Origin of the sequence: Nonomuraea sp. NPDC049709 (assembly GCF_040674815.1) — a bacterium.
Lineage (GTDB): Bacteria > Actinomycetota > Actinomycetes > Streptosporangiales > Streptosporangiaceae > Nonomuraea.
Genome location: NZ_JBFANM010000076.1, coordinates 1 through 55,462, shown reverse-complemented (window position 1 = coordinate 55,462; position 55,462 = coordinate 1). Strand labels below are relative to the sequence as shown.

Annotated in this window: 51 protein-coding genes, 2 tRNA genes and 2 pseudogenes; 24 read left to right on the top strand and 31 right to left on the bottom strand. The window is 70.5% G+C overall.

What is annotated here, in order from left to right; genetic code table 11:
* From AB0J69_RS48820 to AB0J69_RS48800, 5 genes are all read right to left on the bottom strand, one after another.
* Nucleotides 1-2,782: DUF5682 family protein (locus tag AB0J69_RS48820; RefSeq protein WP_364132744.1), on the bottom strand; the 2,782-nt coding region annotated here is incomplete at its 3' end.
* Entirely contained in the window at nt 2,779-4,023 is a 1,245-nt protein-coding gene (locus AB0J69_RS48815; RefSeq protein ID WP_364132743.1) for an AAA family ATPase, read from the bottom strand. The genes AB0J69_RS48815 and AB0J69_RS48820, both read right to left, overlap by 4 nt.
* Nucleotides 4,024-4,054: 31 nt before the next feature.
* Nucleotides 4,055-8,899 (bottom strand): DNA-binding protein, encoded by a 4,845-nt coding sequence (locus AB0J69_RS48810; RefSeq protein ID WP_364132741.1) that lies wholly within the window; start codon nt 8,897-8,899, stop codon nt 4,055-4,057.
* Entirely contained in the window at nt 8,896-9,750 is an 855-nt protein-coding gene (locus tag AB0J69_RS48805; RefSeq protein ID WP_364132740.1) for a DUF4132 domain-containing protein, read from the bottom strand. Before AB0J69_RS48805 ends, AB0J69_RS48810 begins: the two co-directional genes overlap by 4 nt.
* Nucleotides 9,751-9,877: 127 nt before the next feature.
* A complete protein-coding gene (locus tag AB0J69_RS48800) occupies nt 9,878-10,330 on the bottom strand; it encodes a DUF2000 domain-containing protein (protein WP_364132738.1) in 453 nt (150 codons plus the stop codon).
* Between the two features lie 114 nt (nt 10,331-10,444).
* Here AB0J69_RS48800 and AB0J69_RS48795 point away from each other — a divergent pair, with 114 nt between their 5' ends.
* The gene (locus tag AB0J69_RS48795; protein WP_364132736.1) at nt 10,445-10,942 is read left to right on the top strand and encodes an Lrp/AsnC family transcriptional regulator; all 498 of its coding nucleotides are present in this window, start codon (nt 10,445-10,447) and stop codon (nt 10,940-10,942) included.
* A 216-nt stretch (nt 10,943-11,158) separates the two neighbouring features.
* On the opposite strand, the gene pip is transcribed toward AB0J69_RS48795, so the two are convergent.
* On the bottom strand, nt 11,159-12,109 hold the full coding sequence (gene pip / locus AB0J69_RS48790; protein ID WP_364132735.1) for a prolyl aminopeptidase: 951 nt from the start codon (nt 12,107-12,109) through the stop codon (nt 11,159-11,161).
* A gap of 157 nt (nt 12,110-12,266) precedes the next feature.
* On the bottom strand, nt 12,267-12,410 hold the full coding sequence (locus AB0J69_RS48785; protein ID WP_364132734.1) for a hypothetical protein: 144 nt from the start codon (nt 12,408-12,410) through the stop codon (nt 12,267-12,269).
* Nucleotides 12,411-12,518: 108 nt separating this feature from the next.
* Between AB0J69_RS48785 and AB0J69_RS48780 the strand changes: the two genes are divergently transcribed.
* Nucleotides 12,519-13,394, top strand: coding sequence for a hypothetical protein (locus AB0J69_RS48780; protein ID WP_364132733.1), 876 nt, complete (start codon nt 12,519-12,521; stop codon nt 13,392-13,394).
* 224 nt (nt 13,395-13,618) lie between these two features.
* Here the strand turns inward: AB0J69_RS48780 and AB0J69_RS48775 are convergent, their stop codons facing one another.
* Complete coding sequence (locus AB0J69_RS48775) at nt 13,619-14,080, bottom strand: NUDIX domain-containing protein (RefSeq protein WP_364132731.1); 462 nt, start codon at nt 14,078-14,080, stop codon at nt 13,619-13,621.
* Between the two features lie 22 nt (nt 14,081-14,102).
* Entirely contained in the window at nt 14,103-14,492 is a 390-nt protein-coding gene (locus AB0J69_RS48770; protein WP_364132729.1) for a RidA family protein, read from the bottom strand.
* A gap of 72 nt (nt 14,493-14,564) precedes the next feature.
* Between AB0J69_RS48770 and AB0J69_RS48765 the strand changes: the two genes are divergently transcribed.
* Nucleotides 14,565-15,464 (top strand): LysR family transcriptional regulator, encoded by a 900-nt coding sequence (locus AB0J69_RS48765; protein WP_364132727.1) that lies wholly within the window; start codon nt 14,565-14,567, stop codon nt 15,462-15,464.
* A 4-nt stretch (nt 15,465-15,468) separates the two neighbouring features.
* On the opposite strand, the gene AB0J69_RS48760 is transcribed toward AB0J69_RS48765, so the two are convergent.
* Complete coding sequence (locus tag AB0J69_RS48760; protein ID WP_364132725.1) at nt 15,469-15,741, bottom strand: hypothetical protein; 273 nt, start codon at nt 15,739-15,741, stop codon at nt 15,469-15,471.
* Nucleotides 15,742-15,827: 86 nt separating this feature from the next.
* Between AB0J69_RS48760 and AB0J69_RS48755 the strand changes: the two genes are divergently transcribed.
* The gene (locus AB0J69_RS48755; protein WP_364132723.1) at nt 15,828-16,478 is read left to right on the top strand and encodes a TetR family transcriptional regulator; all 651 of its coding nucleotides are present in this window, start codon (nt 15,828-15,830) and stop codon (nt 16,476-16,478) included.
* Here AB0J69_RS48755 and AB0J69_RS48750 read toward each other — a convergent pair.
* The gene (locus tag AB0J69_RS48750) at nt 16,418-17,629 is read right to left on the bottom strand and encodes a cytochrome P450 (protein ID WP_364132721.1); all 1,212 of its coding nucleotides are present in this window, start codon (nt 17,627-17,629) and stop codon (nt 16,418-16,420) included. The two genes, AB0J69_RS48755 and AB0J69_RS48750, sit on opposite strands and share 61 nt — an antisense overlap.
* A 140-nt stretch (nt 17,630-17,769) precedes the next feature.
* Here AB0J69_RS48750 and AB0J69_RS48745 point away from each other — a divergent pair, with 140 nt between their 5' ends.
* On the top strand, nt 17,770-18,255 hold the full coding sequence (locus AB0J69_RS48745; RefSeq protein ID WP_364132719.1) for a GNAT family N-acetyltransferase: 486 nt from the start codon (nt 17,770-17,772) through the stop codon (nt 18,253-18,255).
* On the opposite strand, the gene AB0J69_RS48740 is transcribed toward AB0J69_RS48745, so the two are convergent.
* Nucleotides 18,256-18,510, bottom strand: a complete 255-nt coding sequence (locus tag AB0J69_RS48740) for a hypothetical protein (RefSeq protein WP_364132717.1) — start codon at nt 18,508-18,510, stop codon at nt 18,256-18,258. It abuts the gene before it with no gap.
* Between the two features lie 50 nt (nt 18,511-18,560).
* On the opposite strand from AB0J69_RS48740, the gene AB0J69_RS48735 reads away from it, so the two are divergent.
* Both AB0J69_RS48735 and AB0J69_RS48730 read left to right on the top strand, forming a co-directional pair.
* Nucleotides 18,561-19,817, top strand: coding sequence for an MFS transporter (locus AB0J69_RS48735; RefSeq protein WP_364132715.1), 1,257 nt, complete (start codon nt 18,561-18,563; stop codon nt 19,815-19,817).
* Between the two features lie 242 nt (nt 19,818-20,059).
* The gene (locus tag AB0J69_RS48730; RefSeq protein WP_364132713.1) at nt 20,060-21,889 is read left to right on the top strand and encodes a rhamnogalacturonan lyase; all 1,830 of its coding nucleotides are present in this window, start codon (nt 20,060-20,062) and stop codon (nt 21,887-21,889) included.
* Nucleotides 21,890-21,971: 82 nt separating this feature from the next.
* Here AB0J69_RS48730 and AB0J69_RS48725 read toward each other — a convergent pair whose 3' ends face one another.
* Entirely contained in the window at nt 21,972-23,213 is a 1,242-nt protein-coding gene (locus tag AB0J69_RS48725) for a cytochrome P450 (protein WP_364132712.1), read from the bottom strand.
* A gap of 124 nt (nt 23,214-23,337) precedes the next feature.
* A complete protein-coding gene (locus tag AB0J69_RS48720) occupies nt 23,338-23,940 on the bottom strand; it encodes a TetR-like C-terminal domain-containing protein (RefSeq protein WP_364132710.1) in 603 nt (200 codons plus the stop codon).
* Between the two features lie 85 nt (nt 23,941-24,025).
* Here AB0J69_RS48720 and AB0J69_RS48715 point away from each other — a divergent pair, with 85 nt between their 5' ends.
* On the top strand, nt 24,026-25,201 hold the full coding sequence (locus AB0J69_RS48715) for a DUF418 domain-containing protein (RefSeq protein WP_364132708.1): 1,176 nt from the start codon (nt 24,026-24,028) through the stop codon (nt 25,199-25,201).
* Nucleotides 25,202-26,076: 875 nt separating this feature from the next.
* On the opposite strand, the gene AB0J69_RS48710 is transcribed toward AB0J69_RS48715, so the two are convergent.
* On the bottom strand, nt 26,077-27,318 hold the full coding sequence (locus AB0J69_RS48710; protein ID WP_364132706.1) for an MFS transporter: 1,242 nt from the start codon (nt 27,316-27,318) through the stop codon (nt 26,077-26,079).
* Nucleotides 27,319-27,505: 187 nt separating this feature from the next.
* On the opposite strand from AB0J69_RS48710, the gene AB0J69_RS48705 reads away from it, so the two are divergent.
* Nucleotides 27,506-28,210: a transglutaminase family protein gene (locus AB0J69_RS48705; RefSeq protein ID WP_364132704.1), complete on the top strand. Its 705-nt coding sequence runs from the start codon at nt 27,506-27,508 to the stop codon at nt 28,208-28,210.
* A gap of 66 nt (nt 28,211-28,276) precedes the next feature.
* Here the strand turns inward: AB0J69_RS48705 and AB0J69_RS48700 are convergent, their stop codons facing one another.
* Nucleotides 28,277-28,624, bottom strand: a complete 348-nt coding sequence (locus AB0J69_RS48700) for a DoxX family protein (protein WP_364132702.1) — start codon at nt 28,622-28,624, stop codon at nt 28,277-28,279.
* 193 nt (nt 28,625-28,817) lie between these two features.
* Complete coding sequence (locus tag AB0J69_RS48695; protein ID WP_364132701.1) at nt 28,818-29,699, bottom strand: sigma-70 family RNA polymerase sigma factor; 882 nt, start codon at nt 29,697-29,699, stop codon at nt 28,818-28,820.
* 151 nt (nt 29,700-29,850) lie between these two features.
* On the opposite strand from AB0J69_RS48695, the gene AB0J69_RS48690 reads away from it, so the two are divergent.
* Together AB0J69_RS48690 and AB0J69_RS48685 are read left to right on the top strand one after the other, a co-directional pair.
* On the top strand, nt 29,851-30,144 hold the full coding sequence (locus AB0J69_RS48690) for a hypothetical protein (protein ID WP_364132699.1): 294 nt from the start codon (nt 29,851-29,853) through the stop codon (nt 30,142-30,144).
* Between the two features lie 282 nt (nt 30,145-30,426).
* Nucleotides 30,427-31,653: a riboflavin synthase gene (locus tag AB0J69_RS48685; RefSeq protein WP_364132698.1), complete on the top strand. Its 1,227-nt coding sequence runs from the start codon at nt 30,427-30,429 to the stop codon at nt 31,651-31,653.
* A gap of 71 nt (nt 31,654-31,724) precedes the next feature.
* Here AB0J69_RS48685 and AB0J69_RS48680 read toward each other — a convergent pair whose 3' ends face one another.
* On the bottom strand, nt 31,725-32,156 hold the full coding sequence (locus tag AB0J69_RS48680; protein ID WP_364132696.1) for a hypothetical protein: 432 nt from the start codon (nt 32,154-32,156) through the stop codon (nt 31,725-31,727).
* Between the two features lie 314 nt (nt 32,157-32,470).
* On the opposite strand from AB0J69_RS48680, the gene AB0J69_RS48675 reads away from it, so the two are divergent.
* The gene (locus AB0J69_RS48675; RefSeq protein ID WP_364132694.1) at nt 32,471-33,769 is read left to right on the top strand and encodes a serine hydrolase domain-containing protein; all 1,299 of its coding nucleotides are present in this window, start codon (nt 32,471-32,473) and stop codon (nt 33,767-33,769) included.
* A gap of 494 nt (nt 33,770-34,263) precedes the next feature.
* Nucleotides 34,264-34,803: an NUDIX domain-containing protein gene (locus AB0J69_RS48670; RefSeq protein ID WP_364132693.1), complete on the top strand. Its 540-nt coding sequence runs from the start codon at nt 34,264-34,266 to the stop codon at nt 34,801-34,803.
* Between the two features lie 1,311 nt (nt 34,804-36,114).
* On the opposite strand, the gene AB0J69_RS48665 is transcribed toward AB0J69_RS48670, so the two are convergent.
* The gene (locus AB0J69_RS48665) at nt 36,115-36,627 is read right to left on the bottom strand and encodes an NUDIX domain-containing protein (RefSeq protein ID WP_364132692.1); all 513 of its coding nucleotides are present in this window, start codon (nt 36,625-36,627) and stop codon (nt 36,115-36,117) included.
* Nucleotides 36,628-37,048: 421 nt separating this feature from the next.
* Between AB0J69_RS48665 and AB0J69_RS48660 the strand changes: the two genes are divergently transcribed.
* From AB0J69_RS48660 to AB0J69_RS48650, 3 genes and pseudogenes are all read left to right on the top strand, one after another.
* Complete coding sequence (locus AB0J69_RS48660) at nt 37,049-37,363, top strand: DUF2716 domain-containing protein (RefSeq protein WP_364132690.1); 315 nt, start codon at nt 37,049-37,051, stop codon at nt 37,361-37,363.
* A gap of 13 nt (nt 37,364-37,376) precedes the next feature.
* A pseudogene (locus AB0J69_RS48655) lies at nt 37,377-37,631 on the top strand (DUF2716 domain-containing protein); the annotation flags it as partial.
* A 233-nt stretch (nt 37,632-37,864) separates the two neighbouring features.
* Entirely contained in the window at nt 37,865-38,371 is a 507-nt protein-coding gene (locus AB0J69_RS48650) for a hypothetical protein (protein WP_364132688.1), read from the top strand.
* On the opposite strand, the gene AB0J69_RS48645 is transcribed toward AB0J69_RS48650, so the two are convergent.
* From AB0J69_RS48645 to galU, 10 genes are all read right to left on the bottom strand, one after another.
* Nucleotides 38,368-38,676 (bottom strand): hypothetical protein, encoded by a 309-nt coding sequence (locus AB0J69_RS48645; protein ID WP_364132686.1) that lies wholly within the window; start codon nt 38,674-38,676, stop codon nt 38,368-38,370. The two genes, AB0J69_RS48650 and AB0J69_RS48645, sit on opposite strands and share 4 nt — an antisense overlap.
* 441 nt (nt 38,677-39,117) lie before the next feature.
* Nucleotides 39,118-39,684 carry a DUF6461 domain-containing protein gene (locus AB0J69_RS48640; protein WP_364132745.1) on the bottom strand — a complete coding sequence of 189 codons (567 nt, stop codon included), beginning with the start codon at nt 39,682-39,684 and terminating at the stop codon, nt 39,118-39,120.
* 2 nt (nt 39,685-39,686) lie between these two features.
* Nucleotides 39,687-39,929: a hypothetical protein gene (locus AB0J69_RS48635; protein WP_364132685.1), complete on the bottom strand. Its 243-nt coding sequence runs from the start codon at nt 39,927-39,929 to the stop codon at nt 39,687-39,689.
* Nucleotides 39,930-40,016: 87 nt separating this feature from the next.
* A tRNA-Ala gene (locus AB0J69_RS48630) sits at nt 40,017-40,090 on the bottom strand.
* A 49-nt stretch (nt 40,091-40,139) separates the two neighbouring features.
* Nucleotides 40,140-40,721, bottom strand: a complete 582-nt coding sequence (locus tag AB0J69_RS48625; protein ID WP_364132683.1) for a hypothetical protein — start codon at nt 40,719-40,721, stop codon at nt 40,140-40,142.
* 124 nt (nt 40,722-40,845) lie between these two features.
* On the bottom strand, nt 40,846-41,490 hold the full coding sequence (locus AB0J69_RS48620) for a GNAT family protein (protein ID WP_364132682.1): 645 nt from the start codon (nt 41,488-41,490) through the stop codon (nt 40,846-40,848).
* A 66-nt stretch (nt 41,491-41,556) separates the two neighbouring features.
* Complete coding sequence (locus tag AB0J69_RS48615; RefSeq protein WP_364132680.1) at nt 41,557-42,033, bottom strand: MogA/MoaB family molybdenum cofactor biosynthesis protein; 477 nt, start codon at nt 42,031-42,033, stop codon at nt 41,557-41,559.
* Entirely contained in the window at nt 42,033-42,509 is a 477-nt protein-coding gene (gene moaC, locus AB0J69_RS48610; RefSeq protein WP_364132679.1) for a cyclic pyranopterin monophosphate synthase MoaC, read from the bottom strand. The genes AB0J69_RS48615 and moaC overlap by 1 nt, the downstream gene beginning before the upstream one ends.
* Nucleotides 42,510-42,566: 57 nt before the next feature.
* Nucleotides 42,567-43,754: a gephyrin-like molybdotransferase Glp gene (gene glp / locus AB0J69_RS48605; protein WP_364132677.1), complete on the bottom strand. Its 1,188-nt coding sequence runs from the start codon at nt 43,752-43,754 to the stop codon at nt 42,567-42,569.
* Complete coding sequence (galU, locus tag AB0J69_RS48600) at nt 43,741-44,643, bottom strand: UTP--glucose-1-phosphate uridylyltransferase GalU (protein WP_364132675.1); 903 nt, start codon at nt 44,641-44,643, stop codon at nt 43,741-43,743. The genes glp and galU overlap by 14 nt, the downstream gene beginning before the upstream one ends.
* A gap of 24 nt (nt 44,644-44,667) precedes the next feature.
* On the opposite strand from galU, the gene AB0J69_RS48595 reads away from it, so the two are divergent.
* The 3 genes from AB0J69_RS48595 (at nt 44,668) to AB0J69_RS48585 (ending at nt 47,135) form a co-directional block, all read left to right on the top strand.
* A complete protein-coding gene (locus AB0J69_RS48595; protein WP_364132673.1) occupies nt 44,668-45,237 on the top strand; it encodes a 5-formyltetrahydrofolate cyclo-ligase in 570 nt (189 codons plus the stop codon).
* Nucleotides 45,238-45,261: 24 nt separating this feature from the next.
* Nucleotides 45,262-46,767 carry a potassium/proton antiporter gene (locus AB0J69_RS48590; RefSeq protein ID WP_364132671.1) on the top strand — a complete coding sequence of 502 codons (1,506 nt, stop codon included), beginning with the start codon at nt 45,262-45,264 and terminating at the stop codon, nt 46,765-46,767.
* Nucleotides 46,768-46,835: 68 nt separating this feature from the next.
* On the top strand, nt 46,836-47,135 hold the full coding sequence (locus tag AB0J69_RS48585; protein WP_364132670.1) for an FmdB family zinc ribbon protein: 300 nt from the start codon (nt 46,836-46,838) through the stop codon (nt 47,133-47,135).
* A gap of 489 nt (nt 47,136-47,624) precedes the next feature.
* On the opposite strand, the gene AB0J69_RS48580 is transcribed toward AB0J69_RS48585, so the two are convergent.
* A complete protein-coding gene (locus AB0J69_RS48580; protein ID WP_364132668.1) occupies nt 47,625-49,592 on the bottom strand; it encodes an MFS transporter in 1,968 nt (655 codons plus the stop codon).
* 110 nt (nt 49,593-49,702) lie between these two features.
* On the opposite strand from AB0J69_RS48580, the gene AB0J69_RS48575 reads away from it, so the two are divergent.
* From AB0J69_RS48575 to mscL, 3 genes are read left to right on the top strand one after another with little or no spacing between them, the layout of a single operon-like run.
* Nucleotides 49,703-50,509, top strand: a complete 807-nt coding sequence (locus AB0J69_RS48575; RefSeq protein WP_364132667.1) for an S-methyl-5'-thioadenosine phosphorylase — start codon at nt 49,703-49,705, stop codon at nt 50,507-50,509.
* Nucleotides 50,506-51,099 carry a flagellar biosynthesis protein FlgA gene (locus AB0J69_RS48570; RefSeq protein ID WP_364132665.1) on the top strand — a complete coding sequence of 198 codons (594 nt, stop codon included), beginning with the start codon at nt 50,506-50,508 and terminating at the stop codon, nt 51,097-51,099. Before AB0J69_RS48575 ends, AB0J69_RS48570 begins: the two co-directional genes overlap by 4 nt.
* Before the next feature lie 23 nt (nt 51,100-51,122).
* The gene (gene mscL / locus AB0J69_RS48565; RefSeq protein ID WP_364132663.1) at nt 51,123-51,521 is read left to right on the top strand and encodes a large conductance mechanosensitive channel protein MscL; all 399 of its coding nucleotides are present in this window, start codon (nt 51,123-51,125) and stop codon (nt 51,519-51,521) included.
* Nucleotides 51,522-51,527: 6 nt separating this feature from the next.
* On the opposite strand, the gene AB0J69_RS48560 is transcribed toward mscL, so the two are convergent.
* Entirely contained in the window at nt 51,528-52,574 is a 1,047-nt protein-coding gene (locus tag AB0J69_RS48560) for a D-alanyl-D-alanine carboxypeptidase family protein (RefSeq protein WP_364132662.1), read from the bottom strand.
* Nucleotides 52,575-53,411: 837 nt separating this feature from the next.
* Between AB0J69_RS48560 and AB0J69_RS48555 the strand changes: the two genes are divergently transcribed.
* Together AB0J69_RS48555 and AB0J69_RS48550 are read left to right on the top strand one after the other, a co-directional pair.
* Nucleotides 53,412-53,484: transfer RNA gene (locus tag AB0J69_RS48555), tRNA-Arg, on the top strand.
* A 1,589-nt stretch (nt 53,485-55,073) separates the two neighbouring features.
* Nucleotides 55,074-55,462 (top strand): annotated as a pseudogene (locus tag AB0J69_RS48550) (IS1380 family transposase); the annotation flags it as partial.

Here is a 55,462-nt window from a genome sequence, read left to right as displayed (position 1 = left end):
GGGCGTACGCCCGCGCCCTCGACGGCAGCCGCTCCGACTCCCGCCCGAGCAGCAACCGCCACCGATCCCCCGGCGCCAGCCGCCGCGCGTCATCGGCCCGCGCCGATGGGGCGGACACCGGATCCGCGATCTCGGCGGCCGAGGTCTCCGGCGCACCGGAGCCGGACAGCCCCAGCGAGCGCAGGACGGCCAGTCCGGCGGAGTCTGCGGCCGTCCACAGGCCGATCAGCTCGGGGGGCGCGGCCAGCGCCAGGTCGAGCCGGTCGCCGAGCCGTTCGGACACGGTGTCCAGCAGCCGCGTGCGCGCAGCGGGAGCGAGCGTGTCGAAGCCGCCGCGCAACGCGGGCAGCCGGTCGAGGAACTGCTGGTCGGCGAGGTCGTCGATGCGGTCCATGAGCGGGCCGAGAGCCGCCGGGGCGGACTCGAGGAGCGGGCCGGCCGCCGTCAGCACGCCGGTCAGCAGGCGGCTCAGCCGGCGGCGGCCCTCAGGACCGGTGGCGTTGTCGATCCAGCCGGCCGCGCGGGCGCCGAGCGTGTCGGCGCCGTCGAGGTCGAGCAGGACCCGGGCGGCCAGCGCCGCGCCCTGCATGAGCGGCGCCGCCGTCCGCGCGAGCTCGCCCAGCGCGTCGTTCATCCGCAGCCCCAGCCGCTCCTCACCGACCCGGGTGGCGAGCGCGACCAGCGCGAACGCGTCCTCGGGCAGGTCACTGCCCGCCAGGCCCGGCAGTGCGCGCACCGCGGCCTCGAGCAGCGTGCCGGCCAGCTCGGCGGCCTGTCCGCGGCCCTCCGGCGTGGTGCCGGGCAGGTGCTCGCGGCGCAGCGCCTCCAGCAGGTCGAGAGCGTCGAGCAGCTCGGCGAGCGTGGCGGTGGCGGGCAGCGCGACAGCCGCGTCGGCGAGCCGGTCCGCGACCAGCTCGGGCAGGTCGCACCGGGCCGCCGCGCGGAGGCCGTCGAGAATCAGCCGGCAGGTGGGCCCGCCCTCCGCGGACTCTCTCCGGTACGCCTCCCGCAACGTGCCGGCCGCGGCCTGTTCCAGGGTCACACCGCGTACGCCCGCCAGGTCCAGCAGCGCCGGGACCGCCGGTGTCCAGGAGAGGCGCCACCTGGTGCCGAGCGCGGCGGCGTCCCCCGTCCCGGCCACGTCGACCGGCTCGCCGTACGGGACGCCGCAGACCTGCAGCCGCTGCAGCAGGACCTCGCGGCGCGCGTCGAGGTCGGAGCGGAGCGGGTCGAGGCGCACTTCCCGCCGGTCCGGGTTGTCCGGGCCGGGCAGCCGCAGCGCGGCCAGCTCGGCTTCGACCGCCGGCCCGAGCCCGGAACGCGGGGTGCCCGGGGCGGTACGGCCGCGTACCGTACCGACGAGGACGGTCTCGAGCGCCTGCGCGAGTGCCCGGCCACGGCCGAGCGGCTCGCCCTGCCCGAGCACCGTCGTCACCGCTTCCAGCAACTCCCCCCGCCCGGGAGCGGGCAGACCGCGCAACCGCGCCAGGTCGCAGGCCAGGCGCAGCGTCTCGACGGCCTCCCCGGTGCCTGCGGTATGACCGGCGGCACGCATCTCCCGGCACAGGTCGGTGATCGCCCGCGCGGCACCGTCCCGCACCCGCTCCGGATCCCCTCCGGCCTCGAACACCGCCTGCTGCCACCGGGGATCCCGGATGCCCGCGGGGTATCCGGAACGGGAATCGAGCAGGTCGAAGGCGTAGGGAACGAGCGAGGTGACGGGCCGCTCCCCGGGGCCCGCGCTGACCGGTCCAGCGGCCGATCCCCGCTCCGCAGCGCCGTCGCCGACCAGGGCGGGGGCGTGGAAGGCACCGACCACGGCCGCGACCCGGCGCCCGCCGGCGGCGGCCTCGGCGAGGACGCGGCGCATGTGTGCTTCACGCGCCAGGTCCCGGGCGGGCACGCCACCCGCCGCCTCGGCATCCCGCCTCAGCGCCCATCCGACGCCGAGCGCGGCCCGGCGCACGGCTTCCGGCTCGCATCCGGGCGCCAGCACCTCGACGGCCCGATCCCACATGTCGTCGCCTTCACGCCCGGTCGCGGAGTCCGCCAGCGCCTCAGCGAACGCCCGCCGCCGCCCCCCGACCGCACCGGCAGACCCACGCCCCGAATCCGAGGCCCGGTCCAGATGCAGGGCGCGGTCCGGATCCAGGGCGCCGTCCGAATCCAGGGCGCCGTCCGGATGCGGGACCCGGTCCAGGTCCGCGTCCGGGGCCGAGCGCGGGCTCGGGTCTGGGGCCGGGCTCGGGTCTGGGGTGTGCCAGCCTGCGTCGGACAGCGGCAGGTCGCAGCACAACACCTCCGCCCCACGCTTCCAGGCCCACCGGATGGCCACCAGCTCCGGCGAGAAGTCCGCGAACGGGTAGAACCCGAGCCCGCCCGCCCCACCGGCCCCCGCCAGCGCGACCGGTGCCTGGGTCGCCGGGTCGGCGAGGTGTTCCAGCCACGGCTGGAAGTCCACCGGCAGCTCGACGCACACCACCTCGGCGTCCGCCGCGTCCAGCAGCGCGGGCAGGACCGCCGCCAGGGCGGGGCTGTGGTGCCGGACACCCAGCAGGTACGGCCGCCGCGCCCCGGCCAGCTCGGCCACCACCCGCCGAGGATCGCCGAGAGAGCCGTCCACCCCCCGGAGCTCCCCAGGCGAGCCGTCCACCCCCCGGAGCTCCCCAGGCGAGCCGTCCACCCCCCGGAGCTCCCCAGGCGAGCCGTCCACCTCCCGGAGCTCCCCAGGCGAGCCGTCCACCTCCCGGAGCTCCCCGGGAGAGTCGTTCTTCGGGCTCAACGGAGGTTCTCCCGCAGGTCCCACAGACGGCGCCACATCGCGGCGCCGTCCTCGGCGCGGCGGCGCACCGGTCCGTCCCAGTAGCCGAGCAACCGCCCGTGATCAGCCGGATCGTCCTTGCGCACGACGCCCAGCAGGTGCCCGGGCACCAGGTCGAGCACGTCGCCCGCGGGCAGGTACGCGGCCGCCACCCCCAGCGAGGCGGCCACCTGCACCGCCTCCGCCGTGGACATCACCGTGCCGGGCCGCTCGACGTCCCAGCCCTCGTCCGACCGCCCGGAACGCAGGTCGCGGAAGACGGTGACCAGCGCCTCCAGCACCGCGTCGTCCACCCCGAACGCCGCTCCCGCCCGGTGCACCACCGCCGTCGCCTGCCGGCGCACCAGCGCCGTCTCCGCCGCCGCGTCCACGATGGGCCCGACGGTCTCGAAGTTGAAGCGCCGCTTCAGGGCGGCCGACATCTCCGACACCCCGCGGTCCCGGAGGTTGGCCGTGGCGATCACGGTGAAGCCGGGCGCCGCCGCCACCTGGGCGTCCTCGCTCCCGGACAGCTCGGGCACGCTGACCCGCCGGTCGGACAGGATCGACACCAGGGCGTCCTGCACCTCGGGCAGGCAGCGGGTGATCTCCTCGACCCTGGCCACGCGGCCGGATCGCATGGCGGTGAGCACCGGGGAGTCCACCAGCGCCGCCCGGCTCGGGCCCTGGGCCAGCAGCAGGGCGTAGTTCCAGCCGTAGCGGAAGGCGTCCTCGGTCGTGCCCGCGGTGCCTTGTACGGTGAGCGCGCTGGTGCCGCACACAGCAGCGGCCAGCAGCTCCGACAGCATCGACTTGGCCGTGCCGGGCTCGCCGACGAGCAGCAGCCCGCGCTCTCCGGCGAGCGTCACCACGCACCGCTCCACGAGCGCCCGCTCCCCGACGAACTTGGCCTCCACCTTCATCCGCGCCGGGACACCGCCACTCTCGGGAACCCCCGCCGCGGCGCCGCCGCCTTCCGGAGCTGCGCCGCTCCCGTCCGCCGAGGCCGCGGCGCCGCCCCGCCGGTCCTTCGGCAGTTCCAGCGACTGGTCGCCGCTGCCGCAGATGAACGTCACCACCGCGCGCGGCGTCAACCGCCACCCCGGCGGCCGGGGCCCGTCGTCGTAGGCGGCGAGGAAGGCCAGCTCGGCCGAGTGCCGCTCCTCGGCCGGGAGCACCTGTCGGGCCGGGGCGCCCGCCACCTGGTCTTGAGTCATGGTCATGGGAGAGAAGTCCTTAAGGGGTGATGGGGGTTCAGCGGCGCCGGGCGCCACGTCCGACCTTGAGCTCCTCGAACCGGGGCAGGTCGCCGTCACGCACCCGCCGCCACGCCGTGGCGTAAAGAGCGGCGGCGGGCTCGATCGGCACCAGCGGCGCGCCGGGGCACTGCTGGAACATGGCGAGCTTCCACAGCTCCACGGGCAGGCTGGGAGCGGTGAGCTCGGCCCAGCCGCCGGGCAGGAACAGCCCGCGCCCCGCCCGGCTCCGCCCGGCCGCCACGACGAGGTCGGTCTCGGCCAGCTCGGCGCGGGCGGCCTTGAGCCGGGCGGGCTTCCATCCGGTCCACCTGGCGACGTTGCGGTCGGTCGGGTCGGGCATCGCCAGCAACATCAGGTAGACGGCCGCCGCGTCCCCGCCCAACCCATGGGTGGCGGCCACCTCGGCGACCAGGTCGGGCACGGATCGCGTGGGGTCCTGCGGCCACCACAGGCCCTCGGCGTCCCGCGATCCCGACACGGGGTCACCGGGGTCGGTGAGGAGAGCGGCGAAGCGCGGGTCGCGCGCCACGCGCAGGGCGACCTCCGCGGGGAACGGCGCCTCGGCCCCCAGCAGGGCCCGCAGGTAGGGGTCGCCCTCGTCGTACAGGGCGACGCTGATGCCCGGCGCGGGCCGGTCGTCGTAGGTGGACAGCACGAGGCAGCCGTAGCGGACGTATTGGTCGGTGGTCTCGCTCGGGGCCCCCGCGACCTTGCGGAAGGAGGGCAGGTCGATGTAGCGGTCGAGGTCGAGCAGCAGCTCGGGGTGGGCCAGCCGCTCGCGGACCGCGGCCAGCGCGCCGGGCAGCGCGGCCCTGATGGGGTCGCCCGCCGGCAGCCGGTGGGCCAGCCACGCCGCCGCGGGCACGATCACGCGGAGCGTGGCCGCGGTGAACCCCGTGTGCTTCCGCTTCGCCTGCTCCACCCGGTCGTCGCGGACCTTCCAGGCCAGGTCCCGGCTCAGCTCGGGGGCGGCGGCCGGATCGATGAGGGCGCGCACCGCCTGGCCGGCGTCCCCGCCGGTCCTGAGCGCGCGGGTCGCCTCCCCGAGCAGCCATTCGGGCACGGCCACCTGCGGGCCGACCTTCGCGTTCCACACCTCGGCCGCGGCGGCCACGTGGGGGCCGTCCGTCCACAGCCTGGCGGGGTCGGCGGGCAGCAGGGCCGCGACGATCGCCCACCGTACGGAGTGGTCGAGCTTCTGGAGCTCGTCCTTGGCGACGGCGGCGTCGGCCAGCTTCACGTCGAGCAGCGTGCGCTCCTCCTTGGTGAGGAAGCCCCGCTCGTACGCGTCCACCCGCGGCAACCCGGCCACCACGAGCTTGGCGGTGGTCAGGGAGACACCGGTCAGCCGGGCGAACTCCGCGGCCGCCTCCGGCCGCCACGGCGCGGGCCCGCGCTCGTCCAGCTCGGCGAGGAACGCCCGCACCCAGCCCGCCGGCCGGTCCCCGCCGAGGGGGACGGAAGACTCCACGATGTAGGGCTCGGGCACCTGGAACTCGCTGGCCGGGTCGTGGAACAGGGCCGTCCAGGTGGTGGCCGAGGTGCCGTGGTGCAGCACGTTCACGAAGGCGATGAACGCCCCGCCGCCCAGCGGCAGCAGCCCTAGCCAGCTGCCGTTGCGCCAGCTGCCGTCGGGCCTGGCCACGTGCCGCTGCGCGAGGCGCAGCGACATCCGGCGCCACCGGGCGGGCTCGGCGGAGACGGGCAGCCCGCGCTCGTGCAGTTCGCCGAGGAGCACGCGCAGCGCGACCCGGCCGCCGGCGCCGGTCGTCGCGGAGGCGGCCCGGAAGGCCACGGCGCCGGGGTGGTCGAGCGCGTGATCCCAGCGCAGCCCGGTGCCGGGCAGCTCGGGCAGGTCGAGGTGCAGCCGGCCCATCCTGGACGGCAGGGTGTCCGGGGCCGACAACGCCTGGCCGAGGAGCCGGATCTGGCGGACCGCGCCGGCCGCGTCCTGGGCCCGCCAGTATTGGTTGCCGGAGCCGCCCAGCCCGCTCAGCGCCGTTTCGATGACGTCGTCCTCGGGCCCGGCGGGCTCCTGCGGCCCGTGGTCGCCGGCCAGTGTCTCGGCGAGCCTGGTCACGATCTCGCGCAGCGACTCCTGCTGCCGGGCGGCGAAGCCGGCGATCCCGGCGATGCCCGCCACCAGCCCGTCATGGGTCACCCCGGGCAGCAGCGCGCGGATCTGCGCGGGCAGGTCGTCGCCGTCGGACTCGGCCGCCTTCAGCAGCGCGGCCGCGGTGTCCCGGTCGATCCGGCGCAGCACGGCCGACCCCTCGGGATCGCGGGGCTCCAGGTGGTTCCAGTAACGCGCGGGCGGCAGGATGATCGTCCCCATGCCGAACGGGCCGGGCGCCGCGTCCGTCTTGACCGTCGCGGTGACCACCCCGTCGGGATCGACGAGGAGCAGCCGGTAGCTCCCCTGTACGACGGCGCACGCGCGCTCGGCACCGGGGAACCGCACGGCCAGGATCGGCGAGTCGTAGCCGGGCGGCACGGTGACCGTGAGCCCGGCGGTGTCCTCGCCCCGCCTGGAGCCGTCGGGCAGGCTCACCACGCGCCACCCGAGCAGCCCGCCCACCGGCGTGCCGATGGGGGTGGCCCGGTCGGAGGGGGCGGGCAGCAGCCAGCCGCCGCGGAACGAGCTGCCGGCCGGGGCCGTGCTCAGCGCGTCGGCGAAGAACCCGGGCAGGACCTTGCGCCCTTCCTGCCCGGTGGCGGGGTCGAACTCGTACCAGCCGGAGGTGTCGTGGTCGGATCCGTCCCACGACCACACCCAGTAGGAGGAGCCGTCGGTGAGCACCGCGCGCTCGTCGGGGACGGCCGTGTCGCCCCGGTGCAGCACGCCGTGGCCGGTCGTCCGCCCGCCGCCGGGCAGGGCCAGGGTGGCGGGCTCGTTGCCGCGGTACCAGTCGAGCTTCGTGCCCCGCGCCGAGCCCTCTCCCAGCGGCTGGAGCCGGTCGGGAGCGGTGTGCCAGTAGCCGCGCAGGCCGCGGTCGAGCTGCCGGGACTGCCAGTAGACGAGCAGCTCGCCGTCCACGTAGTGGAAGCCGGGCTCGCCCCACGAGTCCGCGGCCGGGACGCGCAGGTCGTGGGTGAGCGCGGTGCCCTCGGCGCCGAGCACGCGCACCTGGGAGGCCCCGGCGACGATCAGGTGCGGCCAGGCGTCGGCGACCACCAGGTCGTCGACGTCCTTGCGGGGGACGAGGCTCGCGGCCGCCTCCTCCCAGGCCGGCCAGCCCAGCTCGTCGATCAGCCCGGCCCGCAGCGTGCGGACGAGCGCCTGCGCGATGTCGGCGGTGGCCGCCGCGCGTACGTCGTCCTCGGCCAGGGCGAGCGCCTCGCCGGGCAGCCAGGCCAGTCGCCGCATGGCGTCGGGCAGGTCGGGCAGCCCGGCGGCCGACGACCGTCGCGCCACCTCGCGCGTCCACTCCGCGAGCATCGGTCGGCCGCCGGGCGAGGCGGCCAGCAGCCGGATGGCCCGCCGGCCGTTGTCGTTGTCGCCGAAGCCGTCGGCGGCCCGCCGGAAGGCGGCGTGGAACCGGCCGTCGGCCTCCAGGGCGACCAGGTCGCGCCGCTCATCGCCGTGCGCCCAGTGCTCGAGCCACAGCGTGGCGCGCTCCTCCGGGTCGGCCACCGCAACGCCGAGGGCGAGCAGCAGGTCGAGCACATCCACCTCGTACGGCGCCGCCACCGGCGGCCCGTCCTCCTCGAGAAGCCGCGGGGCCAGCCGCTCGATGAGCGCGTGGAGGGCGGGCATGCGCGGCGGCAGCCCCCAGGCGTGGTTGCGAGCCGCCATGAACCTCGCCAGCCAGCCCTTGACGCCGTCGCGCGGCCGGATCCGCCCGGCGGCCAGGTCGTCGGCGGCGCCGGACGCCTCGACGATCCCCAGCCACACCCCGGCCAGCTCGTGGTCCCTGGACTCGGGCATGAGGTCGAGGAGCGCCGCGCGTACGGACGCGTCCTGCCTGCCCAGCGCCGCGATGGCGGCGGCGTGGGAGCGCCACCAGCCGGTGGGCGCCCGCAGGGTGGCCGGCAGGACGAGCAGCTCCGCCAGGTAGGCCTGCTCGGCGGCGTCGGCGTCGGTGCCGGCGGCCCGCGCGAGCTTGCGCAGGTCCTGCGCCATCTGCGACGACGGCGGCATGCCACCGGCGGTCCGCCGCAGGCACAGCCGGCTGAACCGGCGCAGCGCCTCGTCGGCGGGCAGCCGCCCGGCCAGGTCCTTCGCGTATCCGGACAGCGCCTTGACCGGCAGCGCCCCGGCCAGCGCGAACTCCAGGAACACGGCGTCGAGCCGGTCCTCGTCGACCTCGATGCCGTGCTGCGCCTCGGCCCTGCGGGCGTGGGTGAAGAGCTGGCCGGCGTAGGTGGCGTTCTCCACGCCGATGAACACCCGCCCGGCCTGCTCGTAGAAGGTGGGCAGGAAGTGCGGGACGGAGGTGGCGAGCCGGCGGGCGAGCGCGTGGTAGGCGTCGAGCGCCGTCTTGGGCTTGGACTTGGCCTGCCTGGCGGCGCGTTCGAGCTCGGGCACGATGGCCAGGGCGTGGTGGCCGTCCTCGGGGTGGCGTACGAGCACCCACTCGGGGAAGCCGAGCGAGCGCCGGCTGCCGAGCCCGACGACGGCGGGCTCCCCCTCGGGCTCCAGGCCGAGGAACCCGGCCGCCAGGTCCTCGGCGGGCCGCAGCTCCTCGGCGACCAGCCGGACGACCACCCGGTCGTCCAGCCCGGGATGGCGGTAGGCGCGGGCCACCAGCGGCACCGCCCGGTCGCCCGCCCCCTCGGTGCCGGGCGGCAGCACGGCGCCGGCCTTCAGCAACTCCTCGGGTGACTGCGTCTCGCTCACTGGCTCTCCTCCACCTGTCGCCCGGCGTGGAGCGCCGCGGCCATCCGCATCCCCTCGGACCACGCGACCGGCCCGACCTCGGCCGCCGGCAACGACCTGCCCTCCTGGTCGTGCCAGGTGAGGTTGCCGGTGCGCACCTCGTCCTCCCAGTACGGCTCCCCGATCCACACGGCCGCCTCCGCGAACCGACCGGCGTCGCGCACCCGGCACGTGGCGTAGCCCCCGGACACCCGGTAGCCCAGCTGAGTGGCCCGGGCGGCCAGCCCGAACCTGGAGGCGTATTTGCCGCCGGCGAACTCCGCCACCTCCCTCCCGGTCACCTCGGCGGGCTTGCGCCAGATGGCCCGGTGGATCTGCTCGACCTTCTGCGTCAGGCCCAGCTCCGCGGCGAACTCCCGCAGGTCGTCGAGGTCGGGCAGCAGCACGGGATGTGGCAGCGTCACCGTCTCCGGGGACAGCCGCACGGTCTCACCGTCGAGGTTGACCATCCGCAGCTCGCCGGAGCCGGTGGCGTCGCGCAGGAACCCGACCTCGTCCGGGTCGTCGCCGACCACGGCCAGGTCGCGCAGCGCCACCTGCCACGCCTCGTCCTGCCAGACGCGGGCGAGCAGCCCGGTCGGGACCGGCAGCGACGACACCATCCAGGTGTCGACCTGGGCGACGCACGCCGCGGCGTGCCGGTCGAGCCACTCCGCCAACCGGCGCAGCCGGTCCACCTCGGGGTGCTCGCGCAGGGCCTTGGGCAGCGACTTGAGCTGCCGCCCCGCCGCGCGGCCGGAGGTGGGCCGCGCGGCCACCCGGCCATCCATGAGGGCGACCTCATATCCGTCGCCCGCAGCCAGCCAACCCAAAGCGCCCGCCTTTCGTGGTCGTGGAACGCCACGGCTTCCGCCGCCGCGATGCGCGGAACGTTAGCGGCTGCGACCGACAAAGGACCGGCCCGTAGATCACGATCTTGCGGCGGGCTCATGAAGATCGCTAGCGCAGCAGCGGAAGCCTCCCGGTGAGCCGCTCGACCAGTGCCCGCGGGCCGAAAAGGCTGACCGCGTAGTAGGACGGCTGCTCCGTACGCGCGAGCTCGGCCAGGTAGTCGTCATAGACGTTGGCGCGCTGGGCGATGGTGGCCATGTCGGAGACCATCAGGTCGGGCTCGGCGGCGGCTTCGTTCCTGATCCGCGCGACGATCGCGGCCGGGGCGCCCAGCACCGTGCAGCCCGTCCACGGCAGCCCGGCGTGCGCGAGCCCGGAGGCGTCCACTCCGCCCGAGCCGACGATGGCCGGGACGGCGACCCCGACGGACGCGGCCAGGCAGGCGGCGGCGTTCGCCTGCAGGCCCCGGGGCAGGTCGCGGTCGATCACGATCGCCCATTTGACCGCGAGCTCCTTGGTGGGCAGATCGGTACGGCGTTCGAGCTCGTCGAGCACGCTCATGCAAGGGTCCCTTCTCCGAAGTTCACCCTGAAGGTTCACACCGTTCCCGTCATTCCTACAAAACAAAAGCGCCGATTCCGAAGAAAATTCGGAGACCTGCGAGAAGATGCGTACATGGACGAACTTGATACGGCCATCCTCGCCGAGCTGCAGCGCGACGGCCGCCAGACCAACCGCGAGCTGGCCGAGCACCTCGGCATCGCACCCTCGACCTGCCTGGAACGGGTGCGCTCACTGCGGTCGGCCGGCGTGATCGAGGGCTTCCACGCCGAGGTCAACCTCGACGCGATCGGCCGTCCCGTGCAGGCGCTGATCAACGTGCGCCTGCACCCAAAGATCCGCGAGGCCGTCGAGGGCTTCCGCGACTACGTCGCCGCCCTGCCGGAGACGCTGGCCGTCTTCGTCGTGTCGGGCGGTGACGACTTCATCATCCAGGTGGGCGTGCGCGACGCGAGCCACCTGCGCGACTTCGTGCTCGACCACGTCGCGCGGCACCGCAACATCGCCGACGTGCGCACGTCGCTGGTCTACGACCACATCCGCAAGACGTCGGTCGAGGTGCTCCCGCCCGAGCGCCCCTCCCGCCGGCGCACCGGCGGCCGCAAAGGCTAAATAGGTGGTGTCCGAATGGCCGGCGAAGTACTGTTACGGCAGGTCAGCGAGCGGACAAGGCATGGCGATGCCGTCGGCGGCGCCTCGCCGCGCCCTGTCCGCCCGCCGGCCTGCGAACCCGCGGCTCACCCCCGTACGGCATCGACCGACGGCGAGCGGTGGTCACCAGGGGCACCGTCCGAACCCCCAGATGATCGCGAGCCGCGGGTTCCTCCCTCACCGGTCGGCGAACTCGTCGATGGCCGACCTGATGGCCTGCACGAACGTCTGGCTGCCGGTGTGCCCGGAGTCCTCCACCACGGCCAGCTCGGCGTCCGGCCAGGCCTGGGCCAGCTCCCACGCCGTCTTCAGCGGGCCGCCCATGTCGAGGCGGCCGTGGATCAGCCTGCCGGGGATGCCGGCCAGCCGTCCCGCCTCGCGCAGCAGCACGCCCTCCTCCAGGAAGGCGCCGTTGGAGAAGTAGTGCGCGCAGATCCGGGTCATCGCCATGATGGCGTCGTCGGGACGGTCGCTGTAGGCGTTGGGCTGGCCGTTGCTCTCCAGCGAGATCACCGCGTCCTCCCAGGTGATCCAGTCGCGGGCGGCCTTCTCGCGGACCTTCTGGTCGGGATCGGACAGCAGCCGCCCGTACGCTGCCAAGAGGTCGCCGTCGCGGTCCGCCTCGGGCACGCCCTGCCTGAACCGCTCCCACTCCTCGGGGAAGAACCGCCCGACGCCCCGGTAGAGCCAGTCGATCTCGGAGCGGCGCGTCATCGTGACGGCCGGGATGATGATCTCCGTCACCCGCTCGGGATGGGTCTCGGCGTAGGCCAGGATCAGCGTCGACCCCCACGACCCGCCGTACAGCAGCCACTTGTCGATGCCGAGATGCTCCCGCAGCCGCTCCATGTCGGCGATCAGGTGGTGGGTGGTGTTGCCGGTCAGGTCGGTGGCGGGGTCGGCGGCGTGCGGGCGGCTGCGGCCGCAGTTGCGCTGGTCGAACAGGACGGTACGGAACCGCTCGGGATCGAAGGTGCGGCGCGCGTTGACCGAGCACCCCGATCCGGGTCCGCCGTGCACGATGAGCGCGGGCTTGCCGTCCGGATTGCCGCAGACCTCCCAGTAGATGAGGTTGCCGTCACCGGTGTCGAGCATGCCGTGCTCGTAGGGTTCGATCGGGGGACGCAAAGGGGCTCCTCTCCAGCAATGTAACAGCGCTGCAATATTAGCCGGAGTCGCTGGGCCCACTTGAGCTCCCGGTCTCCCACTGCGTGCCGTACACCTGCGGCCTCCCCTCCGCCACGCGCACCCGGTCCACCAGGAAGGCCAGGCCGGAGGGGCCGCATCAGCTCCAGACCGCGCCGCCGCACTCCAGCATCCGGAGCAGCTCGGCGCGCAGTCCCGGGTTCGTGGGCGGGTCGTCGGCGCAGGCCGTGAGCGGTATCGGCGCGGCGATGAGCGCGCCCAGGAAGGACTTTCCCGGCAGCATGGCGCCTACCAGTAAAGAGGGCTAGATCCAACAATGAAGTAATTGAACCACTACTAAGGGTACTGATCGCAGCGATAACCTGATCATCACCCTTGGGGAGCATCAATCATGTACAGGCATGCCGTTGCCGCATTCACCGCGACCACCGCCGTCCTGCTGGCCGGCGCCGGGGTCGCGAACGCGGAGACCGAGACCGCGGCCGACACCGCGCCGTGCAGGAACTACGACGGCATCAGCATCTACGTGTCGCCGCCTCCGCGGGTGGCGGGGAGCGTCACCGCCGACGACATCAGGGGGCTCATGGACTCGCTCGTCGCCGGCACCTCCCTCGAGAGGTTCTTCTCGCCGCCGCTGAGCCAGCCGTCCGTATCGGGTTTCCTGGCTCCGTACTCGGCCGCGGGCCGGTACGCCGCCCCGAGCCCGGCCCCGTCGCCCGCCCCCAGCCTGTCGCCGTCGATCACCTCCGGCCCGGTCACACCCACCCCCGTCACACCCACCCCCGTCGCCCCGAGCCCCGTCACGCCCGCCCCGGCCTCCCCAAGCCCTGCCACCCCCAGCCCGTCCGCGTCCAGCCCGTCCACAACCGGCCTCTCGGCCGCCGACGCGGCCGATGTGTCCCGCGTCTCGCCGGCGCGACTCATGCTGGAAGACCTCGTCGGCAAGGCGCTGGAGTGCATCCGGATCACGGCGTCCCCCGGCACGGTGGTGCGGTCCACTTCCGTGCTCGACGCCTCCTCCGTCGCGAAGCTCACCGACGCGCTCATCATCAGGCACCGGGCCGCCTGCGCCCCGTCCACCAGCCCGTCGGCAGCCCCGCCCAGCCCGGCGACGCTGCTGGGGGCACTCGGCGTGCCACAACTGCTGGACGCGCTGGTCGCCCACCCCGCCACCTGCGCGTACACCGCGCCGTACACCGCGCCCGCCGGCGCGCTCCTGGACTCCCTCGGCGTCACGGACCTGCTCCACGACCTTGCGGGCGACTGACCTCGAGCCCGCGAGATGCCTGGACGCACTTTGTCGGACCGGCCTGGCACGCCGGCCACTGCCATCGCCGCCGTCTCCGTCGAAGGGGTCCCGCATGAGCACGTGCAGCGCGTTCAGGGCCGTGCCCGCGGGAGGGCAGAGGTTGTCCGACCGTCCGGGGGAGTCCTACCTCCTGGCCGTGTGGCGCCCTGGGCGCCGGACAGGCGGGCCCTGTCTGGGGACGGTCACAGGGGTTCGGGCAGGTGGCCCCGGCGCAGGCGCTGGTCGAGCTCCCACAGCGCCGTCCTGTCGTCGTCGTAGCGCAGGATCGCGTGGGCGGCCTCGTACGCCAGCCAGCGCACCTCGCGGTGTTCCGCCGACAGCACGATCTCGCCCGCGCCCGTGACGTCCATGGCGAAGAAGTGCTTCGGCACGATGTAGACGTCCGCCGGCCAGTGGCGTGCGGCGGCGAAGCACGCCTTCTCCACGCCGCCGACCATGTCCAGCCGGCGCAACGGGGCGGTGCCCGGCAGGCCGGTCTCCTCGGAGCACTCGCGGCGGGCGGCGGTCACCAGGTCCTCGCCGTCCTCCACCCCGCCGCCCACGCCCTGCCAGTGGCCGTCGTCGGACCGCCGGAAGACGGCGAATTCGGGCCGGCCCGCCGCGAAGCGGTAGACCAGCACCGTCACGTTGTAAGGCTGACGCACAAGAGGATCGTAGCCGCGGGTCTCAGGCGGCGGAGCGGCGCGCGTACACCTCGATCTCGATCTTCATCCGCGGATCGGCGAGGCCGCACATGAGCATGGTCGCGGCCGGCCGCACCTCGCCGAAGCATTCCCGCAGGACGGGCCAGCAGGGTTCGAAGTCGGCGCGGTCCGGCAGGAGGTAGCGCACGCGTACGACGTCGCCGAAGCCGCACCCGGCCTCCGCCAGGGCCGAGCCGATGTTGCGCAGGCACTGCGCGGCCTGCTCCACCACGTCGTCGGAGATCGTCATCGTCGAGTAGTCGAAGCCGGTCGTCCCCGAGACGTGCACCCAGTCGCCGTCCACCACGGCCCGGGCGTATCCGATCTGCTCCTCGAACCTGGAGCCGCTGAGGATCGCGCGTCGCTCTGTCATGCGCGAAGGCTACGGTGACCAGCACAGATACGTCTAATAGCGCCCGAACCATGAACTGATATCTCTAGAGGTATGGACCGCCCGGAACTCCCCCTCCCGCAACTGCACGCCTTCCTCGTGCTCGCCGAGGAGCTGCACTTCGGCCACGCCGCCGACCGCCTGGGCATCGCGCAACCGCCGCTGAGCCAGCAGATCCGCCGCCTCGAGAGCAAGGTCGGTCATGCGCTGTTCAGCCGCGCGCCGGGCCGGATCGAGCTCACCCCGGCGGGCCGGGAGCTGCTGCCCGCCGCCCGCCGGGCGCTCGCCGAGCTGGAAGGCGGGCTGGCGGCGGCCCGCGCGGCGGGCAGCGGCCGGGCGGGCCGGATCCGGCTCGGGTTCGCCGCCTCGCTGGCGCTCACGATCCTGCCGGTCCTGCTGAACACCTACCGGGAGCGCTTTCCCGGCGTGCGCATCGAGATCCACGAGATGACCACGGCACCGCAGCTCGCCGCCCTGCACGACCGGCGGATCGACGTCGGCCTGCTGCGGGAGCCGCCGGACGACGAGCCGGGGCTGGGATTCGCGACCGTGCTGAGCGAGCCGTTCGTGGCCGTGCTGCCCGCCGGCCACCCGCTGGCGGCGGGGCGTACGGTGCAGATCGCCCAGCTGGCCGGCTCGCCTTTCGTGCTGCTGCCGCGCGCCCACGGGCCCCGGCTGCACGACCGGATCGTCGGGATGTGCGAGGCGGCCGGGTTCACGCCGGAGATCGCGCAGCACGCGGTCGAGTGGCAGACCGTGTGCGCGCTGGTCGAGGCGGGTCTCGGCGTCTCGCTGGCGCCCGCGAGCATCAGGCGGATCCGGCTCAAGGGGGTCGCCTTCCGCCGGGTGGCGCCCGCCGGCGTACGGACGAGCGTGGCCGCGGCCTGGCGCGCGGACGACGCGAACCCCCTCGTCGCCCGGCTGGTGGAGACGGTCGATCAGGGAGCGCCCTGAGGGGTCACCGGGGGATCAGCACGGTGGCCTGGTTGCTCCCGGGCACCACCCCGGCCCGCCGGTGCGCCTCCTTGAGCGCGTCGGAGGCGAAATGCCGTCGCATCGCCTGCGCGTCCGCGCACTCGAACAGCACCACGGCCTCCTCGGGCCGCTCCGCGTCGACGGTGACCAGGACGGTACGCATCCCCGCGGCCTCCCTGGCGCTCGCCAGCCCGTCGAACGCCTCCCGCCACGTGTCGTAGTCGGCGAACCGCTGCCTGATGAGCAGGTACTCCATGGCCGTGCTCCTTATCTCATCGGTGTTGAGTTAAACGGTAGCCAAGAGGACGACAAAACTCAACACCGATGAGTTAGTCTGGATCCGTGACCGAGCAACCGAAACGGGCCGGGGGCCGCCGGCCGGGCGCGACGCGCACGCGTGCCGAGATCCTGCAGGCCGCCCAGGAGAGCTTCGCCGAAAGCGGCTACACCGGCACCACGATCCGCGGCGTGGCCCGGGCCGCGGGCGTCGATCCCGCACTGGTGCTGCAGTTCTTCGGCAGCAAGGACGGGCTGTTCGACGCCGCGCTGCGCGCCGACCCGCCCGTCGGCGACCTGGCCGAGCTCGCCGGCCAGGGCGAGCTGTCCGAGCTCGGGGCCCGCCTCGCCCGCCGCTACCTGGAGCTGTGGGAGGACCCGCGCACCGGCCCCAGGATGCTGGCGGTGATCAGGGCCGCCACCGCGTCGCCCAGCGCGTCCGCCATGGTCACGTCGTTCATGACGGACGCGGTGATGTTGCCCCTGGCCCGTGCCGTGCAGGCGGACGAGCCCGAGTTGCGCGCCGCCCTCACGGGCGCCTATCTGTTCGGCGTGGCGACGGCCCGCTACGTGCTCCGCATCGAGCCTCTGGCCTCACTCGACACGGAGAGCGCCGTCGCCAGCCTGGCGCCGGTCGTCCAGCACCACCTCACCGGTCAGCTCCGGAGCACCACCGGCAGCTCCGTCGGCCCCTCCGTGATGAACGACGAGGTGTAGGGGACCTGGTCCTCGCCGAGCGCCAGGCGCAGCCCGGGGAACCGGCCGAACAACGACGACAGCGCGATCCGCATCTCGAGCCTGGCCAGCGGCGCGCCCAGGCAGAAGTGCGGGCCGCGGCCGAAGCCGAGGTGCCCGTCCGGCTCGCGCGAGATGTCGAACCGCTCGGCGTCCCCGCCGAACCTGGCCGGGTCCGTGCCCGCCCCGCTGAGCCCGACCATGATCGGCTGGCCGGCCGGGATCGTTGTCCCGGCCACCCGCACGTCCTCGATCGGATAGCGGAACAGGACGCCGACCACCGAGTTGCGGCTGCGCAACGCCTCCTCGACCACCTGGTCCCAGGCGTCCTCCTTCTGCGCCACGGCGAGTTGCGCGGGGTCGGCGCACAGGGCGACGACCGTGTTGGCGATCAGGTGCACGGTCGTCTCGTGGCCGGCGATCAGCACCAGCCACAGGATCCACAACATCTCCTCGTCGGACAGCCGATCACCGTCGTCCTCCTGCACCCGGATGAGGCCGGTGGTGAGGTCGTCGCCCGGTTCGGCGCGCCTGCGCTCGATGAACCTGCCCAGGTACCCGAGCAGTTCCCCCGCGGCCGTGGCGGCCTCTTCCGGGGTGCTGACGTTCGACAGCAGCACGTTGGTCCATTCGCGGATCCGGTACCGCTCGTCCTCGGGCACGCCGAACAGCTCGCAGATCACCGCGATGGGCAGCGGCTCGCCGAAGTGCCGTACGAGGTCCACCACGTCGCCCTCGTCCGCCAGCCGGTCGAGCAGCTCGTCGGTGATCTCCTGGATGCGCGGGGCCATGCCCGCCACGCGGGCGGGGGTGAAGGCCCGGTTGATGAGGCCGCGCAGGCGGCGGTGATCCGCGCCGTCCTTGGTCAGGAGGTGGTCGCCCTGGATGACCTGGCGAATGGGCCAGTCGGGCGGGATGGTGCCGTCGTGCAGCGCGGGGAAGTTCAGGGGGTTCTTGCTGTAGAGCGTCCCGTCGTTGGTGAGCACCTCGTTCACCGTCTCGTACGAGGTCACCATCCAGGCGTTGACCTTGCCCGGCAGCTCGATGGGCACGACCGGCCCGCTCTCGTCCCTGAACCGGCGGATTGTCTCGGACGTGCGTTCACCAGGCACCGGCATCTGCAGAGGATCCATAAGAACTCTCCGTGTAGGAAGTACTTCCCAGAGTCCCCTGCGCCCCGGCCGGGGCCAAGGTCGCTTCGTGTCACCGCGCAGCCGCCAACACCTGCCGACCCCGCCACCTTGGGGCCACAGGTTGGCCCTATCGTGGCCGGGTGACCACCATCGAGACGCCGCTCCTGGTCCTGCTCCCCCTGCGCCCGGAGCACGCCGCCGAGATGGCCGCCGTGCTCGCCGACCCCGCCCTGCACGAGTTCACCGGTGGTGCCCCGCTCACCGAGCGGGAGCTGCGTACCCGCTACGAGCGGCTGGCCGCCGGGCCGCCCGGCTGGCGCAACTGGGTGATCTGGCTGCGCGAGGAGGAACGGCTGGCCGGCTACGTACAGGCTACGATCGACGGCCGCACCGCCGAGGTGGCCTGGGTGATCGGCACGCCGTGGCAGGGCCGCGGCCTGGCCACCGCGGCCGCCAGGGCAATGATCGACCGGCTCATGGAGCAGGAGGTCGACACGGTGATCGCGCACATCCACCCCGGCCACGCGGCCTCGGCGGCCGTCGCCACCGCCGCCGGCCTGCACCCGACGGACCGCCGGGAGGACGGCGAGATCCGCTGGGAGCGCACCTCGGCCGGCCCCGCCTGACTATCGGGCCCGGCGTGCCCGGACGAGCCGCATGATCAGCCAGCACGCGACCGGATAGCCGACCAGGACCCAGCGTGCCACCTCCCACGCCTGCACGAAGTAGCCGATGCAGCCGGTGTAGTGGCCGCAGTGCCGGTCGTCCGCGAAGAACCGGGCCATGACCACGGCCCAGACGAAGGGGGCGACGAACATGGCGACCCCCGCCACGATCGCCAGGACGACGCGGTCGCCCGGCCTCTTCGTCTCCGAACTCACCTGCGAATCTTGACACGCGGGATGTCACCGCACCATAGGAAGATATCCGGATGATCACCCCCAGCCCGTTACGACGGTGGCTCTGGATGCTCTTCGCCTTCGCCACCTTCGCCCTTTCCGTCGACTTCCTGCGGGACGAGCTGTTCCTGGTCGGGAGCCCCGAGGTGGACCGCCGCGCCTGGGCCCAGCTGGAGGAGGTCGCGGCGCCTCTCGCGGCCATCCTGCTGGGGCTGCCGTTCGGGGTGCTCATCGACCGGGTACGCCGCCGCAACGTGCTGATCGCGATAGCCCTGCTCGGCACGGCGGCGCTCGCCTCGGTCGCGGCGGCCGACAGCGCGGGCCTGCTGGGCGTTCCGCAGCTCTTCACCGTGCTGATGGTGACGACGGCCCTCGGGGCGCTGGCGCCGATCGGCAGCGAGACCTACCTGCCGTCCGTGGTGGGCCGCGAGCGCCTGGTCACGGCGAACGCGCTGCTGTCCGTGTCGCCACCCCTCATCATGTTCGCCCTCGCGGCGGCGCTGTCCCTGGCCGACCATCTCGACGAGGCCGGGTTCCTGATCGTCGTCGGCGCGCTGATGGCGGTGGCGGCGCTGGCGTTCCGCGGGGTCGCCGCCGTCGAGGAGCCCCCGCCGCCCAGGACCGGCTTCTGGCGGGAGGCGGCGGAGGGCGTGCGTTTCACCGTACGCGAGCCGGCGCTGCGGGCGATCGCCGTGTACCTCGTCGTGTCGGAGCTGTTCGAGCAGGTCGCCCACGAGGTGCTGAACGAGACGCGGCAGGCGGCGGCAGCGGCGGGTGACCTGTCGATGGGCTACTTCTACTCCCTCATGTCCACGTTCTCGTCTTTCGCCTCGCTCCTCCTGGGAGCGCTGCTGGCCGTGCTGCTCCACCGCAGGCTCGCCCCCTTCCGCCTGGCCTGGGCGGCCCTGCTGGTGAGCCAGCCGTTCACCCTGCTGCTGGCGCTGTCCGGCACGGGCTGGGGTCAACTGTGGCACGCGTTCGGCACCTTCGTGCCGCGGACCGGGACGGTCATCGTCGCGATCCTGCTGATCAGCCACCGCCAGGCGATCACCCCCGACCGGCTGCTCGGCCGGGTCAGCGGCCTGCTGGTCGTCCTCGTCGCCCTGGCCGACAGGGCGGGAGAGCTGCTGGAGACGCCCGCCGAGTGGCTGGCCGGGATCGGCGGCCCGGCGCCCACGCCCCTGACCCTGCTCCCCGGTGCGGCCCTCGCCGCGGCGCTGGCCCTGGCCGCCGCCGTCCCCCTCATGCGCCGAGGAGCGAGCACTTACGTGAAGTCAAGCAGCGGGTAAAAGGGGCGCGGAAGACTCCTTGCGGATCAATTATCGCCAGGCTTTAATACGGCCTGGCGCCGCCCCAGGCACCCCTGACGCCGACGAGGAGCCCCTGTGACAATCCCCGCAGGTCGGCCGGAATTTTCCACCGGCCGCATTCTCCGCGCCGGCCTGTTAGCGCTATCACCTTCTCACCCCGCACCATGAAACTTTCTTTTTGCCCACCGGGAAAGCGCTTACCAGACGTGAAGGAACCCCCTATGCGCTTACATCTGGCCGCCGCGACCGCCGTCCTGGCCCTGGCCGCGACCACGATCGCCTCCGCCCCCGCCCAAGCCGCGCCACCCACGAAGCAGATGGAGGACCTGGACCGAGGGCTGATCAGCGTACGCTCCAGCTCCGGCAACCTGGTCTCCTGGAGGCTGCTCGGCACCGACCCCGACGGCGTCTCCTTCAACGTCTACCGGGGCTCGACCCGGGTGGCCTCGGGGCTCACCGCCGCCACCAACTACCTGGACAACGGCGCCGCCGCCGACGCCTCGTACACCGTGCGCGCGGTCGTCGGAGGGGCCGAGCAGGCCGCCTCCCCCGCCTCCCTCCGCTTCACCGGCGGGTCCTACCTGGACGTCCCCATCCAGCCGCCGTCGGGCGGCACCACCCCCGACGGGGTCGCCTACACCTACAGCGCGAACGACGCCAGTGTGGGCGACGTGGACGGCGACGGCCAGTACGAGATCATCCTGAAGTGGGACCCGTCCAACGCCAAGGACAACTCCCAGTCCGGCTACACCGGCAACGTGTTCGTCGACGCCTACCGGCTGAACGGCACCCGGCTGTGGCGCATCGACCTGGGCCGCAACATCCGCGCGGGCGCCCACTACACGCAGTTCCAGGTGTACGACTACGACGGCGACGGCCGGGCCGAGGTCGCGATGAAGACCGCCGACGGCACCAGGGACGGCGCCGGGACCTTGATCGGCAACTCCGGCGCCGACCACCGCAACTCCGGCGGCTACATCCTCAGCGGTCCCGAGTATCTGACCATGTTCAACGGCCTGACGGGCGCCGCGATGTCCACGGTCAACTACGACCCGCCACGCGGCACGGTCTCCTCGTGGGGCGACAACTACGGCAACCGCGTGGACCGCTTCCTGGCCGGGACGGCGTACCTGGACGGCGAACGCCCCTCGCTCATCATGGCCCGCGGCTACTACACCCGCAGCGTCATCGCCGCCTGGGACTTCCGCAACGGCACGCTCACCAAGCGGTGGACGTTCGACAGCAACTCGGCGGGCTCGCAGTACGCCGGGCAGGGCAGCCACAGCCTGTCCGTCGGCGACGTCGACCAGGACGGCCGCGACGAGATCGTGTACGGCGCGATGGCCGTGAACGACAACGGCACCGGCATGTGGAGCACCCGCACCGGCCACGGGGACGCCCAGCACCTGGGCGACTTCGACCCGGCCCGGGCCGGCCTGGAGTACTTCAAGGTCAGCGAGTCCACCTCCCAGCCCGGCTCGCTCTACGTCGACCCGCGCAACGGCTCGATCCTCTGGTCCACCCCGTCCGGCTCCGACAACGGGCGCGGCGTGGCCGGGGACATCTCGACGGTCAGGGTCGCCGGTGAGTTCTGGTCGGCCGCCGACGCCAACCTGCGCAGCGTCACCGGCAACACCGCGGGCCGCAAGCCGTCCTCGGTCAACTTCCTCATCTGGTGGGACGCCGACCCGGTCAGGGAGTTGCTCGACCAGACCAGGATCGACAAGTACGGCACCAGCTCCGACACCCGCCTGCTGACCGCCTCGGGCGTGCACTCCAACAACGGCACCAAGGCGACCCCGTCACTGTCGGCCGACCTGTTCGGCGACTGGCGCGAGGAGGTCGTCTGGCCCACCTCGGACAACCGCGCCCTGCGTATCCATTCCACGACGACCCCGACTGACCGGCGCATCTACACCCTGATGCACGACCCCCTCTACCGCGTGTCCGTGGCCTGGCAGAACACCGCCTACAACCAGCCGCCGCACACGGGCTTCTTCCTCGGCGACCGCATGGCCACCCCGCCGAGGCCGGACATCTACGTGCGCTGATCCCGGCTCGGCACGTTTGAGACCGCGGAGCGCCCGGCCGGCCGCCGCCGGGCCTCCGCGCGGTGCCCGGCCTGCCCGAAGATCAGGCGAGGGTGTAGCGGATCGGCAGGCGTTTGAGGCCGCCCACGAACGTGGTGGCGGTCCACGCCGGCTCCCCGTCCAGCTCGACGGCGGCCAGCCGGGGAACGAGCTCGGCGAACAGCGCGCGGATCTCCATGCGGGCCAGCGCGGCGCCCAGGCAGTAGTGGACGCCGAAGCCGAACGCCAGGTGCCGGTTCGGGTCGCGGCCGACGTCGAAGCGGAACGGGTCGTCGAAGACCTCCTCGTCCCGGTTGGCCGACGGGTACGACAGCAGCACCGCCTCGCCCTTCCTGATGGGCGTGCCGTTGACCTGGGTGTCGGCCGAGGCGGTGCGCATGAAGGACTTCACCGGGCTCACCCACCGGATCATCTCCTCGGCCGCCGACGGCAGCAGGCCGGGATCCTCGCGCAGCCGCCGCAGCTCGGCCGGGTGCCGGATGAGCGCCTCCAGCCCGCCCGCGATGGTGGAGCTCGTGGTGTCGTGGCCGGCCGTGGCGATGAGGACGTAGTAAGAGGCGGCTACGTTGTCGTCCAGCAGCTCCCCGTCGACGCGGGCGTTGGCGATCTCCGAGGCGAGGTCACCGGTGGGCCGGGCACGGCGCCGGGCGGTCAGGTCGTGGAAATAGGCGAAGAAGTCCTCCAGCACCGCGGTGTGGTCCTGCGGGGTGCCGCCGCGCCCGGTGTCGCTGTCGTCCTGGCCGAACATCTCCTGCGTGAGCCGCAACATGCGCGGGAAGTCGGACTCGGGGAGCCCCAGCAGGGAGAGGATCACGTACAGCGGGTAGTGGACGGCGACCTGCCGGACGAAGTCGCAGTTGCCGCCGAGCTCCGCCATCGTGTCGACGTGGCGCCTGGCGAGCTCGCGCACTCGCGTCTCCAGCGTGCGCATGGCCTTGGGCCGGAACCAGTCGGCCCCGACGGCGCGCAGGACGCGGTGCTCCGGGTCGTCCATGTGCACGATGCTCCTGAGGCTGGTCCCCTTGGCCCGGCGCGCTTCGAGCGCGGCGTCGAGCCCCGCGGTCCGCAGCACGGGGCGGGGCGCGCTGAGCCACAGGGCGTGGTCGCGCTCGATCTCCAGGATGTCCGCGTGCCGGGTGACGGCCCAGAACGGGGTGTATCCGGGCACGTCGACGTGGTGGACGGGGGCTTCGCGGCGCAGCAGCGTGAGCGCCTCGTGCAGCCGCGCCTCGTCGGTGTACGCGGTGGGTGTGGCGAGCACACGCCCGGCTTCGCTCACGGACATGCTCGGAGTCTCCTGTCCATCGGGGGTGGAGGATGCCTTCGGCCAGGAGGTGCCATTCCCCCTGCGCCACCGCGCCATGCAGTCGGGCCCGCGAGGGTTGTGGCCGTCATGGGCGTCGTGGGCGTCATGGGTGTCGTGAGCCCAGGCCGATGGCGGGCAGGATCGCCTGGTCGACGATCGCGGCGAGGTCCTCGTCGGTGGGTGGTGCCCCGGTGTCGATCAGGCGCTTGGTGACAAGGGCCTCGCCGATGTCGGCCACGACCGGGGTGAGCAGCTCGGCCGGGAAACGGCCCTGGTCGGCGTAGTGCTGGAGCACGGTGCGGGTGAACGTACCGCCCCGGTTGGCGAAGACCCGCTCGAACAGCGCCTCGGACATCAGCGCCGCGCTCTTCGGGTCGGTGAGGATGGCGGCGACCGCGCGGCCCGCCGGGCTGAGGGCCCAGTCGACCATGAGGCGCAGCGCCTTGACCAGGTCGCCGCGCAGGTCACCGGCCCCGGGGGTCGGCTCCTCGACCGGGTGCTGGTGGTAGAGCGCGTCGAGGAGCACCTCGATCGGGTCCGACCAGCGGCGGTACAGCGTGGTGCGGGGCGTGGCCGCCCGCCGGCCGATGCCGTCCATGGTCAGCCGCCCCACACCGACCTCCACCACCTCTTCCAGCACGGCGTCGTGGATGGCCTTGATCAGCTCGTCGCCGCGCCGGCGCGACCTGGCGCCGTGGTCTCCCATCGCCACCCCTCTTGCGTAGCTACACGTGTGTAGCTTACCTTGAAGCATTAGCTACAGTTTTGTATCTAATTCTGAGGGGACAGCCATGTCCATCGCCCCACCGGCTCCCGCTGACGGAGCCACTCCCATCACCCGGCGCGCGCTCGCGCCCGATCTCGCACGTGGCCTGATGCTGCTGCTCATCGCGCTGGCGCACGCGCACATGTACCTGTCGGGGCACGCGGCCGGCTTCCGCGGCTACGCCCTCGACGGCGGCGCGCTCGACCGGCTGGTCGCCGGCGTACAGATCCTGCTGGTCGACGGGCGGGCGTTACCCATGTTCGCCGCCCTGTTCGGCTACGGCCTGGTGCAGCTGGCCAATCGGCAGCTCGCCGCGGGCCGGAGCTGGCCGCAGGTGCGCAAGGTGCTGCGCCGCCGGAGCCTCTGGCTGCTGGCGTTCGGGTTCTGCCACGCGCTGCTGCTGTTCTTCGGCGACATCCTCGGCGCGTACGGGCTGGTCGGGCTCGTGCTCGTCGGGTTCGTCCGGCGCTCGGACCGGGCCGTGCTGCGGGCCGCCGTCGCCGGGCTCGTGCTGCACGTCGTGGTGCTGTTCGCGTTCGGGCTGCTCACCATCTCCGCGCCCAAGGGCGACACGCCCGCCGCCATGGTGGACCCGATCGAGGCGACGGTGATGCGGCTGATCGGGTGGTCCGGGATGACGCCCACCTACTTCGCCGCCAGCGTGGTGCCGGCCTTCCTGTTCGGGATCTGGGCGGCCCGCCGCCGCGTGCTGGAGGACCCCCTGGCGCACCGTGACCTGCTCTCCCGGGTCGCCGTCCTGGGCACGGGGGTGGCCGTCGCCGGAGGGGTGCCGCTGACGCTGATCGACACCCAGGTCTGGATCCCGTCGGACATGGTGGCCGTGTCGGCGTACGCGCTGCACAGCCTGACGGGCATCGCCGGCGGGCTCGCGTACGCGGCGATCGTCGGACTCTTCGCCGGCCGGCTGCGGCGCGGGGTCCCCGGCCCGGTCGTCAGGGCGCTCACCGCGTGCGGCCAGTGGTCGCTGACCTGCTACCTCCTCCAGTCAGTGATCTTCGTGGCGGTGTTCGCGCCGTACACGGGAGGGCTCGGCACGCGGGTCGGCGACGCCGCGGCGTCCGGCATCGCGGTGCTGACCTGGCTGGCCACCGTGGCGCTCGCCGCGCTGCTGGCCCCCGGCGGCCGGCGAGGACCGGCCGAGGCGGCGCTGCGGCGGCTGACGTACAGGTCTCAGCAGTAGTGCCGCTGCGGGTCAGCCCGGCCCGGCCACCCGTGACCATGAGGCGCGGGCTCGTGCCGTGGTTGGCGGCCGGAGCATGCAGGAGGTGCGGGTGCAGGAAGACCACGTCGCCGGGCTCGCCCGTCAGCTCCACCACCCGCACGGGCACGCCGTCCACCGTCACGCCCGGGCCGAGCAGCCGGGCGACCCGCTCGGCCGCCGGGCCGGGGCGGCGGATGCCGGCCAGCCACGGGTGCCCGGCCAGGACGGCGTCGCGGACGGTGGGCGAGCGGCCGGGCTCGGTTGCGTCCGCCTCCCGCAGGAACCGGGCCACCAGCCGGTGCGACCCGAACAGCACCACCGTCCCGCCGCCTCCCGGCGCGACAGGGCCCAGGTAGCCCAGCCACTTCAGCAGCAGGCCGCTCCTGGCCGGGAAATCGAGGTGCCAGCCACCGGCCGGCACATCCCACACGCCCGGGGTGGGGAAGGTGACCAGCGGGTCGCCCCAGCTGAACGGCGCCGGCCACTCGGCACGGTCCAGCAGCTCGCCGATCGCGGCCACCACCGCCGAGGTGGCCAGAACGTCGAAGGCACCCTTCTTGCGCAGGTCGCCCAGGCCGCGCGGCTTGGCCGGGGTCCAGGTGGCAGGTCGCTCACGGAGGATGCCGTGCCGGCGGGCCAGCTCCGCCCACAGGACGTCCGCCATGCCGGGCGCGGCCTGCGCGAAAGCCCCGCCGAGGCGGGCGTAGCCGTGCTCGTGGAAGTGGGCTCGGAGGCCGTTCAAGCACGCCCCCTAGTTTGCCTGGCATGCCTTGTTTGCCGGGCATGAGCGCTTCGTGACCCCAGTCAAACGCGGGCGCGGGCTCCCCGGCCACGACGCGCTCGGAACTTGTCGTTCATGAGGTCCCGGAAGGAGCGCAAGCGCCGGGCGCCAGATGGCGCTCGAGCCGGAGCGTACAGACGATCGCTGCGACGTTGACCACCCCGAGGACCAGGAACGGCACCGCGTGACCGACGCCGAACAGGGTGGTGAAGAACACCGGCGCGATGATCTCCGCCACGACGAAGGAGTACTGGAACACCGCGAGGTAGCGTCCGCGCGCCTGGGCCGGGGAGAGCTCGGCCGCCAGCGCCATGGAGGCGGGAGCGTGCATGACCTCCGCGACCGTGAACAGCAGCGTCGAGGCGACGAGAGCCGCCACCGGCCACGCACCGTGCCCCTGGGTGACGGCCGCGAGCGCCAACCCCCAGCCCGACCACAGCCCCGCGGCTGCGCACAGGACACGGGTGCGACGGTACGGCGCGAGCCGGCGCGTGATGGTGCTGCCCAGCAGCGCGATGAGGATCGCGTTGCCGACCAGGACCGCCGAGGTCAGCCAGCCGGGACCGGTCATGGCGGCCGTGACGAACGTCGGCAGCGCGAGCCCGAGCATGAGCGTCGATAGGGCGAAGAGGCTGTTGAGTGCGGTGAGCCCCATGAACGCCCGGTCCTTGACCAGGGCCCGGTACCCGACGAGGCCAGGCACGGGCTGTTCCGGGCGCCGGGGCGGCCCCGGGGGACGCGACGGGCGCGACGGGCGCGACGAACGCGGCACGGCCGCGAGCGCCAGGGCGGCCAGCGCGAAGCAGGCGAAACAGGCGTAGGCGACCGCGTGATAGGCGCCCGGCCGGCCATCGGCGACGAGCAGGCCGGTGACGAGCCCGCCCGCACCGATCCCCACGGTCCGGGCGATGTTCGCCCGCGCGTACCAGATGTCCTTGCGGGCGGAGGCGTGGTGGTCGGCATGGTCGGCGATGAGCGTGAAGATCGACGACCAGTAGAACCGGACCCCGACCGCGCCGGCCGCCGAGGCAAGGAAGATGCCGACGGGTTCGTCAACCCACGCGTAGGCGAGGAAGGACAGCGCCTGGAGCAGTTGGGCACCGATCACCAGCCGGCGCGCGCCGTACCGGTCGGCCAGCACCCCCGCCCACAGCGGGATGGGAATCGCGACCGCGTTGGCCGCGCCGAGCAGGATGCCCAGCACGGTGAGCGGGACATCGGTGAGCACGGTGAAGTACACGATCGACAACGGCAGGAAGAGCCCGCTGCCGACGGAGGTGAGCAGCAGGGAACAGACGAGTGCGGCGGACGGCATTACGGAGCCTCGCGTTTTCAGCTCAGGAGGAACCCCTGGGCCGGCGGGAAGCGGCGCGGACCACCAGGGGCGGTATGACGTGACAGGCGGCGACCCGTCGCGCTAGACGTCCATGAGCTGCATGGCGCGACCTTACTCGATTCCCCCTGACACCGAAATCGCATTTTCCGGACTTTATGATCATCAAATGACACTGGCGCTTCGACGATCGCGGCACAGGAGCGCGCCCGTTCTGCCGCGAACGGCGGCGCCCACGGCCATCCTCGACTGGAGACACCCCCGGATGCAGGAGTTGGCCGCCGAGGCCGGGGACATCGGCGCCGGAGCGGACCGAGCCACCCTGATAGCGGCCCACCAGCTCATCGCGGCCCGCGTACGCCCGGTGTACGCCATGAACGAAAGGCAGCCCGCCTCAACGACGCTGCGCCTTGGACGCGGCTCGTGCAGCCAGCGGCTGGCGTTGCTGGAGGCCGTGGCCCGCGCCTGCGGGATCGCCACCCGGGTCAGAGGGCTTCTGGTCGACGGGCGCTTCTGGCACCCCCGGTTCCCGCGGCTGCGCGCGCTGGTCCCTCGGCAGATCGTGCTCGCCTGGCCGGAGTTCTTCCTGAACGGTCAGTGGGTGAGCGTGTCCGAGCTCTATGCCCCTCTGAGCACGCCGCGGACGGGAGGCCGCTTCACCAACACCGGCGGTGAGACCCTCTTCGACGCGATCACGCGCACTGCCGTGGACTGGGACGGCCGCACCTGCTCCTCATGCGACCTGTCAGCTCAGGTGCTGGCCGATCTGGGCTGCTTCGACTCCCGCGACGACCTGTTCAGCGAACACGGGCAAACCCTGTGCCTGCCGGTCCGCATCCCCGCAGATCTCGTCATGAGCCGCCGGGCGGCCTGAGAAGCCTCCGGCGAGGAGAGCTTCCTGAAGCGGTCGCTCAAGCCCGTCTCGACAGGTCGCACGCCGTCAGGCGGTGACGCCCAGCACCAGGGTGGCGACGACCGGCGCGAGGTACAGCAGCGGGTAGGGAATGTGCACGTACGAGCGTGCGCGGAGCACGGTGATGACGGCGCCGACGAAGTACAGCACCAGGCCGGCCCCGGCCAGGATGCCGATGACGGGCACGAGCAGGCCGACCAGCAGGCCCACCGCTCCGGCGGCCTTGGCGGCGCCGAGCCAGGGCCACCACGAGCGGGGCACACCGTACTCGGCCAGCGGTTCGACGACCCACTTGGCGCGGGTGAGTACGGAGTAGGCGGAGAAACCCACCCAGGCGGCGGTGAGGGTGGTGACGACAACGTGCACAGCAGACATTTGGATGCTCCTTGCTTCGGCCACCGGGGACGGGGCCCGCCGGCTGGCTCGGGATGCGGTTCGGGTGGGTCGGTCACTGCCTTGACCCGGCGCGATCCGTCCATGTGACCGAGGCTGAATGTGACGTGCATCACATGCGAAAGGGCCGGAGGGCGGATCGTGGCGATCCACCTTCCGGCCCCGGCGACAGGCCTCAGTCGAGGACTGCCAGCTCGAGCCGACGGAGACTGTCGGGCTCGGCGATGACGTCGATGGCGGTGATGAGACCGTCAACGACGGTGAAGGTGAGCGCCACGCGCAGGTGGCCGTGGGTGGCCATGGCGAGGCCGACGGTGCCGTCGATGAGGGCCGGTCCGGTGAACTGGGCCCGCTGCATCGCGGCCATCGCGCCCTTGGCGACGGGCTCGGCTCCGTGGACGATGACGGGCTCGGGCGTGGGGATGACGGCCTTGTCGGCCCGGAGCACGACCTCGGGGTGGAGCAGGCTGATCAGCGCCTGGAAGTCCCGTCCGCGGGTGGCGGACAGGAACGCGCCGACGATCTCCCGCTGGCGGGTCAGGTCGACGGTGGGTGCGGGTGCGGCCCCCTTGACGCGGCGGCGGGCGCGGCTGGCCAGTTGCCGGGTGGCGTCCGGTGAGCGCTCCAGCATCGGGGCGATCTCCTCGAACGGTACGGCGAACAGGTCGTGCAGCACGAACGCGATCCGCTCGGCCGGCGTCAGGGTGTCGAGCACCACCAGCAGCGCCACCCCAACGGAGTCGGCGAGCACCGCTTCCTGTTCGGGGTCCCCACCGGAGGCAGGGGCCAGCAGCGGATCGACCTCGTGGACGTCCAGCGGATCCTCGCGACGGTGCTCGCGCGAGCGCAGCATGTTCAGGCACACCCGCGCCACCACCGTGGTCAGCCACCCGGCGAGGTTGTGCACCTGGCCGACGTCAGCCCGGCTGGCCCGCAACCAGGCCTCCTGCAGCGCGTCGTCGGCCTCGCTCAGCGAGCCGAGCATCCGGTAGGCCACCGCCCGCAGATGCGACCGGTGCTCGCCGAATCGCTCGGCCAGCCACTCGTGTTCGTTCACGCGTCACATTCCTTCGACAGCCGGCGTCTGAGCAGCAGATCGATACAACACCGGATCAAAGTATCGACAGGTACATTGCTTGACATATCAGGCCCAACGGAGGAGCCATGACTTCACCCATCCTGCCGACCGAACGGACGAGCTGATCCCCGTGACCCGCTTCCGCAGCGGATTCACCCGCTGGATGGAACAACGCCTCCTCCGCGAGGACCCCGACGACCTCATCGAGGCGATCGGGATCCTCGCCCGTACCGAAGGCCTCCCGTCCGACGTGGCGGACTTCGTGGCCGCCATGACCGGCACCACGACCAGCGACGTCATCGCCGCGTACAAAACCGACAACACCGCCTGGGCCAGTACGCAAGCGGTGTTCGACCGGCCCGACCTGACCGCGCTCGACGACCACCTCGACACGATCGCCCATTGCCTCCGACCGGAGCACTGACCCCGCGGTGCCCGCGTACCGCCATCGCACCATCTCGCCACGGCCAGGACGACGACGGAACCCGCCACTTGACGTCGACGGACACCGAATGGCATTCACTTTGACGGTGCCGCCGGTTATCGTGAAAGCGGTGCGATTCCAGGTGCGGCGGTGACAGCCCGCCGGTTTCTCCATGGAGGAACGATCCGGCGCGACTCCGGAGCCACGCGGTGAAACCCCGCCCCCTCTCGGACCCGCACGAAGACGGTCCCTGATGCCACCGGCAGCACGAAGGGGATGGACATGTTCACCGGCAGAATTCACGAGATCGGCGTGATCGAGTCCGTCGGCTCGAAGGGAATCATCGTACGAGCGGCCAAGTGCGCCGGACGGCTGGTTCCGGGCGGCTCGCTGAACGTCGCAGGTGTCTGCGTGACCGCCGAGCGCGTGGAGCGCGACCTGGTCAGCACCTCGATCAGCGCGGAGACGCGCCGCCGGACGACCTTCGACCAGTTGCCGGCCCCCGGGCTCCGGGTGAACCTCGAAGCACCCCTGTCCGTGGGCGACCCCCTCGACGGGCATCTGGTGCAGGGCCATGTCGACGCCGTCGGGAAGGTCGTACGTATCGACAACGATCTCGGGGTGGGCAAGCGGTTGTGGATCCGCCCGCCGGACCGGTTCATCCGCAGGATCGCCGCCAAGGGGTCCATCGCGGTCGACGGAGTGAGCCTGACCGTGGCCGAGATCGTCAAGGACCGGTTCTCGGTGGTGCTGATCCCGTCCACGCTCGCCGGCACGACCCTGGCCGACCTGTCCGAAGGCGACCGGGTCAACATCGAGTCCGATGTGGTGAGCCGCCTGGCGGCCGCCGACCTCGGCTCCGCGAGCGCGAACGTCGCCCGCGCGGTCGCGGCGCTGGGCTGGGCCGGCCATCTCTCCGGGCGGATCGGGGTGGAGAAGGCGGTGCAGCAGTTCGCCGCCGGGGGCGCGGTCATGGTGTGGGATCCCGACCGCGAGGCCGAGGGCGACGTCATCTTCGCCGGTGCGGACCTTCGCCCGGCCGCGTTCACCTTCCTGCTGACCGAGGTGTACGGCTACCCGTGCGTACCGTGCGCGCCGGAGATCCTGGAGCGGCTCGAGATCCCGGCCCTCGCGGGCAATGGAGATCGTCAGGGTACGGCCTTCCACACCCCCGTGGACCTGGCCGCCGGCACAGGCACCGGGGTCAGCGCCGCCGAACGCGCCGCGACCGTCCGGCACCTCGCCCACCCTCAGTCCCGGCCCGCCGACTTCGCCTCACCTGGCCACGTCATTCCGCTCGCCGCCCGCCCGGGCCTGCTGCGCGAACGGGCCGGCCACACCGAATCGACCGTCGCCATGTGCCTGGCCTCGGGCCTGCCCCCGGTGGGCGTCTGCTGCGAGGTGATGAAACGCGACGGCACCATGGCCGGCGCGGCCGATCTCGAGGCGTTCGCCCTGCGCTGGGGACTGCCCCTGGTCGACATCGACGACCTCCGCACCTGGTTGTGAGGCGGTGTGCACAGGCGGAGCTGTACGCCGTCCAAGGCGAGAAGTTCCGCCTGCTGCGTTGACTTGTGGCGTTATGAGGGAAGCCACGAGGGCCACCACGGTAGAACGCAATCTCCTGGGGTCCCCACGGTGGCCAGGTCGTACCAAGTCATCGCCGTCGGTCCGGCGATGGAGCCGGCAATGGTGACAGGCAGCAGAACGGCACCTACCCATATGCGTCCCACCAGCCAAGGCAGCCGGGTCAGCAGATGGAACGACAGTGCGGCAAGCGCCGACAGCACCGAGGCGATCGGAAAGATCACGATCCGGCTCAGGGCCCAGAAGGTGCCGGCGAATTTCTCTCCGGAGCCGAGGTCGCCCAGACAGTAATGCTGCGCGCGAGCCACCAGGTGGATATCGAGGAAGGTTCCGAACGTCGCGCACACAATGGCGATGATCACGGAGAGCCCGCATCCGAACGTCCAGTAGACCTCGCGCGCTTCTGGCCTCCGCCGTTCTGTCACGGCGTCATCAAAGCAGGCGCATATGCGAACGATGCGCAGCCTGCGTGCGGATCCGGTGCAGGGTTCATCCGCGCCTGTCTACAAGCAGACAACGCGGCATCCAAGGCAACGTCCACGGCCCACTGCTCATCGACGGCAACCTGACCTGCCTTTGATGCCCGACCGGCGGGCCCAGGCCACCCGCCCGGTCCGGCCGCGCCGGAGTTGGGCGGAGGTACTGGCCGGCGGCGCTCAGGTCTGCCGCGGTGGCGTGTCAGCGGCCGTATCAGCACGGCGACGGCTCGGTATCAGAGCACTCGGCGATGGTGAATGACATGAACAGGTCAGCGGCCGCGAAGCTGCGCAGCAAGACATACGAAAACAAGATCGTGCCTGACGGCGGCAACAGGGTCCGCATGCGGGTCTTCCGACGCGTGGGGGCAACGGCGCTGGCGGCCGCGCTGCTGGCCGGTGCGGCCACGACCGGAGTGGCCTCGGCGGACAGCACGGCCGTGCCGACGGCCGCTGCCGGACAGGACCGCCCGGAGCTGCAGGCGGCCGTCCAGGCGTTCATCGATGCCGGTTTCGCCGGGATGCAGGTCCGCGTGAACGACCAGCAGGGCGAGTGGGTCGGCAGCGCCGGGGTACGCAAGCTGGGCCAGGCCGCGAAGCCGCCGACGAACGGGCGGTTCCCGGTGGGCAGCGTCACCAAGACCTTCACCGCGACCCTGGTGCTGCAACTGGTGGCCGAGGGCAAGATCGAGCTCGACGAATCGGTGGCCGACCACCTCCCCGAGCTCGGGCTGGACCGGCGGATCACCGTACGGATGCTGCTGCAGCACACCAGCGGGCTGTTCAACTACGCAGGCGGCGAGGCCTACGACAACGGGACGTACGTACCGGGGCTCCCCGCCACCGGCCAGGAGTGGCTGGACAACCGGTTCCGCAGCTACCGGCCCGAAGAGCTGGTCCGGTTCGCGTTGTCCAAGCCGCCACGGTTCGAGCCGGGGACGGACCAGAACTACTCCAACACCAACTACACGCTGGCCTTGCTGATGATCGAGAAGGTCACCGGCCGCTCGTACGCCGAGGAGATGCAGCGGCGGATCCTGCGTCCGCTCGGGCTGCGCGGCACCATGGTGCCGGGCGACCGGACGCAGATCCCCGGGCCGCACGCCCACGGCTACTACCGCTACCAGGACGCCGGCCAGTGGAAGGTGGTCGACATCACCCGCCAGAACCTCTCCCTCCTGGCGGGCGCCGGTGACATGATCTCGACCACCCAGGACCTGCACACGTTCATCTCCGCGCTGAACGGCGGCAAGCTCCTCCCGGCTCCGCTGCTGGCCGAGATGCGCAAGCCGCTGGGGAAGCTCGGCTACGGCTTCGGGTTGTTCGTGCAGGACCTGGGCCCGAACTGCGGCACTGTCTACCAGCACAACGGCAGCCCCCCGCACGGCTTCGGGGCGCTGATGTACAGCTCCCCTGACGGCAAGAGGACCCTGACCGCCTCGGTGACCTGGGTGGACGAGGCCACAAGGGGCCCGGCGAAGGACTTCTCGACGCTGGTGGACAGGCTCGTCAAGGAGGTGTTCTGCGGCGCGCAGGCCGAGGAGGCCAAGCCGGCTCAGTAGACGGGACCGAGCACGTACGCCTTGAGGATGGACCTCTTGCGGTCGTGCATCGGGTAGAGCGCGAACCCGGCCAGGCCCGAGCTCACTGAGCTCGGCCTGGCCGGTCCATGCGCACACGCCGGACCGAGCAGCCAGAACCGGCCGCCGATCCCGGCGGAACTAAGTCAGCCAACGGGATGCCTGTTCCACCACCGGCACCAGCGTCGCGGCGGCGGTCCACCGGCACCGACTCAGACCGATGATCACCACAGGCCCCCAACCGATGAACCCCTATTCGGCGACATCCGCCACGGGAGAAAGCCCCATCGGCTCCCATCGACTTCCAGACATGAAAAGGGGCCTCCGGATTGCTCCGAAGACCCTTCTCACTTGCATCTTCCTTGTGGGAGGTTCACGAATAGAGCTGGCCTGGGGCGCAAGATGGGTTGAGAAGATCGTTTCCCAAGGAGAGAATGATCGTTTCCCGCGTACGCAACTCGGGGTGCTGACCGTTCATGAAGGAGCTTTCGTGCATCCCGCCCTGGAACCGCAGCATGGCCGTGCGGAGGGGTGAGGTCGGCTTGATTCCGCGTCCCAGCGCTCGTGTCGTCCTCATTGATGGCGCTGATCGGCTCCTGCTGTTCTCCAGTCGTGACCAACGCCATGGGATTGTGCGCTGGTATACCCCGGGTGGCGGCGTCCAGACCGGGGAGAGCCATCAGGAGGCAGCGCTGCGTGAACTGCATGAGGAGACCGGGCTGACGGGGGTGGCATTGGGTCCGGAGGTCTGGCGAGGTCGTCCCTGGGTCACGGAGCGAGACGGCGTCGTCTATGAGGTTCGCCAGCGCTATTACGTGGCCCGAGTTCGCGCATTCGAGATCGACACCGCTCGAATGGAGGACTTCGAGAAGACAAGTATCATCGGCCACCGCTGGTGGACAGCACAAGAACTGGCCGGAACCGACGATCTGCTGCGCCCTGCTGGGCTGCCGCACTTGTTTGCCGTCCTTCTCGTCGAGGGCCCGCCCGTTCATCCGGTCCTGGTCTCCGGCTGATCAAGGACGCGCGGGCTTTGCGCTGACTTTTGAGTTCAATCAGGGATCTCGCAGTATTGGTGTCAGCGATTCCATTGTCGCCTACATTGTGGAGTTGCATATATGCGTGAGTGATGGCGACGGCCTGGGACCTGCCTAAGGAAGGCGATGGCAACGTCGCTACTGACGAAGCTGGAGCGGGCCAAGGAGTCCGCATCGCGGCAATACGCTGAGCTGTCCAGGCAGATGGAGGAGCGGCCGGCGGCGGCGTAGCGGCGCCTGGAACGGCTGGCCATCGCGCGTGAGGAACTGACCGCGCTGGGGGCGGCCGGCGAGCCGGCCCGATGGCGGGGTTCGGCGAGGCCGCTCGATACCCATCCTCATGGTGCGGGCCACGCCATCCCGTGAACTGCCGGGAACGCGGAGGTTCCCCAGGAGCGTGGTGCGGGGGCGAGGTCAGCAGGATGTCCGCGGCCAGGTGGAGGGATGCGCGCCCGGCTCAAGCGCTGGTGGACGATGGCTGGCTGGCCGAGCGGGAGCAGGGCCTGTTCACGATCGCGGCCGGAGCGAACGGGTTCACCGGCGAAGGAAGTACCGCCACGAGCCGAATACGCCTAGCCGAGCGGGCGGACACCGTCACGGCGGGCATCGGGTTGTCCCTTTTTCATGCGACAAGCCGCGTCGAACGGAGCGTCCGGGGACCGGCGTGAAACGCGCGCTACTGGTTCGGCGCAGCCGGATGTCTGGGTGGCAAGAAACTAAACAGGGGTCGCTTTTTGTCTTTCAAGGCCAAATGCCCCGTCTTGGCCGGTTTCGCCTTCATACGGTTCGCACTATCAGGCCGAGAACCTTCCGCCCCTGCCGGTGAGGACCACATGGCTGGACCAGTTCCGCCGGCTACTGCGGGACTCGCTGATGACAGGCCCCACCATCGACGCCGTGGCCGCGCGTCTCGCGACAAGCCCTCGCGCCCTCCAACGGCGGCTCGCCGCCCACGGCACCACCTGGCGCGAAGAACTCGATCGCGTACGGCGATCGGAGTACCACCGCATGCGGCCCGCCGGCCTCAACAGCCTCGCGCGGAGTCTCGGCTACTCGGACGCACGCTCACTTTCCCGCGCGAACCGCCGCTGGCAGACCAGATGAGGCAGTGGCCCCGCACCGGCTCGTAGCCGCCTCCTGGGCGAAGCCGCGTACAGTGGTCGACTCACCGCTGAGCGGCAGCGGGCCGGGAACGGAGTGTCAAGCTCGGCTTCGCGTGTACGTTCGCCGGTCGCCATTCCTCGATCATGCGCTGTCCTGCGGCACAGCCGGGCGACACGATGCCGCCGATCAGCCGGCCGACGGCTGGCCCTCGTTCCCGGATACCGAATATCGGCGCAACGCCTCTCGCCCACCGGGAACGAAAGGCCATCGATCAACGGCCTCCCGCAGTTCGAGCTCTATGAGCCAGGCATGCCAAGCGATCTCGGACGGATCTGGAAGCAATGGCTCAGTGATCACGGCCTCGTGCACCCCGAACCAGACAGGGCTGACCCCATCCCGGCACAGGAACTTGAACATGAAACGCACCGGAACGCCGGCGCCCAGCTCCTCGGACAGTTCGCGGGCTGCCGCGTCCTCATACGACTCGCCCACGTCCACAGCACCGCCGACCATCACGTCATAGTGGCCGGGAAAGCGAGTGAGCTGCTCCGCTCGGCGCAGCACGAGGATCCGCCGCATCGGATCGCGACAGATCGTCGTCGCGATCCGATGCATCCATCGCCGACGCTCCGCCTCTGCGCGATCCACGACTCCCAGCACGCGGTCCAGTTCATCCACTCGCTCGACCAGCTCGCCCATGCAGGACACGATCGCAGGCACCACCGACAACCTGCTGTACGAGCACCCCAAACTAGTGATCTGAGTCACATGACCTGACAACCGCACACAGCGAGTACGGGCAGAAGCCGCTGCTACGCCACCTGGCTGGTCTCCGACGGCGTCCCGTCAACGACGTCGCCAGACTCGTAGGCCACGAGCAGATCTCGACGATGCTCAACCGCTCACCCACGCATCTCAAGACCGCAATAGCAGGGCCCGCGCCGTATTCGCAGACTTCTCCATGATGACGCTCTCGAAGCACCAGCCTGAAGACCAACAATCCACCAGGTAGCCCCGAACGCAGAGAAGGCCCGATTCCACGATCTGGAGTCGGGCCTTCCGGTTTCAGGCCAGCTACCACCCCAGCACGGCTCGCCCCACTCACCGTTACGGTCATCTCATGACCGCCACCCCCTGGCAGCAAATCGAACCGGAGAGCTACGAAGACCACTGGGCTCCGTTCGACGCGCATTTCACCTTTCGACCACGTTCATGGCAGCACGGCGAACCGGCCATCAATGAGCCCGTACCGTCGCTGACCATCGACCTGGCTCCGATTTTCGCCAGGAGCCCGTCTGGATTCGCCGCCGCCCACAACGCCGTCAACGCCCTTGGCCTGTTGGCCATGACCCGCGCTTTCCCGAGTCACAGCGCCTGCTGGTGCTCGACGGCAGCACCCATGCTGGTGGTTCTGGCCCCACCGCCAAGCCCTTGATGACACCCAGAGCTGGCCCGTCGAGATCTTCCCCAACGGCGACTATTACGTCTTCCTGTCCGAAGACAGGACCAACGGCACCTTCGGCCACCCCTGGGAGCAGACTCTCTGCATCTTCGGCACCAGCCTGATCCCCGAGCTGGCACCCCTCCTCACCTCATGGCTGCCAGTCAAGCGAGCCTGCTCCTGGCCCCAGCCCACTACAAGTAGCTCTGAGGACCTTCGCGGATCTCTCGCTGACTCGGGCCCTGAGCCGATTGGGGCATGAACCGCCAGCCGATCCCATTACTGGCCGCCCTCATCCAGTCTGACCAACGAAAGGGCCCGGTCCATGATCTCGAAACCTCGCCTTATCCGTTGGTGGAGATGGGGGATCCCACCCCCTGACCCTTCGATGCGAAGCCATTCCACCAGGGCCGGGACCTTGGCCTATGCGCTGCCTGACCTGCGGGGACGGTCCCTCGCCGTCCGTGGTCCCCGTCCGCGGCCGTTGTCACCCAGTTGGTCACTCAGCCGGAGACGCCCGGCGCGGGGCTCACCTGCGCAGGCCGGCTCACCATGCTCACGGCATGGCCACCGAAGAACAATGCGCCATCATTGAGGATCTGCTCTTCCTCCCCTTCCCGCAGGAGCACGCACGGGCGGGAAACCGATCCGGCGGTCCGGGCTACCACGTGCGGCGTTCTCCAGGCCAGCCAGGATTTCTGGGACGACCGCGGCGAAGAGACCGTCGAAGCCGCCGAGCAGGAGATCGACACCGCCTTCCAGAAGCTGGTGGCCGCTCTGACGGCACGCTGGGGTAGCCCCGAGACGGTCGATCTGGAACCGTACCTGTGGACCGAGGACCCGGCCCCGGAGCCGATCAACGAGCTATGTCAGATCAGCGGGCAGATGCTCGTCTGGCGGCGACCGGACGCGGGCCGTTGGGTCGCGCTCGCCATCGGCCAAGCCGATCGGGAGTTCCCCATCGAGCTCCTGGCGGCGGTTGGAGCCGCCCCTGTCCCTTAGCTCCTGTGGTCGGTCGTGCCCGGCGTGAGCGCGAGCACTCCGGTTCCCCGTACCTTCGTCTCGCGCGTCAAGGTGAACGGGCTGACACCGTACGCGGCGGCGATCTCGGGTGCCAGGCCGAAGGTGATCTCCGTCCACTCCTCGATCTGCTCATCGCTCGCGCTTCGCAGGTCCCCATCGGCGGGCAGGCCCAGCTCCGCGAGCCGCGCCTGTTCCAGAGGTAGCGGATCTCCGATGGTGAGCAGTTCATCCTCGGGTTCACCGGTCGCCGCGTACCGGCGCACGACGCGGCCGTGCTCGGCCACCAGCCATGCCGAGCCGTCCCCGCCTCGCGCCCTTAGTAGTAGGCCTGGGCTCCTCCGTAGCGGGCGCTCAGTGCCTCGTACGATCTGAGCACGTCCTCGTGACGCTCGCCGTCACAGGGATCGCACGTGGCCCCGATGACCATGGTCCAGCCGTCCACCTCAGGTGTGACGGAGACCCGCGACAGGTGACGGCGGCGTCTGGGTCGCCGTGCCCGTCGGCGCCGCCACTTCTCGAGGCCCCGGCGAACGTCATCGGCTTGGAGGAGGAGAGGCCCAAGACGTCCATGACACCCGCCTGGTCACCGGTCGGGACCGCGATCCAGTAGATCCAGCACGTCGACACCGGCTCAGGCCGATCTGTCTCCTCTGCCATCGCTTCCGTGGACACGCCCCCGCTCCGAGCTGTTGCTTCAGGATGAAGAAGCTCGCTGCTGGCCAACGTTACGGCTTGGCCGGTTCTGGGACGACGCCCCACATCAGCGTGGAGCCCTTCAGCAGCTGCTCCGTCACCCTGATCCCGGTCAGGCGCTCGACAAGCAGGAAAGCAGGCCCTTCGTAGAACTGGTGAAACGACGGGTAGAGCCTGTCGATCTCCGCCATCGTGTCCACGAGTTCATCCGGTATCTCCGTTCGATATCCGTCATCACTCCCGAAAGCGAACCGGATCTCGCCATCCTCGCACCAGTAGAAGTCCTCAATGCCCTTGATGCCGAGTGCGGCCTGGGAGACGAGGCTGGTGCCCTCGGAGAGTTCAGTGATCACGTCTTCCCGGGTGCCGAGCCAGGCAGGATCGAAAACGAACGTCCAATCACCGATGGGGGTGACGCCGATAGACTCCCCGAGGTCTGGATAGTCATCCGGGTCATCGGGGAAGGGACCCGGCGTGAAGTCCTCCCATCGACCGCCGAGGCGGGAAACCACCTGTTCAGGCGTGGCACGGATGTAGATGAAGCTGTAGCACTCCTCAGCGTATTCGCCGCAGAGCCAAGAGACATCGAAGGGCTGCATGGTCACGTCGTCATGCTGCCAGCCGCCACCGACAGGCACAGAACCTGATCGCCACGGGACAATGGGGCTGGGGGCAACGCAACGTGACGTGCCCTGGCCAGCATGAACAGGATTCCGGTATCAGTAATCCAATGAAAGCTGACGGGCCTGCCCTGAATCGCCCCGGCCTCACACCCTTCGTGGCCGATGGTGACCACAGCCCAACCATGCTCTGGAGAGCCATAGGAGAACTCGATCCTCGACATGGCGGTCATCGTCGCACTCAGAACCGATAGTCACTCAATCACGAAAAAGGCCACTTCCCATCACTGGGAAGTGGCCTTTGACCTGGGTGGAGATGAGGGGATTCGAACCCCTGACCCCTTCGATGCGAACGAAGTGCGCTACCGGACTGCGCTACATCCCCAAGGACTCGACCAGATTAGCAAACTCCGGGGAGTCCTCGCGCCACCCTTTCAGTCCCCCACCGCCCGCTTGGGCGGTTCGGCGTACTGGTCGAACAGGACGTCCTGGTGCAGCGCGGCCAGATCGATGATCTCGGCCTCCGCCTCCGCCGCGACCCGTCGCTGCTCACGCAGCCGCCGCAGGCGCTCAGCGCGCGCCTGGCGGGCGCGTTCGCGGCGTTCCCTGTCCACCTGTACGGCGATCCGCAGGAACGCCATGTACGCCAGCATGATGACCACCGAGGGCACCACGCCCCACCACGGGATCATCTCGACCGCGGCCGTCACCACGGAGGCGATCACGAGGAGGGCGGTGAAGAAGAGCAGGCGGCGCCGGCGGGCGACGATGATGGCGCGGCGCCGGAACCGGAACTGGCGGACGTCCACCTTCTCGATCTCGGCGACGGGAGCGCCGTCGTCCTCGTCGGTGTCGGGGGCGAGGTTGTCGAGATCGGGCAGTTGGTGCTCGCCGGTGTAATACTCTTCGAGCTCGGCCAGCTCGGCGAGGTTCGTCTTGTCCCTGCGCAGCCACATCGGGATCAGGACGCAAAGCCACATCAGGACGATGGCCATGTAGAGGAAGGCGGGGCTCACGACCACCTCCGGGCAGCACGAAGACGCGGGTGTGCTCGTCGCGCCTTCAATGTGCTCACGTCACGCACCGTAAGACCGCGTGTCACTGATTGACGAGCATTCGGTGCGGTGTGTCGCGAGATCGTCAAACCTCTTCGACGGGAGACCCACCGTGAGCGGCTGACTCACGAGCGCGACGCCATTGCACGAGCAGCCCGCCAGGAACGTCCTCGACGGTCAGCGCGTAGCAGATGTGGTCGCGCCAGGCTCCGTCGATGTGGAGTTGGCGACGCCGAATGCCTTCTTCCCTGAAACCGAGCTTCTCAACCACTCTACGGCTGGCTTGGTTCTCGGGGCGGATGTTCGCTTCGAGCCGATGCAATCCGGTGGTGAAAAAGCAATGGTCGACCGCCATGGCGAGCGCGGTGGGGGTGATGCCCTTGCCCGCCAGTGCCCCGTCGATCCAGTAGCCGACCTGGGCAGAACGGGCAGACCCCCACACGATTGCGCCCACCGTCAACTGCCCGGCGAAACGGCCGTCGTACGTCACCACCCACGGCAGCGCCAGCCCCTGCCTGGCCTCGCGGCGCAGGGTGCCGACCATGGAGATGTAGGGCCCGAGCCCGGTCCTGAACAGGGGTGTCTCGGGATTGCTGGGCTCCCAGGGACGTAGCCAGTCGGCGTTGCGCAGCCGAGTCTCGCGCCATACGCGTACGTCGCTCAGCCGCAGCGGCCGGAGGCCTACCGAGCCTTCGTTCAGGGTCGCCGGCCAGCCACGAAGTCGATCCACATCTCTCATCATCCCCCTATCGGGCACGATGTCGCCACGGATCAGCGAGCAGTGCTCGAGTCGAGGTCAGCGCGGGTGATCGCCGCCGCGGATCTGATCGACCGCGTGCCGCAGGATCGGAGCGAGTACGGCAACGCCATCTCGTACGCCGCCGGACGATCCCGGCAAATTTACGATCAAGGTGTCATCCGCCTGTCCAGCCAGACCTCTGGACAGTACGGAAGTAGGCACCTTTTCCCGATTCGCCAGCCGGATGGCCTCCGCTATACCGGGAATTTCCCGAAAAATTACCCGGGCCGTCATCTCCGGCGTCAGGTCCATGGGCGTCAACCCGGTCCCCCCGGTGGTGACGATGACGTCGAAGCCGGCCGCCACGCCCTCCCGGAGCGCACCCTCGACCGCCTCGCCATCGGGCACCACCACGGGCCCCTCGACCTCGCACCCGGCGTCCTGCCGCAACAAGTCGGCCAGCAGCGGCCCGGATTTATCCTCATAAATCCCAGCCGAAGCCCGGTTCGACACCGTGATCACCAGTGCGCGCATCACGCCTCGTCCCGCGTCCACCGGCCGGTCTTGCCGCCCAGCTTCTCCTCCACCCGCACATCGGTGATCACCGCGCCCGGATCCACCGCCTTGACCATGTCGATCAGCGCCAGCGCCGCCACCGAGACCGCGGTCAGCGCCTCCATCTCCACCCCGGTACGGTCGGCCGTCTTCACCCGGCACGTGATCGCCACGCCCCAGTCCTCGACGTCGAGCGTGACCTTCACCCCGTGCAACGCGATCGGATGGCAGAGCGGGATCAGGTCGGGCGTACGTTTCGCCCCCATGATCCCCGCGATCCGCGCCACCCCCAGCGCGTCACCCTTGGGCACCTCCCCCGACCGAAGCAGCGTCACCACCTCGGCCGACAGCAGCACCCGGCCGGTGGCCGTGGCGGTGCGCGCCGAGACGTCCTTGGCCGACACGTCGACCATGCGCGCGGCACCGGTCTCGTCGATATGCGTGAGCTCGCTCATGGCTCCATCATCCCGGGCGCGCCCCCTGCCGCGAGCCCGCAGCCCCACCACCCGAGCTCACAGCCGGATCACCTCCACGGAGGCCCCGCCCGCCACCTCGGTCACGTCCTCGGGCACCACGATGAGGGCGTTCGCCGAGGCCAGGGCGGCGAGCTGGTGAGAGCCCTGCCCGTGGGCCGGCGACACCGTGCCGTCGGCGGCCAGCACGCCCCGCAGGTATGACCGACGCCCGAACGGCGAGCGCAGCGGCCCGGTGACCCGCGCGGTGACCGCCTCCGGCATGCCACCGGGCAGCCCGCGCATCTTGTCCAGCGCCGGGCGTACGAACAGCATGAACGATACGAAAGAGGACACCGGATTGCCGGGAAGGGCGAAGATCGGCACCTGGTCCTCCCCCAGTACGCCGAACCCCTGCGGCATACCCGGCTGCATCGCCACCTTCTCGAAGCGGACCGTCCCCAGCGGCGACAGAGCCTCCTTGACCGGCTCGTACGCCCCCATCGACACCCCACCGCTGGTGATGATCGCATCGGCCCGCACCAGGTGCGTGTCCAGCCGGTCGAGCAGCACGCCCGGATCGTCCCCGACGGATCCGGCGCGGAACCCCTCGGCCCCCGCCTCGCGCACAGCGGCCGTCAGGGTGTAGCTGTTGGAATCCCAGATCTGCCCGCGCTCCAGCGTCCCGCCCGGCTCGACCAGCTCGGCGCCGGTGGAGATGACGACGACCCGGGGCCGCGGCCGCGCCCAGACGCGCCGCCGCCCGACCCCGGCGATGATCCCGAGCTGCGCGGGACCGATCAGGGTGCCCGCCTTGAGCACGATCTCGCCGGCCTGCACGTCCTCCCCGGCCCGCCGGATCGCGTTGCCGGGCTCGGCGCGGCGGTCGATGCGTACGGAGACCGTGCCGCCGTCCGTCCACTCCACCGGCACCACGGAGTCGGCCCCGGCGGGCATGGGGGCGCCGGTCATGATGCGTACGGCATGCCCCGGCCCCACGGCCCGCAGCTCCACGGACCCGGCCGCCACGTCGTCGATCACCGGCAATGTAACCGGAATTTCCGACACGTCCTCGGCCCGCACCGCGTACCCGTCCATGGCCGAGTTGTCGAACGGCGGCAGCGGCACCGGCGACGACACGTCCTCGGCCAGCGTCGCTCCGAGAGTCTGCTCCAACTCCAGCTCAAGGGGGGCCAGCGGACGTACAGTGGCCAGGATCTCGGCCAGATGCGCGTCAACTGATTTCATCAAGGAACTCCCGCAGCCACGGCACGAATTCCGGCGCCAGATCTTCGCGATCTGCCGCAAATTTCACCACAGTCCGCAAATAGTCCAATTTGTCGCCCGTGTCGTACCGGCGTCCCCTGAACAGCACGCCGTGCACCGGCCCGCCGTCCTCGGAGCTGCGCGACGCGAGCGTACGGAGCGCGTCGGTGAGCTGGATCTCGTTGCCCCGCCCGGGCGGCGTCTTCTCCAGCACCTCGAACACGGCCGGGTCGATGACGTAACGCCCGATGATCGCCCAGTTGGACGGCGCCTCGTCGGCCGGCGGCTTCTCGACGAGGTCGGTCACGCGGACGACGTCGTCCTCGGAGGTCGGCTCGATGGTCGCCACGCCGTACAGCGAGACCTGCTCCTTGGGGACCTCCATCAGCGCGATCACGCTTCCGCCGAACGTGGCACGCACCTCGATCATGCGTTTCAGCAGCTGGTCACGGTGGTCGATCAGGTCGTCGCCGAGCAGGCAGGCGAAGGGATGGTCACCAACGTGGTGCTTGGCGCAGAGCACCGCGTGGCCGAGCCCCTTCGGCTCGCCCTGCCGTACGTAGTGCAGGGTCGCCAGCGAGGCGGGCTCGCGAACCTGGGACAACCGCTGCTCGTCGCCCTTGGCCTCGAGGGCCTCCTCCAGCTCGAACGCCCGGTCAAAATGATCCTCGATTGACCGTTTGTTCTTGCCGGTGACCATGAGCACGTCGAGGAGCCCAGCGGAGGCTGCCTCCTCGACGACATACTGGATCGCGGGCTTGTCGACGATGGGCAACATCTCTTTCGGTGTCGCCTTGGTCGCCGGAAGGAACCGGGTGCCCAGACCCGCGGCGGGCACGACGGCTTTCGTCACAGGGTCGAAGTCAGCCATGAGTAGACCCTAGTGGAGGGACCTGTGGACAAGTTGAACCTGCGCCGTGAGGTGAACGCGGCGCGCACCAACCTCTCCCCCGAACAACTGCGGGCAAACTCCATCAAGGTCCGCGAAACCCTGCTCGAACAACCCTGGGTACAGATGGCCGGCCTGGTGGCCTGCTACTGGTCAACGGGGTCGGAGCCGGATACGCACGGTCTCGTGTTCGCTCTCTGGAAACATGGGGCCACAGTCATCCTGCCCGTTCTGAGGGAGGACAACGACCTGGATTGGGCGGTGTACGACGGCCCGGACACGCTCGCCCCGGGGCGCTACGGGATCATGGAACCGGTCGACACCCGGCGCGGCGTGGACGCCGTACGCACGGCCGCCCTCGTGATCGTGCCCGCGCTGGCGGTGGACCGGACGACGGGGGTACGCCTCGGGCGCGGCGGCGGCTCGTACGACCGGGCCCTGTCCCGCGTCGGCCCGAACGTCCCGACGGTGGCGTTGCTGCACGACGGCGAGCTCATCGACGGAGTCCCCCGCGAGCCGCATGACCGGCAGGTCCGCTATGCGATGACGCCTTCGGGACTCACTAGTCTTATGTGAACGCAGATACGAGAGGGGAGCCAGATGACACTTGATGTCTGGCTCCTCCTCGGTGGCGCGATCGTCATCGCGGCCATCGCGTCCGTACGCATCGCCCATCGCACCGGTCTGCCCAGCCTTCTGGTGTTCCTTGGCTTCGGGCTGGCTCTGGGGCCTTCCGGGGTCGGGATCCCTTTCGAGAGCCCTCAGGTGGCCCAGCAGATCGGCCTGTCGGCGCTGGCGGTGATCCTGGCCGAGGGTGGTCTGACCACGAACTGGTCCCATGTGCGGCGTTCCGTCCCCATGGCCATGGTGATGGCGACCGTGGGCGTGGCGGTCAGCATCGTCGTGGTGGCGCTGACCGTACAGGGACTTCTCGGCATAGACGGAAGGACGGCGCTGATCCTCGGCGCGGTGCTGGCCTCAACGGACGCCGCCGCCGTCTTCTCCGTGCTGCGGAGACTGCCGCTGCCGCCTCGCCTGGCCGGGGTGCTGGAGGCGGAGTCGGGCTTCAACGACGCGCCGACGGTCATCGCCGTGGTGCTGCTCAGCGGGGCCTCGCACTCTCAGGCGACGCTGGGAACGTTCCTGCTCGAGACTTCGGTCGAGCTGGTCATCGGCGCGGCGGTCGGCCTCGCGATCGGCCCCACGGGCGCGTACGCCCTGCGCCGCGTCGCCCTGCCCGCCTCCGGCCTCTATCCCATCGCGGTGCTCGCCCTGACGTTCGTCTCGTACGGCGGCGCCGTGCTCCTGCACGGTTCGGGCTTCCTGGCCGTCTACCTGACGGCACTCGTCCTGGGCAATTCACGCCTTCCGCACCGGGCGGCGACCAGAGGCTTCGCGGAGGGCGCGGCGTGGCTGGCGCAGATCGGGCTGTTCGTCATGCTCGGGATGCTGGCCGACGTCGACGAGATGCCGTCGGCCATCATCCCCGGCCTGATCACCGGCACGATCCTGGTCCTCCTGGCCCGCCCGCTCTCGGTCCTGGTCAGCTCCCTGCTGACGTGGGGGCTGCGGCTGGGGCGGGTGGGCTGGCGCGACCAGGCGTTCCTGTCGTGGGCCGGCCTGCGCGGCGCGATCCCGATCGTCCTGGCGACCATCCCCTGGGCGGCCGGCGTCGAGGGTTCCAAGGACGTCTTCAACCAAGTCTTCGTGATCGTCATCGTGTTCACCCTGCTCCAGGGGCCGACGCTGCCGTTCGCGGCGCGGCTGCTCGGGGTGATCGCGCCGGGCGAGGCACACGACCTGGAGGTGGAGTCGGCGCCCCTGGAGGAGCTCAAGGCCGACCTGCTGCAGGTCAAGATCCCGATGGGCTCGCGCCTGCACGGTGTGGAGGTCTTCGAGCTCCGGCTGCCCGCCGGCGCCGCGGTGACCCTTGTCGTACGCGAGGGCAAATCCTTCGTCCCCGCCACCACCACCAGGCTCCGGGCCGATGACCAGCTCCTGGTGGTCACCACCGCCTCCTGCCGCGACCAGGTGGAACGCCGCCTGCGCGCCGTGAGCCGCAGCGGGAAGCTGGCCGGCTGGTACGGAGAGCGGGGGTTGGAATAGGTGTTTGACCCTATCGGTTACCATTAGCAGTCGCATCGCTCGAGTGCCAAAGTTTGAAGGAGGAGCGCGTGCCGACCTACCAGTACGCCTGCAACGACTGCGGTGAGCAGCTCGAGGCCGTCCAGAAGTTCACCGACGATGCGTTGACGGTCTGCCCGACCTGCCAGGGCAACCTGCGGAAGGTGTTCTCCGCCGTCGGCATCGTGTTCAAGGGCTCCGGCTTCTACCGGACGGACAACCGCTCGTCGTCCTCGACGGCCGCCGCTTCCTCGTCGACCCCGTCTTCGTCGAAGTCGGGAGAGAGCAAGTCGTCGGACTCGAGCTCGTCGTCCACGACCACCCCCGCCCCGGCCGCCGCCTCCAACTGACCCACCTGCTCGGGCTCGCGTACTGATGTCGCGCGGCCGCCCGGCGTGGTCCAGTACGGTCCAGCACTCGGCGCTGCCGCGCACCAGCAGCTGGGCGCCGAGCCGGCGTTCCTGACGCGCTGACCAGGCCCGTCCGTGGTCGGCAATGCGGGGGAACCGGCAGATTGTCCGCCTTCAGCCGGCCGAGCTCGCACCAAAACGGCGAGCCCAGCAACCTACGGCTCGACCAGGCGCTCGGCGAAGCGACAGGGCAGCCGGCCGTGGCTCCACCGGCCTCCCGAGGAACCGTCAGGCCGTCTGCTTTCGGCGGTCGGGCTCGCATGCTCGCATGAGGGATATCGCGAGCCCGCGATTCAGGCAGGCCGGCGGCGAACCGGCATGCCCTCCGCCGCCGCAACTGTCTTCGCCTCCACGGGGACAGCCTGCACCGTGTGGGGACGGCTTTCAGCATGCTCCCGCCTCCTCACCCACGATCCACGGCCCGTGCCACTACCGAGGCCGATCGACCGGATCCCCCAGGAGCTCCGGCGCGATCCGATCGACGAGCCGTTCGAGCTGCGGATCCGGCCCCCAGTCCGCCACCAAGCGCCTCAACCCCTCCCGTGAGCACCGCAGCAGCCGTACGGCCGCCTCATCGCCCGCCGACGTGAGCCGCAGGGCATCGCCGTCATCCGACCGCCGCACCAGCCCCGCCGCCACGAGCTGATCAACATACGGCCGCCCATGCTCCCTGCTCACCTTCGCCCGCTCGGCCAGCGCCTCGGCCTGCACCCACCCCTCCCCGCCCAGCCTGGCGACGACCCACACCCCTTGCGGCGGGATCCCGCTCAACCCGGCCAACGCCCCCAGCCGGTCGTAATAGCCCCGACGCAGATCCGCATCGGCCAGCCGTACGAGCCCTCTCTCCACCTCGGCCAGCGAAGACCGCTCCGCCGAGGTGGCCCCCAGCCCCTCCCCGATATCCGCCGCCTTCGTCGTCTCCCTGAGCCGGGCCTGCGGTATGAACCAGCTGAGCAGAAACGCCCCCAGCATCACAGGGCCGGCCACCCGGAACACGGCCGCGATCGAATCGGCATAAACGTGCAGGAACTCCAGCGCAAGCCCGCGCGGCAAACGCTGGACGACGGTCGGATCCTCCTGAACACTCCTCGGATCGAACCCCGGAGGCAACCGCGCACCACGCAGCACCTCCCGCAGATCGTCGCTCAACGTGGCCGAGAACACCGCCCCCAACGCCGCCACCCCGAACGACCCCCCGATCGACCGGAAGAACGTGGCCCCCGACGTGGCCACACCGAGATCCTTGAAGTCGACCGCGTTCTGCACCACGATCACGAGCACCTGCATGGTCATCCCCAGCCCGATCCCGAGCACCAGCAGGTATACGCCCATCGTGAGCAGGCTGCTCCGCTCGTCCATCGTGGAAAGCAGGAACATCCCCACACTCGCGAACGCCGTCCCCCCGATGGGCAAATACCGATATTTCCCGGTCTTGGCGATGATCTGGCCGCTCACGATCGACATGGTCAACATCCCCGCCATCATCGGCAGCAGGTAGACCCCCGACAGGGTCGGACTGACACCATGCACCACCTGCAAGAAGAGCGGCAGATAGGTGAGCGCCCCGAACATCCCGAACCCCACCACGAACCCGACCACCGACGACATCGCGAACGCCCTGACCCCGAAGAGCCCGAGCGGCAACACCGGCTCGGCCGCCCGCCGCTCGACGACCACCCAGCCGACCAGCAGGGCCAGCGCAGCCCCCGCCAGCCCCAGAATGACCGGATCGCTCCACCCGTACGTCGTCCCGCCCCAGGTCGTGAGCAGCACAAGACAGGACGTCGCCCCGCCGAGCAGCACGACGCCCGCGTAGTCGATCGCGTGCTTGGTACGTGTGTCGTCCCTCGGCAGCACCGTCGCGATCACGAACAGCGCGACGACCCCCAGCGGCAGGTTGATGTAGAAGACCCAGTGCCACGACAGGTGATCCACGAACAGCCCGCCCAGCAACGGCCCCACGATGCTGGAAACAGCGAAGACCCCGCCGAAGAACCCCTGGTACTTCCCCCTCTCCCGAGCCGAGACCACGTCCCCCACGATCGCCTGGGCCAGCACCATCAGCCCGCCCCCGCCGAGCCCCTGGACAGCCCGGAAGGCGATGAGCTCCCCCATGTTCTGACTCAGCCCGCAAAGCGCCGACCCGACCAGAAATATGCAGATGGCACTGACGAACAGCTTCTTGCGCCCGTACTGATCGCCCAGCTTGCCCCAGAGCGGCGTCGAGACCGTGGAGGCCAGCAGGTAGCCGGTCACGACCCAGGACAGATGCTCCAGCCCGCCGAGGTCGCCCACGATCGTCGGCAGGGCCGTGGACACGATCGTCTGGTCGAGCGCAGCCAGCAGCATGCCGAGCATGAGCGCGACGATGATGAGCCCGAGGCCTTGTTGCCGCATGCGGCGATCCTACTCTTCGTACTGGTGTACCTACTCTGGGCAATCGAGTTATCCACAGAACCCCGTTCTGGCCGTCCTCGCCTCCCGCCGATCCGGCTACTCTCTGCGCCATGGTCACTCGCGCAGACATCGGCGTCATCGGCGGTTCGGGCTTCTACTCCCTGCTCGACGACGCGGAGGAGATCCAGCTCGCCACGCCCTACGGCCCCCCGAGCGATGTCGTCACGGTCGGACGCATCGGCTCGCGTTCCGTGGCGTTCATCCCCAGACACGGGCGAGATCACCGCTTCCCGCCGCACCGCATCCCCTATCGTGCCAACCTCTGGGCACTGCGCATGCTCGGCGTCCGCCAGGTGCTCGCGCCCAGCGCCGTGGGTTCGCTGAGAGCCGAGTACGGCCCAGGCGCCCTGGTCATCCCCGACCAGCTCGTAGATCGCACTTCTGGCCGCGTCCAGACCTATTACGACATCGATGGCGCAGTCCATGTCTCCTTCGCCGACCCCTATTGCCCCTCGGGCCGGTCCACAGCCGTGCGGACCGCGCGCTCAGGCGGCTGGGAAACGGTCGACGGCGGCACGCTGGTGGTCATCGAGGGCCCGCGCTTCTCCACGCGCGCGGAGTCGCAGTGGTACGCGGGCAACGGCTGGTCGATCGTGGGCATGACCGGCTTCCCCGAGGCGATCCTGGCCCGCGAGCTGGCCCTGTGCTACACGTCCATCTCCCTCGTGACCGACCACGACGCCGGCGTGGAGGCCGGCCAGGGCGTCACCCACGACGAGGTCCTCGAGTTCTTCGCGCAAAACGTCGCCCGCATGCGCACCCTGGTGTCCGAGACCGTCCAGTCCCTCCCCGAGGAACGCACCTGCCCCTGCGGCTCGGCCCTCGACGGCATCAAGCTCCCCTTCGAGCTACCGTGATCCGGTCCTGGCTGACCCGCTACGGCCGTCGCCGCCGCCTCATCGCGGCGGCGCTCGCCGCCATCTCCGTCATGTCCGCCTTCATCGCCACCCGCCCGGCCACCCCCGCCACCACGGTCCTGGCCGCCGCCCGCGACCTGCCCCCCGGCCCCCTCCACCCCCAAGACTTCCACCCGGTCGCCCTCAACCATCCGCCCGCAGGAGCCGTCCACACCATCACAGCAGGCCAAACCCTGGCCACCCCCATGCGCCGGGGCGAGCCCTTGACCGATGTCCGCTTACTGGCCACCTACCCCCTCCCGCCCGGCCTGGTCGCCACCCCCGTGCGCATAGCCGACGCGGCCACGGCCACCCTGATCTCCCCTGGCTCGACGATCACCCTCCTGGCCTCCTACCGAGAAGGCGGCCCAGCCCGGCAGCTGGCCCCCGACACCACGGTGCTGACCATCCCCCGCCCGAAAGGTGCGGCATCACCGGGGGAAGACGGCGCCCTGATCGTCCTGGCCACCACCCCGACCCAAGCAGCCGACCTGGCAGCCGCCCAAACCCACGCCCGCCTTTCGATCACCATCAAACCTAACTCTCGGTAATCATTCGGCTACGATCTCTTGGCATGAACGGATTCAAGAAGTTCCTCATGCAGGGCAACGTCATCGACCTGGCCGTGGCGGTGGTCATCGGGGCGGCCTTCAACTCGATCGTCCAGTCGTTCGTCGCCGACCTCCTCACCCCGCTGATCTCGGCGTTCGGCGGGCTGCCCGACTTCTCCTCGCTCAAGGTCACGATCGGCCAGTCCAACTTCATGTACGGCAACTTCCTCAACGCGGTCATCTCGTTCCTGATGGTCGCCGCGGTGATCTACTTCATGGTGGTGAAGCCGTACACGCATCTCAAGGCCCGCTCCGCCGCCAAGGTCGAGTCGAAGACCCGTGAATGCCCCGAGTGCCTGTCGGAGATCCCCAAGGCCGCCTCCCGTTGCGCCTTCTGCAGCGCCGAAGTGGCCCAGGTCTAGAGAGGATCAGAGCAGAGAATCGATCTTGGGGTCATACTCCCAGTGCCACGGCTCGAACGGGCTGCTGTAGGCCCACGACGGATGGAACCACCCGTACCTCTTGGAGTTCTTCTCCATCCACACGAACTCCGCGGACCCGGACCTCTCCACCCCACCACACAGGTCCACAGCCAGCCCGAGCCCGTGGTTACTCCGCCCCGGCACCGCCGCGAAACCCGGCCGCCGATAGTAGATGGACTGCTGCTCGGCAAGATTCCGGTACGCGTCCGTCACGCACATGGACTTGCCGAACCGCTGCCGATAAGCCTCGTTCAGGCTCACGAAGGCGATGGTGGCGTCGGCCCGGAGACTGAACCCCTTCTGCTGCAGGGGGCAGAGCATGCTCTTGGGGATCAGCCCGTTGGGATAGTCACCGGCCGTGGCCGCCCGCAGCGGGTTGCACCCCAGCGCCGCCCGTCCCACCTTGTCAATCTTGATCCCCAGCTTCACGAGCGCCGCGGTCAAGGACTTCACGATCTTGTCCGACCGCTGCCGCAACGTATCGACCTCGGCCGCGAGCTGCGCCTCCGCGAGCAGGTTGCCGGCCCGGAGCTCCTGCGCCTCACCGGCGAGCCGCTCGGCCTCCTTGTGCAGCGCGCTGGTCTGCTCGACGGCCTGCTGCCGTGCGGCCACGATCAGGTTCGCGTCCGACAGGGCCCGCAAGGTCTTCTCGTCCGCGCTCCCGGACAGGAACGGTATGACACCACCGGCCACGAGCGGCTGCTCGTACAGCAACTCGGCCATCTGCGACACGGGCTGCCGCATGACGGCCAGCCGCTGCTCGAGCTCCTGCAACGCGGTCAGCTTGGTCTTGAGCTCCTTCTCGGAGGCCGCGATCTCGGCCCGCCGCTTCTCCAGCGCCTTGGTGGCTTCCTCGAGTTCCTTGGCCGACTGCTCGGCCTCTTTCCGCAACTCGGTCAGATTGGACGGATCATTCCGCCGCTCCAGCACCCGCTGGGCCTCCTGAGCCTGCGCCGGGGACGCCGTCCCCGCAGGCACAAAGAGAGAAGCCACCGCCATGACGACCGCGATCAGACCCGCTGATCGAGGGGCTGGCACGTTCGACTCCTCCGTTTGCAATCTCGTTACCCGGGTCAGGCACGCACGTTACTACAGCCCCCTGAGTACCCGGACCGAACTCCGAAGAGCTGTTATGAGACAAATAGCCCACTTTGCACACCCCACACGCACAGCAACACCCCCACACCCATCCATAGCGCCTCTACCGAGAGGTACGCCCGGCCACCACCCCCGGGTTCAGATCCCCGGCACCCAACTCCCCCTGGCCGCCTCCTGCTCCCGATCCCGGCACAACTCCCACAACCAGGTGTCCACCCACTCACCCGGGCACCCGGCCTGAGTCCGCACAGGAGCCGGCGTAACAGGCTCCTCAACCTCCACCTCAACCTCGGCCTCCGGATCCCCCTTCCCAGAAGCCACCTCCCGCCCCCGATCAGGCAAGGCCCGCACAGGCGCAGGCACAACGCCCTCGTACCACCGATCAGGCCGAGCCGGCGCAGGCACCAGCACCGGCGCGAACGCCACCTCCATCACCCCGCCACCCCGAGCAGCGGCCCCCTCCACCTCGAACCCGCGTATCTCCCCCGCCAGCAACCCGCCAGCAAGAATCGCCGGCGCCAGCAACGCCCCGAACAACACAACGGGCCGCCGACGGGCTTGCGTGCTTCGCCTCCTGGTCACAGGCAGACGCTATCCACGCACGACGAACAAGAATCTGATCACTTGTCAGGCCTTTACCGCAGCTCAGAGCACCCATAACCAACCCAGCCAAACTGATCGCCGCCCGACGTCCCACGCAGTGCCAGACTTTCGCTAGGCTTACGGGAGTCCGCCTCCGTAGCTCAGGGGATAGAGCACCGCTCTCCTAAAGCGGGTGCCGCAGGTTCGAATCCTGCCGGGGGCACTCACCTAGATCGCCATATTCGGCCCCTGACCTGCGGTTTCACAGCCGCAGGTCTTTTGTTTTGCGCCGTTGATAGGCAACCGACGGCGCCAGCATGCAGCCGGACGACCATGATCAGGGGATATGCACGGGATGATCTTGATAGCGTTTCCCCAGCTCAGGCCCTAGATCCCCGCCATCCCGGCCACCGGCAACCCCTACAGCCGCACCAAAATTGGACGACCACCACGAGGAATCGTGCCAAATACGTGCGCAAACCCCCACCGGAGGTGCCGTTCATCCCTGCACTGCCGTCACCATCCCGGCCAGTTCCCCACCCCGACAAGCTGCCCATCCACGAAGCTCGCACGGTCTCGTCATCCCCTACCGCGCCCGCCCATATACAACCCGCGCGAGGCGGGATTTGCGTCATCACGATCGCATCGATCCGACGAAGGAGGCTGCTTGATCGTTTTCGCCTGTACAGCACGCGGCGCCGTGATGACCGCGAAGATGGCGCGGGTGGCACTCCCCGGCCACTCCAGCCAGAAGTACGGCCATGGCCTGCTCCCCCATCTGCTGGAGCCAGCAACACACGCCGCGAACCCCGCAAACGGCCAACCCTGGCAACCATGGGAACCCAAGCCGGAAGAACACCGCGCCCGATTGCAGATATACCGCATCACCGGGCCCCGAACAGGCTCGGCATCGCGCCGGGCGACGTCCGCGGAACCGCCTTCATCCCCGAACGGCTGATGCGGCCGATCGCGTCGGCGGCGTTCGCCGAGCACGCCCGCCGTGTGCTGCCCGTCCAGCCGAGGCCGGTCGCTAGGCTGGGCATTGACGAGGTCCGCCGCGGGCGTCCTACGCTGGGCGCTGGAGGAGGCCACCGGCATCTGGGCCACGGCAGTGGATCGCCGACATACCGGCGTCGTGGATCCGTCCGGCGGCCAGGGGCTGCTCCGCCAGGTCGAGGGTCATACCATCGCCGCGGTGACCGGCTGGCTCGGTCAGCGGGGGTCCGCGCTGGCGCCACCTTCATCGACGGCGAACTCGTCGAACGTCCGACAGAATCACCCGTCCCCACAGCCGCCCAGGAACTCACGATCCACAGATCTTGACTGTTGCTCCGGCTGAGACTGCAGCGCTCCTTGGGCCTCGAAAACAGAGCGCGTGCGCGATGAGGAGCTGTGAGAGCTGTCAGCCCGCACGCCGGCGGGCCGTCCGGGTTGAGCCATGGGCCAGTTGGAGGGCATGGTCCCTGACGATGTCCGTGTCCTGCTGGTCAGCGATCTCAGCTTCGCACTCCGATGGCGCCCAGGGACGAGGACGAGGCTTACGCGCTCCGTGACCGTGTTCTGGGCCTCACCACGTCCGCCACTCGTCAGTGATATCGCTCCTGGGCACTCCTCGACGTGCGGCCAGTCCGTCGAGATCGACGCCTGCCTCCGCGAGCACTTCATCGATGTATGCGCACAACTGGTCACGTTCACCTCGGGTATTCAGCCGAGGGAGCCGGCTCTGCCTGAAACATGAGAAAAGGTGCCCCTGACCTGCAAGGATTTGGGTGTCGACGCCATATCCAGTGCAGAAGCAGGTGCACCTTTCTGGTGAACGAGCGTACCGGGTGGGACCGCCGGTTGTCTGTCACAGCCGACGGAAAAGGGCTGGTGGGTCATGCGGGAGCGGTGCTGCTGCACAAGCTCGCCGACCGGGTAGGGCTGACCCAGGCGCTCGGCAGGCTGTGGCCGGATGGGCAGAGCGCGACCTGGCGGAACCGCGCGCACGTCCTGGTCGCCCTGGCCGCGGCGATCGCGTACGGCGCGCGGAGCCTGCTGGAAGCCGAACGGCTGCAAACTCACCAGGCGGCGCTGTTCGGAGCGGCTCCCTCGGACTCCACCACACACCGCGCCCTGGCCGGCCTGGACGAGGCGATGCTCGCCCGTATCGCCAAGATGCGGGCGCAGGTACGGCGCCGCCTCTGGCGGCTGCTGCACCT

Coding starts and splice junctions, on each gene's coding strand:
- AB0J69_RS48675 (WP_364132694.1), top strand. CDS start 32,471: ATGAACAGGTCAGCGGCCGCGAAGCTGCGCAGCAAGACATACGAAAAC.
- AB0J69_RS48760 (WP_364132725.1), bottom strand. CDS start 15,741: ATGGAGTACCTGCTCATCAGGCAGCGGTTCGCCGACTACGACACGTGG.
- moaC (WP_364132679.1), bottom strand. CDS start 42,509: ATGAGCGAGCTCACGCATATCGACGAGACCGGTGCCGCGCGCATGGTC.
- mscL (WP_364132663.1), top strand. CDS start 51,123: ATGAACGGATTCAAGAAGTTCCTCATGCAGGGCAACGTCATCGACCTG.
- AB0J69_RS48665 (WP_364132692.1), bottom strand. CDS start 36,627: ATGGGCGAGCTGGTCGAGCGAGTGGATGAACTGGACCGCGTGCTGGGA.
- AB0J69_RS48715 (WP_364132708.1), top strand. CDS start 24,026: ATGTCCATCGCCCCACCGGCTCCCGCTGACGGAGCCACTCCCATCACC.
- AB0J69_RS48795 (WP_364132736.1), top strand. CDS start 10,445: ATGGACGAACTTGATACGGCCATCCTCGCCGAGCTGCAGCGCGACGGC.
- AB0J69_RS48780 (WP_364132733.1), top strand. CDS start 12,519: ATGTACAGGCATGCCGTTGCCGCATTCACCGCGACCACCGCCGTCCTG.
- AB0J69_RS48685 (WP_364132698.1), top strand. CDS start 30,427: ATGTTCACCGGCAGAATTCACGAGATCGGCGTGATCGAGTCCGTCGGC.
- AB0J69_RS48580 (WP_364132668.1), bottom strand. CDS start 49,592: ATGCGGCAACAAGGCCTCGGGCTCATCATCGTCGCGCTCATGCTCGGC.
- AB0J69_RS48575 (WP_364132667.1), top strand. CDS start 49,703: ATGGTCACTCGCGCAGACATCGGCGTCATCGGCGGTTCGGGCTTCTAC.
- AB0J69_RS48700 (WP_364132702.1), bottom strand. CDS start 28,624: ATGTCTGCTGTGCACGTTGTCGTCACCACCCTCACCGCCGCCTGGGTG.
- AB0J69_RS48730 (WP_364132713.1), top strand. CDS start 20,060: ATGCGCTTACATCTGGCCGCCGCGACCGCCGTCCTGGCCCTGGCCGCG.
- AB0J69_RS48720 (WP_364132710.1), bottom strand. CDS start 23,940: ATGGGAGACCACGGCGCCAGGTCGCGCCGGCGCGGCGACGAGCTGATC.
- AB0J69_RS48615 (WP_364132680.1), bottom strand. CDS start 42,033: ATGCGCGCACTGGTGATCACGGTGTCGAACCGGGCTTCGGCTGGGATT.
- AB0J69_RS48660 (WP_364132690.1), top strand. CDS start 37,049: ATGACCGCCACCCCCTGGCAGCAAATCGAACCGGAGAGCTACGAAGAC.
- AB0J69_RS48705 (WP_364132704.1), top strand. CDS start 27,506: ATGACACTGGCGCTTCGACGATCGCGGCACAGGAGCGCGCCCGTTCTG.
- AB0J69_RS48670 (WP_364132693.1), top strand. CDS start 34,264: ATGAAGGAGCTTTCGTGCATCCCGCCCTGGAACCGCAGCATGGCCGTG.
- AB0J69_RS48735 (WP_364132715.1), top strand. CDS start 18,561: ATGATCACCCCCAGCCCGTTACGACGGTGGCTCTGGATGCTCTTCGCC.
- AB0J69_RS48800 (WP_364132738.1), bottom strand. CDS start 10,330: ATGAGCGTGCTCGACGAGCTCGAACGCCGTACCGATCTGCCCACCAAG.
- AB0J69_RS48750 (WP_364132721.1), bottom strand. CDS start 17,629: ATGGATCCTCTGCAGATGCCGGTGCCTGGTGAACGCACGTCCGAGACA.
- AB0J69_RS48785 (WP_364132734.1), bottom strand. CDS start 12,410: ATGCTGCCGGGAAAGTCCTTCCTGGGCGCGCTCATCGCCGCGCCGATA.
- AB0J69_RS48590 (WP_364132671.1), top strand. CDS start 45,262: ATGACACTTGATGTCTGGCTCCTCCTCGGTGGCGCGATCGTCATCGCG.
- AB0J69_RS48725 (WP_364132712.1), bottom strand. CDS start 23,213: ATGTCCGTGAGCGAAGCCGGGCGTGTGCTCGCCACACCCACCGCGTAC.
- AB0J69_RS48635 (WP_364132685.1), bottom strand. CDS start 39,929: ATGTCGAGGATCGAGTTCTCCTATGGCTCTCCAGAGCATGGTTGGGCT.
- AB0J69_RS48815 (WP_364132743.1), bottom strand. CDS start 4,023: ATGACCATGACTCAAGACCAGGTGGCGGGCGCCCCGGCCCGACAGGTG.
- AB0J69_RS48640 (WP_364132745.1), bottom strand. CDS start 39,684: ATGCAGCCCTTCGATGTCTCTTGGCTCTGCGGCGAATACGCTGAGGAG.
- AB0J69_RS48710 (WP_364132706.1), bottom strand. CDS start 27,318: ATGCCGTCCGCCGCACTCGTCTGTTCCCTGCTGCTCACCTCCGTCGGC.
- glp (WP_364132677.1), bottom strand. CDS start 43,754: ATGAAATCAGTTGACGCGCATCTGGCCGAGATCCTGGCCACTGTACGT.
- AB0J69_RS48770 (WP_364132729.1), bottom strand. CDS start 14,492: ATGACAGAGCGACGCGCGATCCTCAGCGGCTCCAGGTTCGAGGAGCAG.
- AB0J69_RS48765 (WP_364132727.1), top strand. CDS start 14,565: ATGGACCGCCCGGAACTCCCCCTCCCGCAACTGCACGCCTTCCTCGTG.
- galU (WP_364132675.1), bottom strand. CDS start 44,643: ATGGCTGACTTCGACCCTGTGACGAAAGCCGTCGTGCCCGCCGCGGGT.